Source organism: Rhodoferax sp. LB1P47 (assembly GCF_056521445.1).
The window spans coordinates 113,987-164,872 of sequence record NZ_JBWMAU010000010.1; the positions used below are offsets into that span (position 1 = coordinate 113,987).

43 protein-coding genes (1 of these 43 running past the window's edge) are annotated in these 50,886 nt (G+C 63.7%); 14 read left to right on the top strand and 29 right to left on the bottom strand.

Translation table 11 applies throughout. From position 1 onward, the window contains the following. The 3 genes from AC0969_RS12865 to hemN all read right to left on the bottom strand — a co-directional run. Positions 1-495, bottom strand: the 5' portion of a protein-coding gene (locus AC0969_RS12865) for a creatininase family protein (RefSeq protein WP_479624536.1). It extends 324 nt beyond the left edge of the window; 495 of the gene's 819 nt are visible here — the first part of the coding sequence; its start codon is at positions 493-495; the stop codon falls past the left edge of the window. Positions 496-505: 10 nt separating this feature from the next. Beyond that, positions 506-1,183 (bottom strand): sulfite exporter TauE/SafE family protein, encoded by a 678-nt coding sequence (locus AC0969_RS12870; protein ID WP_479624537.1) that lies wholly within the window; start codon positions 1,181-1,183, stop codon positions 506-508. Positions 1,184-1,444: 261 nt separating this feature from the next. Continuing rightward, positions 1,445-2,836 carry an oxygen-independent coproporphyrinogen III oxidase gene (hemN, locus tag AC0969_RS12875; RefSeq protein WP_479624538.1) on the bottom strand — a complete coding sequence of 464 codons (1,392 nt, stop codon included), beginning with the start codon at positions 2,834-2,836 and terminating at the stop codon, positions 1,445-1,447. A 107-nt stretch (positions 2,837-2,943) separates the two neighbouring features. On the opposite strand from hemN, the gene fnr reads away from it, so the two are divergent. Further along, positions 2,944-3,663 (top strand): fumarate/nitrate reduction transcriptional regulator Fnr, encoded by a 720-nt coding sequence (gene fnr, locus AC0969_RS12880; protein ID WP_479624539.1) that lies wholly within the window; start codon positions 2,944-2,946, stop codon positions 3,661-3,663. 164 nt (positions 3,664-3,827) lie between these two features. On the opposite strand, the gene AC0969_RS12885 is transcribed toward fnr, so the two are convergent. From AC0969_RS12885 to AC0969_RS12920, 8 genes are all read right to left on the bottom strand, one after another. Continuing rightward, positions 3,828-4,118 carry a FixH family protein gene (locus AC0969_RS12885; protein WP_479624540.1) on the bottom strand — a complete coding sequence of 97 codons (291 nt, stop codon included), beginning with the start codon at positions 4,116-4,118 and terminating at the stop codon, positions 3,828-3,830. 88 nt (positions 4,119-4,206) lie between these two features. Continuing rightward, positions 4,207-5,622, bottom strand: a complete 1,416-nt coding sequence (gene ccoG, locus AC0969_RS12890; protein ID WP_479624541.1) for a cytochrome c oxidase accessory protein CcoG — start codon at positions 5,620-5,622, stop codon at positions 4,207-4,209. 166 nt (positions 5,623-5,788) lie between these two features. After that, a complete protein-coding gene (ccoP, locus tag AC0969_RS12895) occupies positions 5,789-6,697 on the bottom strand; it encodes a cytochrome-c oxidase, cbb3-type subunit III (protein WP_479624542.1) in 909 nt (302 codons plus the stop codon). 17 nt (positions 6,698-6,714) lie between these two features. Continuing rightward, the gene (locus AC0969_RS12900) at positions 6,715-6,852 is read right to left on the bottom strand and encodes a cbb3-type cytochrome oxidase subunit 3 (protein ID WP_479624543.1); all 138 of its coding nucleotides are present in this window, start codon (positions 6,850-6,852) and stop codon (positions 6,715-6,717) included. A 15-nt stretch (positions 6,853-6,867) separates the two neighbouring features. Further along, positions 6,868-7,551: a cytochrome-c oxidase, cbb3-type subunit II gene (gene ccoO / locus AC0969_RS12905; RefSeq protein ID WP_479624544.1), complete on the bottom strand. Its 684-nt coding sequence runs from the start codon at positions 7,549-7,551 to the stop codon at positions 6,868-6,870. Positions 7,552-7,561: 10 nt separating this feature from the next. After that, the gene (gene ccoN / locus AC0969_RS12910) at positions 7,562-9,010 is read right to left on the bottom strand and encodes a cytochrome-c oxidase, cbb3-type subunit I (protein ID WP_479624545.1); all 1,449 of its coding nucleotides are present in this window, start codon (positions 9,008-9,010) and stop codon (positions 7,562-7,564) included. A 211-nt stretch (positions 9,011-9,221) separates the two neighbouring features. Then, positions 9,222-9,359, bottom strand: coding sequence for a cbb3-type cytochrome oxidase assembly protein CcoS (gene ccoS, locus AC0969_RS12915; RefSeq protein ID WP_315190988.1), 138 nt, complete (start codon positions 9,357-9,359; stop codon positions 9,222-9,224). 83 nt (positions 9,360-9,442) lie between these two features. After that, positions 9,443-11,704, bottom strand: coding sequence for a heavy metal translocating P-type ATPase (locus tag AC0969_RS12920; RefSeq protein WP_479624546.1), 2,262 nt, complete (start codon positions 11,702-11,704; stop codon positions 9,443-9,445). A gap of 103 nt (positions 11,705-11,807) precedes the next feature. Between AC0969_RS12920 and AC0969_RS12925 the strand changes: the two genes are divergently transcribed. Continuing rightward, on the top strand, positions 11,808-12,251 hold the full coding sequence (locus AC0969_RS12925) for a universal stress protein (RefSeq protein WP_479624547.1): 444 nt from the start codon (positions 11,808-11,810) through the stop codon (positions 12,249-12,251). A 175-nt stretch (positions 12,252-12,426) separates the two neighbouring features. After that, positions 12,427-12,819 (top strand): hypothetical protein, encoded by a 393-nt coding sequence (locus tag AC0969_RS12930; RefSeq protein ID WP_479624548.1) that lies wholly within the window; start codon positions 12,427-12,429, stop codon positions 12,817-12,819. A 362-nt stretch (positions 12,820-13,181) separates the two neighbouring features. Here the strand turns inward: AC0969_RS12930 and AC0969_RS12935 are convergent, their stop codons facing one another. Together AC0969_RS12935 and argG are read right to left on the bottom strand one after the other, a co-directional pair. Next, positions 13,182-16,532, bottom strand: a complete 3,351-nt coding sequence (locus AC0969_RS12935) for an EAL domain-containing protein (RefSeq protein ID WP_479624549.1) — start codon at positions 16,530-16,532, stop codon at positions 13,182-13,184. A 288-nt stretch (positions 16,533-16,820) separates the two neighbouring features. Beyond that, positions 16,821-18,167, bottom strand: coding sequence for an argininosuccinate synthase (gene argG, locus AC0969_RS12940; RefSeq protein ID WP_479624550.1), 1,347 nt, complete (start codon positions 18,165-18,167; stop codon positions 16,821-16,823). An 83-nt stretch (positions 18,168-18,250) separates the two neighbouring features. On the opposite strand from argG, the gene AC0969_RS12945 reads away from it, so the two are divergent. Further along, complete coding sequence (locus AC0969_RS12945; RefSeq protein ID WP_479624551.1) at positions 18,251-18,640, top strand: YkvA family protein; 390 nt, start codon at positions 18,251-18,253, stop codon at positions 18,638-18,640. Between the two features lie 301 nt (positions 18,641-18,941). Here the strand turns inward: AC0969_RS12945 and AC0969_RS12950 are convergent, their stop codons facing one another. Beyond that, on the bottom strand, positions 18,942-19,862 hold the full coding sequence (locus AC0969_RS12950) for a LysR family transcriptional regulator (RefSeq protein ID WP_479624552.1): 921 nt from the start codon (positions 19,860-19,862) through the stop codon (positions 18,942-18,944). A gap of 84 nt (positions 19,863-19,946) precedes the next feature. On the opposite strand from AC0969_RS12950, the gene AC0969_RS12955 reads away from it, so the two are divergent. The 7 genes from AC0969_RS12955 (at position 19,947) to AC0969_RS12985 (ending at position 28,630) form a co-directional block, all read left to right on the top strand. Continuing rightward, on the top strand, positions 19,947-20,951 hold the full coding sequence (locus tag AC0969_RS12955) for a sodium-dependent bicarbonate transport family permease (RefSeq protein WP_479624553.1): 1,005 nt from the start codon (positions 19,947-19,949) through the stop codon (positions 20,949-20,951). A 276-nt stretch (positions 20,952-21,227) separates the two neighbouring features. Beyond that, positions 21,228-21,611: a YkvA family protein gene (locus tag AC0969_RS12960; protein ID WP_479624554.1), complete on the top strand. Its 384-nt coding sequence runs from the start codon at positions 21,228-21,230 to the stop codon at positions 21,609-21,611. 31 nt (positions 21,612-21,642) lie between these two features. Beyond that, positions 21,643-21,960, top strand: coding sequence for a DUF167 domain-containing protein (locus tag AC0969_RS12965; RefSeq protein WP_479624555.1), 318 nt, complete (start codon positions 21,643-21,645; stop codon positions 21,958-21,960). A gap of 37 nt (positions 21,961-21,997) precedes the next feature. Next, the gene (locus AC0969_RS12970; RefSeq protein ID WP_479624556.1) at positions 21,998-24,127 is read left to right on the top strand and encodes a protein-disulfide reductase DsbD family protein; all 2,130 of its coding nucleotides are present in this window, start codon (positions 21,998-22,000) and stop codon (positions 24,125-24,127) included. A gap of 137 nt (positions 24,128-24,264) precedes the next feature. Beyond that, on the top strand, positions 24,265-26,781 hold the full coding sequence (locus tag AC0969_RS12975) for a PAS domain S-box protein (RefSeq protein ID WP_479624557.1): 2,517 nt from the start codon (positions 24,265-24,267) through the stop codon (positions 26,779-26,781). Further along, a complete protein-coding gene (locus AC0969_RS12980; protein ID WP_479624558.1) occupies positions 26,778-27,839 on the top strand; it encodes an HD domain-containing phosphohydrolase in 1,062 nt (353 codons plus the stop codon). The genes AC0969_RS12975 and AC0969_RS12980 overlap by 4 nt, the downstream gene beginning before the upstream one ends. Before the next feature lie 38 nt (positions 27,840-27,877). Next, positions 27,878-28,630 carry a dienelactone hydrolase family protein gene (locus tag AC0969_RS12985; RefSeq protein WP_479624559.1) on the top strand — a complete coding sequence of 251 codons (753 nt, stop codon included), beginning with the start codon at positions 27,878-27,880 and terminating at the stop codon, positions 28,628-28,630. Between the two features lie 90 nt (positions 28,631-28,720). Here AC0969_RS12985 and AC0969_RS12990 read toward each other — a convergent pair whose 3' ends face one another. Continuing rightward, positions 28,721-30,199 carry a discoidin domain-containing protein gene (locus AC0969_RS12990; RefSeq protein ID WP_479624560.1) on the bottom strand — a complete coding sequence of 493 codons (1,479 nt, stop codon included), beginning with the start codon at positions 30,197-30,199 and terminating at the stop codon, positions 28,721-28,723. Between the two features lie 520 nt (positions 30,200-30,719). Here AC0969_RS12990 and AC0969_RS12995 point away from each other — a divergent pair. Together AC0969_RS12995 and AC0969_RS13000 are read left to right on the top strand one after the other, a co-directional pair. Beyond that, complete coding sequence (locus tag AC0969_RS12995) at positions 30,720-31,259, top strand: superoxide dismutase family protein (protein ID WP_479624561.1); 540 nt, start codon at positions 30,720-30,722, stop codon at positions 31,257-31,259. Positions 31,260-31,323: 64 nt separating this feature from the next. Then, positions 31,324-32,013, top strand: a complete 690-nt coding sequence (locus AC0969_RS13000; protein WP_479624562.1) for a phosphoglycolate phosphatase — start codon at positions 31,324-31,326, stop codon at positions 32,011-32,013. On the opposite strand, the gene AC0969_RS13005 is transcribed toward AC0969_RS13000, so the two are convergent. The 11 genes from AC0969_RS13005 to AC0969_RS13055 all read right to left on the bottom strand — a co-directional run bounded on the left by AC0969_RS13005 (position 32,010) and on the right by AC0969_RS13055 (position 46,029). Further along, the gene (locus AC0969_RS13005; RefSeq protein WP_479624563.1) at positions 32,010-35,015 is read right to left on the bottom strand and encodes an EAL domain-containing protein; all 3,006 of its coding nucleotides are present in this window, start codon (positions 35,013-35,015) and stop codon (positions 32,010-32,012) included. The two genes, AC0969_RS13000 and AC0969_RS13005, sit on opposite strands and share 4 nt — an antisense overlap. 113 nt (positions 35,016-35,128) lie before the next feature. After that, positions 35,129-36,136 (bottom strand): Bug family tripartite tricarboxylate transporter substrate binding protein, encoded by a 1,008-nt coding sequence (locus AC0969_RS13010; protein WP_479624564.1) that lies wholly within the window; start codon positions 36,134-36,136, stop codon positions 35,129-35,131. A 42-nt stretch (positions 36,137-36,178) separates the two neighbouring features. Then, entirely contained in the window at positions 36,179-36,952 is a 774-nt protein-coding gene (locus AC0969_RS13015) for an enoyl-CoA hydratase (RefSeq protein ID WP_479624565.1), read from the bottom strand. A 157-nt stretch (positions 36,953-37,109) separates the two neighbouring features. Beyond that, entirely contained in the window at positions 37,110-38,315 is a 1,206-nt protein-coding gene (locus AC0969_RS13020) for an acetyl-CoA C-acyltransferase (protein WP_479624566.1), read from the bottom strand. Beyond that, entirely contained in the window at positions 38,312-38,728 is a 417-nt protein-coding gene (locus AC0969_RS13025; RefSeq protein ID WP_479624567.1) for an endonuclease domain-containing protein, read from the bottom strand. Before AC0969_RS13025 ends, AC0969_RS13020 begins: the two co-directional genes overlap by 4 nt. A gap of 53 nt (positions 38,729-38,781) precedes the next feature. Further along, complete coding sequence (locus AC0969_RS13030; RefSeq protein ID WP_479624568.1) at positions 38,782-41,217, bottom strand: 3-hydroxyacyl-CoA dehydrogenase/enoyl-CoA hydratase family protein; 2,436 nt, start codon at positions 41,215-41,217, stop codon at positions 38,782-38,784. A gap of 15 nt (positions 41,218-41,232) precedes the next feature. After that, positions 41,233-41,664, bottom strand: a complete 432-nt coding sequence (locus AC0969_RS13035; RefSeq protein ID WP_479624569.1) for a DUF2147 domain-containing protein — start codon at positions 41,662-41,664, stop codon at positions 41,233-41,235. A 23-nt stretch (positions 41,665-41,687) separates the two neighbouring features. Beyond that, the gene (locus tag AC0969_RS13040; protein ID WP_479624570.1) at positions 41,688-43,484 is read right to left on the bottom strand and encodes an acyl-CoA dehydrogenase C-terminal domain-containing protein; all 1,797 of its coding nucleotides are present in this window, start codon (positions 43,482-43,484) and stop codon (positions 41,688-41,690) included. 34 nt (positions 43,485-43,518) lie between these two features. After that, positions 43,519-44,178 (bottom strand): TetR/AcrR family transcriptional regulator, encoded by a 660-nt coding sequence (locus AC0969_RS13045; protein ID WP_479624571.1) that lies wholly within the window; start codon positions 44,176-44,178, stop codon positions 43,519-43,521. Between the two features lie 250 nt (positions 44,179-44,428). Beyond that, a complete protein-coding gene (locus AC0969_RS13050; protein WP_479624572.1) occupies positions 44,429-45,277 on the bottom strand; it encodes a fumarylacetoacetate hydrolase family protein in 849 nt (282 codons plus the stop codon). 17 nt (positions 45,278-45,294) lie between these two features. Continuing rightward, the gene (locus tag AC0969_RS13055) at positions 45,295-46,029 is read right to left on the bottom strand and encodes an SDR family oxidoreductase (protein ID WP_479624573.1); all 735 of its coding nucleotides are present in this window, start codon (positions 46,027-46,029) and stop codon (positions 45,295-45,297) included. Positions 46,030-46,128: 99 nt separating this feature from the next. Here AC0969_RS13055 and AC0969_RS13060 point away from each other — a divergent pair, with 99 nt between their 5' ends. Beyond that, the gene (locus tag AC0969_RS13060) at positions 46,129-46,824 is read left to right on the top strand and encodes a FadR/GntR family transcriptional regulator (protein ID WP_479624574.1); all 696 of its coding nucleotides are present in this window, start codon (positions 46,129-46,131) and stop codon (positions 46,822-46,824) included. Positions 46,825-46,948: 124 nt separating this feature from the next. Here the strand turns inward: AC0969_RS13060 and AC0969_RS13065 are convergent, their stop codons facing one another. From AC0969_RS13065 to AC0969_RS13075, 3 genes are all read right to left on the bottom strand, one after another. Continuing rightward, positions 46,949-48,103: a phospholipase A gene (locus tag AC0969_RS13065; RefSeq protein ID WP_479624575.1), complete on the bottom strand. Its 1,155-nt coding sequence runs from the start codon at positions 48,101-48,103 to the stop codon at positions 46,949-46,951. After that, positions 48,100-48,465, bottom strand: a complete 366-nt coding sequence (locus tag AC0969_RS13070) for a hypothetical protein (RefSeq protein WP_479624576.1) — start codon at positions 48,463-48,465, stop codon at positions 48,100-48,102. Before AC0969_RS13070 ends, AC0969_RS13065 begins: the two co-directional genes overlap by 4 nt. 80 nt (positions 48,466-48,545) lie before the next feature. Beyond that, a complete protein-coding gene (locus AC0969_RS13075) occupies positions 48,546-50,639 on the bottom strand; it encodes an ATP-dependent helicase (RefSeq protein ID WP_479624577.1) in 2,094 nt (697 codons plus the stop codon). Between the last annotated feature and the right edge of the window lie 247 nt (positions 50,640-50,886).

Consider the following 50,886-nt stretch of genomic DNA (forward strand, 5'->3'; position numbering starts at 1 on the left):
GAAGCGGTGTTCTTCGGGGCTGAACAAGTCGTTCGCAGCGCCCAGCGGCAGGTTGAACCAGCTGGCGCTGTAGACCAGCAGGCCATGCTCGGTGCGCAGGGTGCGGGCCACGATGTCCATCAGGCTGACCTGGCCGCCGTGGGCGTTAAAAATCAACAGCTTTTTGACCCCGCTGCGGGCCACACAGGCACCCAGCTCGGTCCAGACGCGGATCAGGGTTTCGCTGGACAGGGTGAGCGTACCGGGGAAGCGCACATGTTCGGGGCTGAAGCCGACCTGCTGGGTGGGCAGCACCAGTACCGACGCATCGGCAGGCAGGTGCGGCAGCGCGGCATGGATAACGCCATCGACCAGGGTGGTGTCCACGCTCAGCGGCAGGTGCGGGCCGTGTTGCTCGGTGGCGGCCACGGGCAGTACGGCGACGGTGCGGGCCGGGTCGAGCTGCGCGAAGTCGCGGGTGGTGAGGTCGGCCCAGAAGTGAGATTGAACGTGCATGGGGCGAATTTCACCACAGGCTTTGGCAGAACTCCATCACGCGTGGGTCCATGTCGTGCAGCAGCGCCCACACGGCCACCCCCACCAGCGATGCGCCGGCCAAGCGCATGCCCCAATCTTTACGCTGGGGGCTGCGCCAGGCTTGCAGGCGCAGCCAGAGCCACGGCCCGGCCACCAGGGTGATGCTGCTGCCCAGGGCAAACAAGGCCATGCACAACGCACCGTCCAGCGGGCCGCCGCTGAGGGATGCGACCAGCAGGGCCGAGTACAGCAAACCGCAGGGCATGAGCGCCCAGGCGGCCCCGGCCACAAACACCCACGAGCGACCGGCCAGGCGGGGCCGCAGCTTGGCCCACAGCGTGCTGCCCAGGCCATCGACCCACAGGGGTTGCCGCGCCAGCACCAGCAGCGTGCCGCCCCAGACCAGCACGGCCACGTGGAACAGCGTCCACACCGGGCGCAGCGCAGCGGCGGGGGCAGTGAGCCAGGCCAGGGTGTTGACGGTGGCGGCGGCCAAGGCGCCCGCCAGCGTGTAGCCCAGCAGGCGACCGGCTTGCAGTTGCAGCATGCCTTGGCGGGCCCCGGCCACCCGTACCACGCCGGTGCAGGCTGCGCCACACATGGCGGCGCAGTGCGGGCCACCGGCCAGGCCCATGAGCAGGGCGGTCCAGGCTAGGGTGGTGGACATGGGGTCAGGCCCTCACACCGGCCCTGTCTTTCTCCCGCAAGCGGGAGAGGGAGTAAGGCAGGACATCCGGCCCCCACCCCGACCCTCCCCTTGCGGGGGAGGGAGGAATATCGGGGTGAAATAAACGCCCCGGTCTTACCCAAGGCAAGCGCAGCGATGCCCCTTCGCAGAACACCGCAGAACTGGCTTTGCCAGGCTGCTGGTGTTGCCCCCTGCAAGGGGGGTGGCGAAAGATGCGAAGCACTGTAGCCTGGGGGTGAGTCAAATAACACGCGAAAACCGGGCGCGGTTGTGGTCGGCTTGCAGGTAGCGGTCGAACACCATAGCCACGGCGCGCACGAAGAACCAGCCGGTGGCGGTGACCTGGATGCTGGTGCCATCTACGCTGACCATGCCGGCCTGCACCAGCGGCTGCAAGGCCTGTAGCTCGGCGGCGAAGGTGGCTTTGAAGTCCACCAAATAGGCCAGTTCGATGGATTCAAACTGCACTGCGCCCTGGCACATCAGGGCCATGATGGTGGCGCGGCGCACCAGGTCGTCGCGGTTCAGGGCCAGGCCGCGCACCACGGGGAGCTGGCCCTGGTCGATCTTGTCGCAGTACTCCTCCAGGGTTTTGGCGTTCTGGCTGTAGGTGGGGCCGATGCGGCCAATGGCCGACACGCCCAGGCCCACCAGGTCGCAGTCGGGCTGGGTGCTGTAGCCCTGGAAGTTGCGGTGCAGCCGCCCCTGGCGCTTGGCCACGGCCAGGGTGTCGCCCGGCAGGGCGAAGTGGTCCATGCCCACGTACACGTAGCCCGCACCGATGAGCACATCCAGCGCCTGCGACAGCATGGCCAGTTTGTCGGCGGCGCTGGGCAGGTCGGCGGACAAGATGCGGCGCTGCGGCTTGAAGCGCTGGGGCAGGTGGGCGTAGGCGTAGAGGGCGATGCGGTCGGGGCGCAGCTGCACTATCTGCGCCAGGGTGCGGGCAAACGAGGTGGGGGTTTGGCGCGGCAGGCCGTAGATCAGGTCGGTGTTGATGGACCCAAAGCCCAGCCTGCGTGCATCCGCCACCAACCCAAATACATCCTCGGCGGGCTGCACGCGGTGCACGGCTTTTTGCACATCGGCATCGAAATCTTGCACGCCAAAGCTCAGGCGGTTGAAGCCCAGCGCCGCCAGGGTGGCCAGCCGGGTGGGGTCTACGGTGCGGGGATCGACCTCGATGGCGTATTCGCCGCCAGGGGCCAGGCTGAAATGCTGGCGCAGCAGGGCCATGAGCTGGGCCAGCTCGGCATCGCTCAAAAACGTAGGGCTGCCGCCGCCCAGGTGCAGCTGGCTAACCGCCCGGCCTGCGCCCAGCTGGGCGGTGTGCAGGACTATTTCGCGCTCCAGGTAATGCAGGTACTGCGCGCCGCGCTCGTGGCGTTTGGTAATGATTTTGTTGCAGGCGCAGTAGTAGCACAGCGATTCGCAAAACGGAATGTGGACGTAGAGCGACAGCGGCAGCGCGGTGGCGGTGTCTCGGCGCAGGCGCAGGGCGCGGGCGTAGTCGTCGCCGGTGAAGGCCTCCACAAACCGGTCGGCGGTGGGGTACGAGGTGTAGCGCGGCCCCGGCACGTCGTAGCGCTGTAAGAGTTCGGCAGAAATAGGCTCAGGCGTGGTGCGGATCATGGGCTGGAATGTGCCGCGAAGTCTGTTTCGCATCCTTGACGTGGATCAAGACCGTTGCAGATCGTTATGCAGACAATGGCTGCTTATAAAAAGTCCATACTGTGCGCATGAACCCATCTGCCATCAAAGTCGCCTGCTCGAACTGCAATCTGCGCGAGCTGTGCATGCCGCTGGGCCTGAACCAGGACGAGCTGGACCGCATCGACGGCCTGGTGGCCGTGCGCCGCAAGGTCAAACGCGGGGCCACGCTGTTCCGCAACGGCGAGGCGTTTACCGCGCTGTACGCCATCCGCACCGGGTTTTTCAAAACCTCCATCACCACCGAAGACGGGCGTGACCAGGTCACCGGCTTCCAGATGGCGGGCGAGATCATCGGGTTGGACGGCATCGTCCACGAGCAGCACACCTGCGACGCGGTGGCGCTGGAGGATGCCGAGGTCTGCGAGATGCCGTTTAACCGCATCGAAGAGCTGTCGCGCGAGGTCAACGCCTTGCAGCGCCATGTGCACAAAATCATGAGCCGCGAGATCGTGCGCGAGCACGGCGTGATGCTGCTGCTGGGCAGCATGCGGGCCGAAGAGCGGCTGGCGGCCTTTTTGCTGAACCTGGTGCAACGCCTGCATGCGCGTGGCTTCTCGCCGCTGGAGCTGGTACTGCGCATGACGCGCGAAGAAATCGGCAGCTACCTGGGCCTGAAGCTGGAGACGGTGAGCCGCACCTTCAGCAAATTTGCCGAGGACGGGATGGTGGAAGTCAAACAGCGCCACATCCGCATCCTGGATACCGATGCTTTAAAGCGCATCGTCAACCCCCAAGTCTGCATGTAAATAGGCTCACCCCCAGGCTACACACTGCCCCGGAATCGGCCCTTTGGGCCGAGAACGCATGTTTTCGCCAACCCCCCTTGCAGGGGGCAACACCAGCAGCCCAGCAAAGCCGGTTTTGCGGTGTTTTTGGTGGGCGTGCGTTCTGCCTTTAGGCATTGTTTTCACTATTTCGTTGGTACTGCGCCTGCGGGCGTGGCGGCGTGGTTGCGGCCCTGCATGGCGGGGGCCAGCGAACCCTGCTGGGCCAGGGTTTTGTTGATGTTCAAACCCTGGCGGTAATAGTCTTGCGCCAGCACCGGGTCTTGCTGGCTGAAGGCGATCCAGGCGGTGACCAACCCGGCCACCACCACGATCAGCGGGCCAGAGATGACCAGCCACACGTGGCCGAATTTCCACCAGGGTTGCGCGACAGACAGGCCCCCACCCCAACCCTCCCCCGGGGGGGGAGGGGGCATATTCGGGCCCCGTGTTACTCCCTCCCCCCCCGGGGGAGGGTTGGGGTGGGGGCGAGTGGGCGTGAACGGTGTGGACATAGGGCGGCCTTTATCGGGGGACGATGAACGTCGATTTTTCAGAAACGCGGTGTTGGCCGTCGGCGGTCTGGATGTCGAACACCACCGGGTGCGAACCCGGCGTGGCCGAACCGTAGGGGATGTGCAGCCGCACCGCCACCCAGCGCGACTGCACCGCACCCACCTCCACCACCGGGTCAGATGCCACGGCCAGCCCGGCCAGCCCGTGGGCGGCCAGGGTGTAGCGCTGGGGCGACTCGGTGGCGTTCATCACTTGCAGGCGGTAGACGTTCTCCAGCTGGCCCCCAGCCACAATGCGTGACAAGGCGGCGCGGTCGCGCACCACGTCTACTTTCAGCGGCGTGCGCATCGCCAGGCTGAAGCCCAGGCACAAGATCAGCGTCCACAGCAGCACGGTGTAGACCAGCACCCGAGGCCGCAGCACGCGGCGCAGCATCTGGCGGGCCGTCCAGCCCCCCTGGATGCCGTTCTGGGTGGCAAAGCGCACCAGCCCCCGGGCGTAGCCCATTTTGTCCATCACCCCATCGCACACGTCCACGCAGGCGGCGCAGTTGATGCACTCGTATTGCAGGCCCTGGCGGATGTCGATGCCGGTGGGGCAGACCTGCACGCACAGGGTGCAGTCCACACACGAGCCCAGGCCCAGCGTGGCAGGGTCGGCCTTGCGCGAGCGGGCCCCGCGCGGTTCGCCCCGGGCGGTGTCGTAGCTGACGATGAGCGTGTCCTTGTCGAACATGGCGCTCTGGAAGCGGGCGTAGGGGCACATGTATTTGCACACCTGCTCGCGCATGAAGCCTGCGTTGCCGTAGGTGGCGGCGCTGTAGAACAAGCCCCAAAAGACCTCCCACGAGCCAAAGCTCAGGTCCAGCGACTCTTGCAGCAGCGCATACGTGGGCGTGAAGTACGACACAAAGGTAAAGCCGGTCCACAGCGACAGCAGCATCCACACCGCGTGCTTGGCCCACTTTTTCCCCAGCTTGGCGGTAGACAAAGGGCCACCGTCCAGCCGCATGCGGGCGCTGCGGTCGCCCTCGATGCGGCGCTCGATCCACATAAAAATTTCGCTGTACACGGTTTGCGGGCAGGCAAAGCCACACCACAGCCGCCCGGCCACGGCGGTGAACAAAAACAGCGACAGGGCCGACACCACCAGCAAGCCGGTGAGGTAGATGAAATCCTGCGGGTACAGCACCAGCCCAAACAGGTAAAAGCGCCGCGCCGCCAGGTCCAGCAGCACCGCCTGGCGCTCGCCGTATTGCAGCCACGGCAGGCCGTAGAACACCAACTGCGTGAGGAACACCATGCCCCAGCGCCAGCGGGCAAACAGGCCCTGCACCGAGCGTGGATAGATCTTGGGCTGGGCCGCATACAGCGACACCAGCTCGCCCTCGGCAGGGATGATGGGGATGGTTTTACGGGGCTGCATGGACGGAAGGCATGGTGGGTATAGCGGGAGTAAGGCAGGACATCCGGCCCCCACCCCAGCCCTCCCCCAGAGGGGGAGGGAGAAGATGCATTACCCCCTCCCTCTTCGGGGGAGGGCTGGGGTGGGGGCGGGCAGCCACCAACAATGTATGCATACGTGAACCCAACTACGGGGTCGCTTTATTCGACAAGCCCCACACATAACTCGTCAACACGTGGATCTGCGCCTCGGTCAGCTTGCCCTGCTGGGCGGGCATCTGGTTGGTTTTGCCGTTGTTGACCATCGCGATAATGGCGGCCTCGCCCCAGCCGTGCAGCCAGGTGTCGTCGGCCAGATTGGGTGCGCCCAGGGCCGGGTTGCCCTTGCCGCCCACGCCGTGGCAGGCGGCGCACACGCCAAACTTGGACTTGCCCAGGGCGGCACGCAGCGAGTCGTGCGGACTGCCGGACAGGCTGAGCACGTAGTTGGCCACGTTCTTCACATCGTCCGGCGTGCCCACGGCAGCGGCCATCGGCGGCATCTGGCCGATGCGGCCCTGGTGCAGGGTTTCGGCAATTTTCTCCGGGCTGCCGCCGTACAGCCAGTCGCCGTCGGCCAGATTGGGAAAGCCCTTGCTGCCGCGTGCGTCCGAGCCGTGGCACTGGGCGCAGTTGTTCATGAACAGGCGTTCGCCCACCCCCATGGCCTGCGCGTTGCCCGCCAGCTTCTCCGGCGGCAAGGCGGTGAAGTTGGCGTATAGCGGCTCCAGCGCCTGGTTGGCCTGGACCACCTCGCCCTCATATTCGCCCACCTGGGTCCAGCCCAGCGTGCCTTTGTAGCTGCCCAGGCCGGGGTAGACCACCAGGTAGCCGATGGAGAACAGCACCGTCAAAATGAACAAGCCCACCCACCAAATGGGCAGCGGGTTGTTCATCTCGCGCAGGTCGCCATCCCACACGTGGCCGGTGGTGTTGTCGGCCTGGAACGGCACTTTTTTGCGTGCCGTAACCCACAGCAGCAACAGGCAGGCGGCAATGCTGACGATAGAGACGGCGGTAATAAAAACCGACCAAAAGTCGCTGGTGAAATCACTCATAAAAATTCCTCGTGGGCTCAGTCTTGCTGGAAGGGCAGCTGCGCCGCTTCCTCAAACTGCGCTTTATTGCGGCGCGAAAACGCCCAGACCCAGATACCGATAAAGGTGACGAAGCTGCAAACAGTGGCGATAACGCGCAAGGTGGTGACATCCATAAAAGGCTTTCTGCATCAAGGGGCGCTGGCGGGTGCAGCGGGGGCTGGCGCGGCCTGCAAGGCAAGCTGGTCGGACAAAGCCCGGCCCAGCACTTGCAGGTAGGCGATCAGCGCGTCTTGCTCGGTCTTGCCTTGCACGGCGGCGGCACCAGCGGCAATTTCGGCATCGGTGTAGGGCACGCCCACGCTGCGCAAGGCCTTCATGCGGGGCGCTACCACGGCCGGATCGACGATGGCTTTTTCCAGCCAGGCGTAGGCGGGCATGTTGGACTCGGGCACCACGTCACGCGGGTTGTTCAGGTGGATGCGGTGCCACTCGTCGCTGTACTTGCCGCCCACGCGGTGCAGGTCCGGCCCGGTGCGCTTGCTGCCCCACTGGAACGGGTGGTCGTAAACAAATTCACCGGCTACCGAGTAGTGGCCGTAGCGCAGCGTTTCGGCGCGGAACGGGCGGATCATCTGCGAATGGCAGTTGTAGCAGCCCTCGCGCAGATAAATGTCGCGGCCTAGCAGTTGCAGCGGGGTGTAGGGCTTGAGGCCGGTCACGGCTTCAGTGGTGGACTTCTGGAAGAACAGCGGCACGATCTCCACCAGCCCGCCCACGGCGACCACCAGCAAGATCAGCACGATCATCAAAAAGTTATTCGTCTCGATCTTTTCGTGCGAGAAAAACGCAATCGGTTTGTTGTTGTCAGCCATGTTCTGCTCCTCAAGCGTGGGCGGGTTGGAACGACGGCACAGGCACCAGCACCGAGCGCCCGGAGACCGCCGTCATCCACACGTTCCAGGCCATCACCAGCATGCCGCCCAGGTACAGCAGGCCACCCACCATGCGCACCACATAAAACGGGAAAGTGGCCTTGACGCTCTCCACAAAGGTGTAGGTCAGGGTGCCGTCGGTGTTCACCGCGCCCCACATCAGGCCCTGCATGACCCCGGCAATCCACATCGCGGCGATGTAGAAAACCACGCCAATCGTGGCCATCCAGAAGTGCAACTCAATCGCCTTGATGCTGTACATGGTCTTGCCACCAAACATGCGCGGAATCAGGTAGTACAGCGAACCCATGGTCACAAAACCCACCCAGCCCAAAGCGCCAGAATGCACGTGGCCGACCGTCCAATCGGTGTAGTGGCTGAGCGCGTTGACGGTCTTGATGGCCATCATCGGGCCCTCAAACGTGCTCATGCCGTAGAAGGACAGCGAGACGATCAAAAAGCGCAGGATCGGGTCGTCGCGCAGCTTGTGCCAGGCGCCTGAGAGCGTCATCACGCCGTTGATCATGCCGCCCCAGCTGGGGGCCAGCAGAATCAGCGAGAACACCATGCCCAGCGACTGCGTCCAGTCCGGCAGCGCGGTGTAGTGCAGGTGGTGTGGGCCGGCCCACATGTAGGTGAAGATCAGCGCCCAGAAGTGGACGATGGACAGGCGGTACGAGTACACCGGCCGCTCGGCCTGCTTGGGGATGAAGTAGTACATCATTCCCAAAAATCCGGCGGTCAAAAAGAAGCCCACGGCGTTGTGGCCATACCACCACTGCACCATCGCATCTTGCACCCCGGCGTAGGCCGAGTAGGACTTCATCCAGCCTGCGGGCACCTCGGCGCTGTTCACCACATGCAGCAGCGCCACGGCGATGATGAACGCCCCATAAAACCAGTTGGCCACATAGATGTGCTTGACCCGGCGGCGGCCCACCGTGCCAAAGAACACGATGGCGTAGGCCACCCACACCAGGGTGATCAGGATGTCGATCGGCCATTCCAGTTCGGCGTATTCCTTGCCGGTGGTGTAGCCCAGCGGCAGGCTGATGGCCGCCGCCACAATCACCGCCTGCCAACCCCAGAAAACGAAGGAGGCCAGCGGCGGGCAAAACAGCCGGACCTGGCAGGTGCGCTGCACCACAAAGAAGCTGGTGGCCATCAGCGCGCAGCCGCCAAACGCAAAAATCACCGCGTTGGTGTGCAGCGGCCGCAAGCGCCCGTAGCTGAGCCAGGGGATGCCAAAGTTCAGCTCCGGCCAGGCCAGTTGCGAGGCAATGATGACCCCCACCAACATGCCCACCACGCCCCAGACCACGGACATGATGGAGAACTGCCGTACCGCCGTGTCGCTATAGACCTCCGGCGGGGCCACTTGTGTATTCGTAAAAGCCATGGGCACCTCATTTGTGTTCATGGCAGTGTCGAAGCGATGGCCCAAAAAGACTTTGATGCAAGTCAAGCCAACGTCACTTAGGCCGCTCGCGATAAGCGGCCCCTGCATTTCTCAAGAACACCGCAGAACTGGCTTTGCCAGGCTGCTGGTGTTGCCCCCCGAGGGGGTTGGCGAAAAGCGCTTGCGCTGTAGCCTGGGGGTGGGCCAATACCTAATCGTTGTGCAGAATGCGCTCGCCTTCTTGCTCCACCGATTCAAACTGGCCTTGAAAAATCGCCCACCACAGGCCGCCCAAAATCAGCAGCACCAGCACGACGGACAGGGGGATGAGGAGGTAGAGGATGTCCATTAACAGACCTCCAGCCAATTACTATAATTTTTATAGCTACTTGCGTAGGTAGCACATGCGCTAGAGGCATATTTCATATAAATTTATTCCCGCGACAATCTGGCGGCGTTGAGCACCACCAGCAGCGAACTCAGCGCCATGCCCAGCCCGGCCAGCCAGGCGGGCAGCCACCCGGCCAAGGCCAGCGGTACGCACACCGCGTTGTAGCCGGCAGCCCAGACCAGGTTTTGCCGCACCACCCGCAGCGTGCGCCGGGCCAGCAGCAGGGTCTGCGGCACCCGGCCCAGCTGGTCGCCGGTGACCACCAAATCCGCCTGCCGCTGCGCCAGCGGCACGGCCTGGCCGAAGGCGAAGGAGACGTGGGCGGCGGCCAGCACCGGGCCGTCGTTCAGGCCGTCGCCGACCATCGCCACATGCCTGCCCTGGCGCTGCAAGGCTTGCAGGTGCAGCAGTTTCTCCACCGGCGTGCAGCCGCCCCGCGCCTCGGCAATGCCGAGCTGGCCCGCCACCCGCAGCGCGGCAGCAGGCTGGTCGCCCGAGAGCAATTCCACCCGCAACCCGGCGGCTTGCAGCGCCTGGATGGCCTGCAACGCGTCGGGCCGCACGTCCTCAGACACATCAAAACTGGCCAGCCAGCCCAGCGCGTCGCCCAGGTAGACGCGCCGCACGGGGCCGTCGGTCTCGGGCCCGGTGGGCACGCTGCACCACGCGGCGCAGCCGAAGGTGACCCGCCCCAAGGCGTCCATCCCGCGCATACCCTGCCCGGCCACTTCCTCCACCTGGTGCAGCGTCTCGGCGGCCACGCCCTGCGCCTGCGCCGCTGCCACCACGGCCCGCGATGCCGGGTGCAGCGACTGCCCGGCCAGCCCGGCGGCCAGCCCCAGCGCCACGGCGGGCGGCAGGCTGCCCCGGGTGCGGATGGCGACCACCGCCATACCGCCCTGGGTGAGCGTGCCGGTTTTGTCGAAAACCACGGTGTCCACCTGCGCCAGGTTCTCCAGCGCCTGCAAGCGGCGCACCAGCACGCCCGACTGGGCCAAGCGGCCCGCAGCGGCCAACAGCGCCGCCGGGGTGGCCAGCGACAGCGCGCAGGGGCAGGTGACGATCAGCACGGCCACCACCACCATCAGCGCCGGGCCGGGGCCGCTCGGCCACCACAGCAGCCCGGCCAGCGCAGCGGCCACCAGCACACCGACCAAAAAGGGCCGTGCCACCCGGTCGGCCAGCTGCGCCAGCCGGGGCTTTTGGCTGGCGGCCTGGGCCATCAGCGCCACGGTCTGGGCGAAGCGGGTGTCGTCGCCCAGGCGGTCCACGTGCAGTTCCACCGGGGCGGTGAGGTTGATGCTACCGGCCAACACCGGTTCGCCCACTGCGCGGTGCAGCGGGGTGGATTCGCCGGTGAGCAGCGCCTCGTCCACCTGGGTGCGGCCTTGCAGCACGGTGCCGTCGGCGGGAAAGGCCTCGCCGGGCAGCACGCGCAGGTGGTCGCCCACCTGCACACGCCGCACAGCCACGCGGACAAAAGCCTTGCCATCCCAGCGCTCCACGCTGTCGGGCAGGCGGTTGATCAGTACCTCCAAAGCGCCCGCCGTGCGGTCGCGCAGGCGCAACTCCAGCCAGCGGCCGGTGAGCAAAAAGAACACAAACATGGTCAGCGAATCGAAGTACACCTCAGACCCCAGCACGCCCTGCGGGTCGAAGGTGGCGGCGCTGCTGACAACAAAGGTGACGGCCATGCCCAGCGCGGCGGGCAGGTCCATGCTGACGCGGCGCTGGCGCACATCGCGCCAGGCGTTGGCAAAAAACGGCCCGCAGGAGAACACCAGCACCGGCAGCGTCAGCACCCACGAGGCCCAGCGCAGCAGCTGCGCCATGTCGTCGGTCATTTCGCCCGGCCCGGCCACGTAGGCGGGCATGGCGTACATCATCACCTGCATCATGCAAAACCCGGCCACCAGCCAGCGCCACAGGGCCCGGCGCTGCTCTAGTTTGCGGCGGGCGCGCTCGGGGGCATCCAGCGCGGGAATGGCGTGGTAACCGGCCCGCTCCACCGCCGCCAGCCACTGCGATGGCTGGGTGTGTGCCGCCGACCAGACCACCCGCGCCCGCCGGGATGCGGCCCCCACCTCGGCCAACCGCACGCCGGGCACGGCGCACATTGCCTGCTCCACCACCAGCGCGCAGGCGGCGCAGTGCATGCCGTCGATCAGCAACTGCGACTCCTGGCAGGCGGGCCATTGGGTGGACGGCTGGGTAAACGCGGCCCAGGCCTGCGGATCGTCCAGCCACACCGGAGCCGATGGCGCGGGGGGCAACGCAGAGGGAATTGCAAGGGTGGCCAGCATGCTGCAAGCCTAGCGGTGTAGGACGATGCCGCTTTTGACGTGGATCAAACCCAGAGGCGATAAATAGGACTAATCTCATGGCCTACCACTACCGGAGATCACCATGTACCAAAGCATTCTTGTCGCCACCGACGGCTCGGAACTGTCCCAAAAAGCCGTCACCAGTGGCATCGCCCTGGCCGCACTCACCAAGGCCACGCTGGTGATTGTGAAGATTGTGCCGTTCTACGCCCGTTCGTACGTGGAGGGCTCCATGCCGGTGAGCATGGAAGACGAGGCCGAGATCGAGCAGCGCTGGATCGACGAGGGGCAAACCATCGTCAACGCCGACAAAGCCAAAGCCGAAGCCGAAGGGGTCAGCGCGCAGGCCGTGGTGGTCCGCTCGGAACTGGTGGCCGAGGGCATCATCGCCGCCGCCGCCAAATACCACGCCGACCTGATCGTCATGGCCTCGCACGGCCGCAAGGGCATCAAGCGCCTGCTGCTGGGCAGCGAAACCCAGCAGGTGCTGACGCATTCGCACACGCCGGTGCTAGTTTTACGTTGAATCACCCTCCAGCCCATATTTAACATGCGCTAAAAGCTATTTAATTGATAGCAAATTAAGCCATCCCGCCACGCGATCGGCGTAGGGTTCCGCGTATAAAGGGAACCTCGCCAGCGCTGTGGGCATCCCACACCGCATGCGTGGTGGGTTTTTTTGCTTTTGAAAAGGGATGGTTATGGCGCTTGGCTGGTTCACATTGCTCAAGACGGTTCCGTGGGCCGAGGTGATTGCCTCTGCCCCGGTGGTGGCCGAGGGGGCGAAAAAGCTCTGGAAAACCGTGGCCAAAAAGCCGCCTGCGACCCACTACACCCCACCCGCGCCGGTGGTGCTGAACACCGAAAACGACATCCTGGCCCAGCTGCAGGCCCGCATCCTCACGCTGGAAGCCCAGACCGCCGAGCTGCACGCGCAGATGCAAACCTCTACCGAACTCATCCAGTCACTGGCCCAGCAAAACACCGAGCTGGTGCAGCGCGCCGAAGCCCACCGCAAGCGGCTGCAATGGGTCAGCGCCGGACTGGTGGCGCTGGCCGTGGCGCTGGGCTACGTGCTGAAAACCGGGGGTTAGACCGCGCCGGGGTTGGCGATCAGCGTGGTGCTGGAGCCGCTGGTGCCCAGCCCCCCGGAGAAAGCGGTGCCGACGCGTTCGCCAGCGGGCGAGTTTTTGCAGAATATTGGCAACCATGGTGTCGCTGATCAGTGCGAAACCTTCGATGTTGAGCAACACGGGAAATCGGTTCTGGCGGGAACCCATCGGGGCTAGCTAGCAGTGGGCGCGGTCTACTGCATTTTTTATAGCACTCCAAGCGCTCAAATACTGCACCAAAAGGTCAATTCATCCGCAGATTCAACAACATGCGCTGCGACATCCGTGTGCCCCTCGCCATTGACGCTTGGGCCAATGGCAAGGCAGCGGACCCCACCAACGGCCTAGACGGTAGTGCTAGCGTGGAGCAAGTGAACACCGAACATGTTCTCAATAGGTTCGGGCTTGTGCAAGTGAAATCCCTGGGCAAAGTCGATACCTATCTCACGGACCCGCTGAAGAACCTCTGGCCGATCAACAAACTCGGCGACGGTCTTGACTCCGACCACGCGTGCCACGTCAACAAAGCAGCGCACTGCGGCATCGTCCAGCGGGTCATCGATCACGTCTCGGATGAAGCTGCCATCGATCTTGAGCAAATCAACCTTGAGGTTTTTCAGATAGCCGAATGAAGAAGCTCCCGCACCGAAGTCGTCCAGGGCAATCCGAACACCTTGCGCCCGGGCTTGTTCGATGAAGATGGCCGCATCCGTCATGTTGGTAACCGCTGCGGTCTCGGTGATCTCGAGACAGATACGCTGGCACACCGCGCTGCCGGCTTCGGCCAGTGCGTCGATGGCATGGCGATGGAAGGCCCGGTCGCCCACTGACTGCCCCGAGAGGTTGATGCACAAAGTGTCCAATACCGCCAATTCTGGCAAGGCCTGAATGTGCTGCACCGCCCGCTTGAGCACCCATCGGTCGATGCGCGTAGCCATGTGAAAGCGCTCCGCCGCTGGCAAGAAGGCACCCGGTGGAATCAGGCTGCCATCGGTATCCAGCAGGCGAATCAGCACTTCGGCATGCAACCCAGTGCTGTGGCTATCGAGTGGCGTGATCCGCTGCGCGTACAGGGCAAATCGCTCTTCATCCAGTGCCTGCTCTAGCCGAGAGGCCCATTGCATCTCGCCGTGGCGTGCGCGCATCGCCAGGTCGGTATCGAACCATGCGTGTACGCGGTTGCGTCCGGCCTCTTTTGCTGCGTAGCACGAAGTGTCGGCCGCCTGCATGGCGGCCGCCGTGTTGGCCCATCGATTGTCCACGGGCACCAGCCCAATGCTGGTGCCGATCCTGAACCGCCGCTCGTCGTGCAGAAATCTAAATTGCTCCATGCGGTCGCAGATTTGCTGCGCCAGCCGCCCTGCCTGTTCTGCCGTGCAGTGGTCGAGAATCACGGCGAACTCGTCGCCGCCCAGCCGCGCGAGGGTGTCACGGGCGCGAACCGCCTCTCTGAGCAGTTTGGCCACTTGCTGCAAAAGTTGATCGCCCACCGAATGACCGCAGGCATCGTTGACGAGTTTGAATTGGTCGAGGTCGATGTACAGCAAGGCGTGTTGGCTGTTGTCCTCGTGCGCCTTGTCCAGCGTGCGACGCAGCCGCGCCTCGAACTCGGCCCGATTCACCAGCCCGGTCAGAGCGTCATGCGTGGCCCGGTAGCTCATCTCGCCGGAGAGGCGCCGCTGCTCGGTCACGTCGTGAAAAACCAGCACTACGCCAAGGATGTCGCCGCCGGGGCCACGAATGGGCGCGGCGGAGTCCTCGATACCAAACTCCTCGCCGTGGCGCGCAATGAGTACCGTGTGGTTAGGGAGACCCGCAATAGTGCCTTGCTGCAGGCAGATGGCCACCGGACTCTCTGCCGGCTGGCGGGTTTCTGCGTTGACGATATGAAAAACCTGCGCGACCGACAACCCCACTGCTTCGGCGGACAGCCAGCCGGTCATGCGCTCAGCGACTGGGTTCAACCACGTGACTCGGCCGTCCGCATCCGTAGTGATCACCGCGTCACCAATAGACTGCAAGGTCACACGTAGCAATTCGTGCTGTTCGGCCAGGCGGGCGTTGAGTTCGCGTAGCGGCGTGATGTCCCAGTTCACCCCGATGAGTTTTTCCGGGATCCCCCGGCTGTCACGGGTAACGCGGGCAGCGCCGTGCAAATGGTGAATGCTGCCATCGGGCCACACAACGCGAAATTCGACTTCCAGCCGGGTACCGCGTGCAATAGCGTCTTGCATAGCCTGCTCCACTGCTGCAATGTCGCCGGGATGGGCGTGGCGGGCCCATACTTCGGAGGGGTCGTCCTGGCAATCGGCTGGCAGTCCGAATAGCTCGTAATTACGTGGCCCCCATAGACGCACGCCGGTTTGCAGGTCACGCTCCCAGATGCCAATGCCCCCATGCTCGGCGGCTAGGGTGATCCGTTGTTGGGCGACCTCAAGCAACTGGCGTTGTTGCACGCTTTGCGTGATGTCCTGAAAGGCACCGAGCAGCCGCACTGGCTGGTCGCCCTCGAACTCGGCATGGCCCACTGCACGCACCCAGATGCGCCGCCCGCCGCGCTGGATGAAGGGCAACTCCAAGTCCCACCCCCCGCCGTCTGCCATCGCTTTTGCCACGGCAGCCTCAATCACTGGCCGGGCTTCAGGCGCGTAGAAATCGATCGCTTCGGCAAGCTGCGGCTGGTAGCCGGGTTCCAGGCCGTGGATGCGGCAGGTCTGTTCCGACCATACGATGCGGCTGCTGGCAATATCAAGCTCCCAGCCACCGACGTGCGCCAATGCACCCGTGCGATTGAGCAATTCCTCGCTCTTACGCTGCGTCTCTTCCTGCAACTTGCGCTCCGTAATGTCCTCCACCGAGCCCACGTAGTCTGTCACCTCGCCATCCGCATCAAGCACCGGGCGAGAAATAGAGCGAACATGGCGGACCGTACCTGCATCGTGACGCAACCTGAACTCCATATCGAACTCGACCTTGAGCATGGCGGATCGCTGCCATTGCGCAAAGACGGCCGCCTTATCGTCCGGGTGCAGCATGCGGCTCCAGCCGTTGCCGAGGGCCTCCTGTTCGCCCAAGCCGTAGATGGCTTGCCACCGTGCATTGGTATAGGTACACGCGCCAGAGGCATCGGCAGCGAACACACCCAATGGAGATGCCTCGCTCAAGGTGCGAAACCGTATCTCGCTGGCCACGAACGCACGGGCCATCTTGCGCGATTCCATCGCCTGTACTGCCGCGATGGCGAGAAGACGCAGTGCTTCACGCTGCTGGTCGGTGAGGTTTCGGGGAACCCGGTCAATCACACACAAGGTGCCGACGTGTGCACCGTCGCTCATGCGCAGCGTGGCACCGGCGTAGAAGCGAATGTCGGGTGCCGTAGCAACCAGCGGGTTGTCAGCGAAGCGAGGGTCGGCCAAGGCATCGGGTACCTCGAACACGCCTTCGCCCAGAATGGCATGCGCGCAGAACGCCACATCGCGCGGGGTCTCGGTAACACCCGGCAAGCCCACGTTGGCCTTGAACCACTGGCGATTGCTGTCGATCAGACTGACGAGCGAGATGGGTACACCGCAAACCAATGCGGCAGTCGCCACCAAAGCATCGAACTCGCGCTCAGGCTCCGAGTCGAGAATATTCAGCCGTTTGAGCGCTAGCAAGCGCTCGGGCTCGTCTGAAGGGATGGATGCTGTAAGCATGGAGAGCCCCTTTTTCGAAATGGTCTTGATTTTCGGCACTATATAGACCTTGTGGCTATATGTTTTTCCCCCTTGTCAAGGAAAATACGGGCTACTTCGTGGCTCGGGTGCCTAGGCAGCCGTCAAGCCACTCCAACTTGTGCACGACAGCGGATTCCGCTAATCGACGGCGTATGACTCAAACTGCCCCAGTTGGAAAAACTGTTAGTCCATCGCGATGGCCCCTAAAACGGCATGAAAAAACCCGGCTAGTCTTGCAACCGCCGGGTTTTGCAAAAGCAGGCTTGCTTAGAGCGTGCCGCCGGGATTCGCGATCAACGCCACACCCGCCGCGTCCGAGCCATTCCCCAGCAAACCTGCCTGGGTGTACACCGCCAGCTTTTGGCGCGTGTCGGCGATGTCCATGTTGCGCATGGTCAGTTGCCCGATGCGGTCTGCCGGGGTGAAGCCACCGGCACCGCTTTCCATGGTCAAACGCTCGGGGTGGTAGGTTAGGTTGGGGCTCTCGGTGTTCATCAGCGAGTAGTCGTTGCCACGGCGCAGTTCCAAAGTCACTTCGCCGGTGATGGCACGGGCGATCCAGCGCTGGGCGGATTCGCGCAGCATCAGGCATTGCGAGTCGAACCAGCGGCCCTGGTACAGCAGGCGGCCCAGCTTGCGGCCATTGGCGCGGTATTGCTCGATGGTGTCTTCGTTGTGGATGCCGGTCACCAGGCGCTCGTAGGCGATGTGCAGCAGCGCCATACCGGGGGCTTCGTAGATGCCACGGCTCTTGGCTTCGATGATGCGGTTTTCGATCTGGTCGCACATGCCTAAGCCGTGGCGGCCACCGATTTCATTGGCGGCGTACATCAGGGCCACGGCATCGGGGTAGGTCTGGCCGTTCAGTGCCACGGGCTGGCCTTCTTCAAAGCGCACGGTGACCGACTCGGCCTTGACCACGCAGTCGTCGCGCCAGAAGGGCACGCCCATGATGGGCTTGACGATGTGCATGCCGGCGTTCAAAAACTCCAGGTCTTTGGCTTCGTGGGTGGCGCCCAGGATGTTGGAGTCGGTGGAGTAAGCCTTTTCCACGCTCATTTTGTAGTCGAAACCGTGGGCCACCAGGTACTCGCTCATTTCCTTGCGGCCACCCAGTTCGTCGATGAACAGCTGGTCCAGCCAGGGCTTGTAGATGCGCAGGTCGGGGTTGCACAGCAGGCCGTAGCGGTAGAAGCGCTCGATGTCGTTGCCCTTGTAGGTACTGCCGTCGCCCCAGATGTTGACGCCGTCGTCGCGCATGGCCACCACCAGCGCAGTGCCGGTCACGGCCCGGCCCAGTGGGGTGGTGTTGAAGTAGGTGGCGCCACCGGTGCTGATGTGGAAAGCCCCCGACTGGATGGCGGCAATGCCCTCGGCCACCAGCTGCGGGCGGCAATCGACCAGGCGCGCCATTTCGGCACCGTAGGCCAGCGCCTTGCGGGGGATTTCGTCGTAATCGGACTCGTCGGGCTGACCCAGGTTGGCGGTGTAGGCGCAGGGAATCGCCCCTTTGGCACGCATCCAGTGCACGGCGGCGCTGGTGTCCAGCCCCCCGGAGAAAGCGATGCCGACGCGTTCGCCAGCGGGGAGTTTTTGCAGAATATTGGCAACCATGGTGTTCTCTGGGTCAGTGCGAAACCTTCGATGTTAAATGACGCGGGTTTACAGTCCGCCTGTCTTCTCACCATTCCAGCCGCATGCACCTCCTCCAACACACCAAAGCCTGGGCCCAGCGCATCAAACGCGATGGCGTGACGCTGTGGTTTGCGGGCAAGCACCCGCGCACGCCGTGGTACGCCAAGGCCCTGGGAGGCCTGGTAGTGGCGTATGCACTGAGCCCGATTGACCTGATTCCCGACTTCATACCTGTGCTGGGCTATGTGGACGATGTGCTGCTGCTGCCGGGCCTGATCTGGCTGGCCATCCGGCTGCTGCCGCCCGATGTGCTGGCGGAATGCCGAGGTCAAGCCGACGCGTGGTTGCTGGCCCGAAAGGCCAAGCCCCGTAGTTGGCTCGGAGCGGTGATCGTCTTGGCCGTGTGGGTGGCCCTGGGGGCGGCGGCATGGTGGTGGATGCCGTGGGGCTGACAGCGCATTTAGCGTTGCCCTAAGCCGGGGCGGGCGGGCCAGGTGCTCCTGCAAGAACCCGATGAAACGCTGCATCTTGGCCGGTGGCAAGGGGGTTTCGGTGCGCACATAGACGGGAACCGGGTAGCCCTGCCACTGGGGCAGTACACGGCGCAGACTACTACATTATTCATAGCTGCTTACGCAGATGGGCATTGCGCCAGAGACCTATTTTATTCACAAACTTCGCTGTGCCAGCAGTAGGCTCTTTGTGGCGGGCAAAGTAGCGAGGCAGCAGGTGGGGCCCCAAGTCAAGCAGCCGTCATTGCGCCATGACAGACCTATTCCATTTGCGGCGAATCACCTCTTCGAGCAAATGCTGCTTGAACGCCAGTGCCAATGGCGAGAATTTCTTACCCGCCGGGTGCACGATGTGCCAAGCGGAGGGCAAAGGAAAGCCCTCCAGATCGATCACGCTGACCCCGTGCTCTTTTTTCAGTCCATGCAGGGCATGGCGCGATACCACCCCCACACCCAGTCCACCCGCGACCGACTCCTTCACGGCTTCATTGCTGCCCAGCTCCAACCGGACATCGGGTCTGAACTTCAATGTGCGGAAATACTGGTCACTGGTCATGCGGGTGCCGGATCCTTTTTCTCGAAGAATGAAGCGGCGCTGCGCGAGTTCGTGCAAGGGTACGCGTTTGCGTGTGGCCAGTGGGTCTGCAGTGGGCGCAATCACCACAATAGGGTTGGGCATGAACACCTCGTCGCTCAAGTCCATGTCAGTCGGTGGCATGGACATGATGTAGAGGTCGTCCAGGTTCTCGCGCAAGCGGTGCACCACGCCATCGCGATTGAGAATCTGCAATGCCACATCGATACCCGGATGCTGGTTGCAAAAACTGCCAATCAGGCGCGGCATGAAGTACTTTGCGGTACTCACCACCGCCACCCGCAGCTTGCCTCGCGACAAACCCTTGACCGCATCCACGCCCTGCTCAAAGGCATCCCACGTCTGGGCAACCGAGCGTGCGGTAGTGGCCAGCTCCTTGCCCACATCCGTGAGGTAAATCTTCTTCCCCACGAGCTCGTAGAGCGGCAGACCCACCGACTGGGCAACGTCTTTGAGCTGCATGGAGGCCGTGGGCTGGGTGACATGCATGGCCTTGGCAGCCGCGCTCACGCTACCGGTATCGGCCAAAGCCAGGAACAGTCTCAGTTGCCGAAAAGTAATATTCATAGACTTTTATCTATTCTCAAACGCATATAAATCGATTTTACAAAGTAGATGCTTATTTTTAAGATGCGCACAAGGAGAACCCTTATGCAAAACTTACTCGATCCCGCAATCCTTTTCTTTGTCTTTGGTGTATTGGCCGGGGCGGTCAAGTCCAACCTCGAAATTCCACCCGCCATCTCGCGGTTTCTGTCCTTGTATCTGTTGATGGCCTTGGGTCTCAAGGGAGGGTTTGCGCTGTCCCATTCTGGGCTGACGGCCAGCGTCGGTACCAGTCTTGCAGCCGCCATTGCGCTCGCAATCATTATTCCGTTGTTGGGCTACTGGTTCCTGCGGCGATTTGTTTCCGGCTTTGATGCCGTAGCGGTTGCCGCCACATACGGGTCCGTCAGCGCAGTGACCTTTGTGACGACCGTCCAGTATTTAGAGAACCAGAATGTGCCCTATGGTGGGCACATGGCAGCAGGTATGGCGTTGATGGAGTCGCCCGCCATCATCATGGCTATCGTCTTTGCCAACCGTCTGCGCCAAAAGGCCATGCCGGTGGCGACCGAACCAGGAAGCGAATCCAGCCCCCTTGGCGGCCAACCGGCCAAGCCGGGTGTGTCTGTAGGCAAAATCCTGCACGAATCCTTCACGGATGGCGCGCAGTTGCTGTTGCTGGGAGCGATGGCCATCGGCATGGTCACGGGTGACGACGGAAAGACGGCAATGCAACCGTTCACGGGTGACCTGTTCAAAGGCATGTTGTCATTTTTCCTGCTCGACATGGGCCTCATGGCGGCGCGCAATCTGCCCCAGATTCGGGGCAAATCACCGGTGCTGATCGCCTATGCCGTGCTCGGGCCGATAGTGCATGCGGGCCTCGCACTGGGCCTGGCGCTTCTGTTGAACCTGCCCGCTGGAGACGCTGCCTTGCTCATGGTCCTTGCGGCAAGCGCATCGTATATAGCCGTGCCGGCGGTGTTGCGGTACGCGCTTCCAGAGGCCAATCCGTCGCTGTACTTCGGCCTGAGCCTTGGCGTGACTTTCCCATTGAACTTGATTTTCGGGATTCCGATCTACACGGCCCTGGCGCGGGCGCTGCTGTAGTAAATCCATCTCCCTGCTCAGGGGCTTCGCTCCTAGCCGGGGGGCACCTAAAACCACATCACGGTGGCAGCGACAGCCGCTTCACGGGGCATGCATACCAAGTTGACGAACTACTGCGCAAAGAGCCCGCTTGGGACCACCCCACAGGGACATTGATTGGGCTTTGGCGACCTTGGTTTAAAGTTAGAAACCGCGCAGACATGCGAACCCAGCACCCCGTGAAACTGCATTTCCTGCGCGCCACAGCCAAGACGCTCGCCATCTATCCCACACCTTATGCGCATCCATGACACATTGAAGACCTGGGCCCGGCGCATCAAACGCGATGGCGTGACGCTGTGGTTTGCGAGCCAACACCCCCGCACCCCGTGGTACGCCAAGGCGCTGGGCGGCTTGGTGGTGGCGTATGCGCTGAGCCCGATTGACCTGATTCCCGACTTCATCCCCGTGCTGGGCTATGTGGACGATGTGCTGCTGCTGCCGGGTCTGATCTGGTTGACCATCCGGCTGCTGCCCCCCGAGGTGCTGCTGGAGTGCCGGGACCAGGCCGACGCGTGGATGCTGGCCAGAAAAGCCAAGCCCCGCAGCTGGCTCGGGGCAGTGCTTGTCGTGGCGGTGTGGGTCGCGCTGGGGGTTGCGGCCTGGTGGTGGCTGCCGTAGCGGGCCACACCTGCCTCCTAAAATCCCCCCCATGCCTCCACGCCACCCACGCAACGCCACCGGCGACTCCTTTTTTGCCTGGGATGGCGACGTGCTGATCGTCAACATCCTGGGCAAGCCCTCGGCCTGCTGCGACGCGATTGCCAAGCCTATGGGCACGCAGCTCAAGGTCAGCGTGACCGCCACGCCCAAAAACGGCAAGGCGACGGACCACATGGTGCGTTTCCTCGCACCCTTGTTTGGCGTAGCGGTGGCGGACATCGAGGTGGTGTTTGGCCAGGAAAGCATCCACAAACAACTGCGCATCACCGCGCCGAAGAAGCTGCCTGCGGTGTTCACCGCCCCCTGAGCCGGAACTTTGCCGCCCGCCCACACTCCCATCCACCATGCTGCACCGCCTCCTCACCGCTCTACTTTTAATAGCTACTAGCGCACTCCCTATCTGCGCTAGTGCCCAAAACAGCTTAAATTCTGTCGTCACCACGCCGCAGGTCCGCGCCGAGCTGCTGGCCCACGCACCGCAGGGCATACAGCCCGGCCAGCCGGTGTGGGTGGGTTTGCAAATTGCGCACCAACCCGAGTGGCACACCTACTGGAAGAACCCCGGCGATTCGGGCCTGCCGACCAGCCTGAGCTGGACGCTGCCGCCCGGCGTGACGGCGGGCGACATCGCCTGGGGTACACCGCGCAAAATGCCGCTCGGCAACCTGGCCAACTATGGCTATAAAGACACGCTACTGCTGCCGGTGCCGCTGACCATTGCACCCGACTTCAAGCCGCCGCTCTTGGCCAACGACCTGGAAATCAAGCTGCACGCCGTCTGGCTGGTATGCCACAAGGTCTGCATTCCCGAAGAGGGCGACTTTGTGCTGAAGCTGCCGGTCAAAAGCTCCACCGGCATGCACGCCGCCGCATTTGAGGTGGCCCTGGCCGCCCAGCCCACCAACCTGAAAGCGCGCAGCAAGGTGCAGGTGCAGGGTGCGGAACTCACCGTCACCGTGGCCGACCTGCCCGCCGCGCTGCGTGGCCAAACGCTGGAGCTGTTCCCCGAAACCCCGGAAATCACCGCCCCCGCCGCCACTATCACCCAGCGCTGGGACGGCCCGGTCTGGTCCGCCACCGCACCGCTGACCGCCATGCGCAGCCAAAGCCCCACCGAGATGCCGCTGGTGCTGGCCACGGCCGATGGCCGGGGTTTTCGCACCGTGGCCGACGTGCAAGGCGAGTGGCCGCGCACCGTGGCCGCGCCCACCCTGTCGCCTGCGCTCACCGCTGCGCTGGAGGCCAATAGTGCCAAAACCGCTGCCGCGCCCAGCCTGTCGTGGGCGGCCGCCCTGCTCGGGGCGCTGCTGGGCGGGTTGATCTTGAACCTGATGCCCTGCGTGTTCCCGGTGCTGGCTATCAAACTCATGGGCTTTGCCCAGCACGCGGGCGACAAGCGGGCCCACCGTATGGACGGGCTGGCCTATACCGCCGGGGCCGTGCTGTCCTTTCTGGCGCTGGGGGGCTTGATGCTGGGTCTGCGGGCAGCGGGCGAGCAACTCGGTTGGGGCTTTCAGTTGCAGTCGCCTGCGGTGGTGGCGGGGCTGGCGGTGTTGTTTACCGTGCTGGGGCTGAATCTGGCGGGCTTGTTTGAATTTGGCCAGTTCGTGCCCAGCCGGGTGGCCAGCATGCAAGCCCGCAACCCGGCGTTGAACGCATTTTTGTCGGGCGTGCTGGCGGTGGCCGTGGCCTCGCCCTGCACCGCGCCGTTCATGGGGGCCTCGCTGGGGCTGGCGGTGGGCCTGCCGGTAGCACAGGCACTGCCGATCTTCGCGGCGATGGGCCTTGGCATGGCCCTGCCCTACCTGCTGGCCAGCCTGAGCCCGGCTCTGGCCCGGCGGCTGCCCCGGCCCGGCGCGTGGATGGGCACTTTCCGCCAGCTGATGGCGTTCCCGATGTTTGCCACCGTAGCCTGGCTGGTGTGGGTGCTGGGCCAGCAAAGCGGGATTGACGGCGCTGGCAGCCTGCTATTGCTGCTGGTGGCGGTGGCGGCGGTGCTGTGGGCGCTGGGGCTAGCCGGGCGCACGCGCTGGGTGATTGCTACACTTTCGATAGCTACTCTCGCAGGTGTAATAGGCGCTACAGGCAAAAATCTTATAAACACCCCGCCCACAGCAGGCAGCGTGGCGGCATCGGAGCGCTGGCAGCCCTGGGCACCGGGCCGCGTGGAACAGGCCCTGGCGATGGACCAGCCGGTGATGGTGGACTTCACCGCCGCCTGGTGCGTCACCTGCCAGTACAACAAGCAAACCACCCTGGCCCACCCTGCCGTGCTGGCCGATCTGGTGGCCAAAAACGTGCAGCTGCTGCGCGCCGACTGGACCCGCCGCGACCCCGCCATCACCGCCGCGCTGGGCCAGCTGGGCCGCAGCGGCGTGCCGGTGTATGTGCTGTACAAGGCAGGCAGCGCGCCGCAGGTTTTGTCAGAGGTGTTGACTGTGGCCGACTTACGGGCGGCTATTGCACGTTTGTAGGCACGGTGGACCGCATAGCAATCGGCATAATCGTGTCGAAAACTATGTCAAAACGGTTTACGCCATGTTCCTACTTCGGTTGCTGACAATCCCCCCTCGCAAAAGAGGCCCTGGTGTAGCCCACCCCGCACCACGCCATGCGTAACCACCTTCACTCCAGATCCCTCCTCAACCCGCACCGGGAACTGGATGTAGACACCCGGCTGCTGTACACCGCCTATGCCCGCCAGCCCCTGAACCTGCTGCTGACGCTGGTCACGGTGATCGTGATCCGCTGGTTGATTTGGCCGAGTTTTCCGGCCCCGGTGATGACGGCCTGGCTGCTGGCGCTGCTAGCCAGCGCGGGTGCCAGTTATGCCATCTGCAAAGCCTTTCAATATGCGCAGCCTACCGCGCGCACCCTGGCCCGCTGGCAGCACCTGCTGACGGCCCAGGCGCTGTGCAATGGTGCGTCATGGGCGGTCGGTCCCACTCTGCTGATGCTCCAGTCGCAAGGCGCTGAATTGGCGTTGTTAACCTGCATCCCCCTGGTGGCCTGCGCGGTTGCCGCCACCTCGGTGGCCGAACACCGCCCGGCCATGCAGAGCTTTCTGGTGATGGCGCTGCTGCCCCAGGTGTTGGTCTTGACACTGGGCACCCCGTACGACCCGCTCGGCCCGCTGATCGGGCTGGTGCTGTTGTTCGGGCTGGGGGCGATGGTGATGGTGGGCCGCAATACCCACCAAAGCATGCGCAATCTGCTGGCTTCCCAAGCCCAAATGCGGGCCATCATGAACGCATCGCAAGATGCCATCATTGGGCTGGACGACATGGGCCGCATCACCGACTGGAACCTGCGCGCCGAATTGATTTTTGGCCGCCCGCAAGGCGAGATGCTGGGCCTGTTTTTCGACGATACATTGATCCCCGAGCGCTTCCGGTCCGCCTACCGGGAAACCAAGGCGCAGTTTTTTGCCACGGGCAACGGCGAGCGCATGAACCAGCGCATTACCACCACCGCCTTGCGCAGCAACGGCGCAGAGTTTCCGGTGGAGGTGTCGATTTCACCCCTGAAAACCGGCCGCCATTACCACTTCATCGCCTTCGTCACCGACATTACCGAGCGCAAGCTGGCCGAGGACCGGATGGCGCTGTTCCGGCGGGTTTTCGATGCCAGCAGCCAGTGCGTGGTGATCACCGATGGCCAAGGCAAAGCGCTGTACCAAAACCAGGCCCATGCACTGGCGCTGGGCTATTCCGACGACGAAATCATGGGGCAGCCCTTCCGGAGCGCCCTGCCCCCAGACTGCGCAGAAGACTATGCCCGCAGCATCATGCAGGCCATGCTGGTCGGTCGCGACTGGGCTGGACAGCTACCGTTCCAGCGCAAAGACGGCAGCCAATTCACCTCGACCAGCAACATCGACCAGATCCGCGATGCCAACGGACGCATCCAGTACATCTTCAACATCTTCAGCGACTTCAGCCAGGAGCTGGCCCGCCGCAATGAACTGGCGCAGGCCAAAGAAGCCGCCGAGCGGGCCAACCAGGCCAAATCCGACTTTTTGTCCAGCATGAGCCACGAGCTGCGCACGCCGATGAACGCCATCCTCGGCTTTGCCCAGATGCTGGAATACGACAGCGACCTGAACCCCGACCAGCAAGACAACGTGGCCGAAATCCTCAAGGGCGGCCGCCACTTGCTGACGCTGATCAACGAAGTACTAGACCTGGCGCAAATCGAATCCGGCCACGTCAACCTGTCGCTGGAGCCGGTAGACCTGGGCCATCTGGTCGAAGACTGCCGCCAGATGGTGCAGCCCCTAGCGGATGCCCGGCAGATCCGCCTGCACCTGCACATCGCCCCCGATGCCACCGTGCGGGCCGACCGGGTGCGCTGCAAACAGGCCTTGCTGAACCTGCTCTCCAATGCCGTCAAATACAACCGGGCCGGCGGCGACATCCGCGTCGCGGTGCAGGCCACCACCCCGGCGACGCTGCGCATCAGCGTCACTGACACCGGTGCCGGCATTGCCCCGGCACGGCTAGCAGAACTGTTCCAGCCGTTCAACCGCCTGGGCGCCGAGTTTGGCAGCATCGAAGGCACCGGCATCGGCCTGACCATCACCCGCCGCCTGGTCGATCTGATGGGCGGCGAGGTGGGCGTAGACAGCCAACTGGGCGTGGGCACCACCTTCTGGATCGACCTGCCCCAAGACACCAGCGCCAGCACCATCGACCCCGCCAGCCACAGCCCCTCGCTCGCTCCCGATACCGTGGCCCAGCGCTACTGCGTGCTGTGCATTGACGACAACCCGGTCAATCTGAAGCTGGTAGCGCAGGCCATGGCGCTGCGCCCGCACATCGACCTGCTCACCGCCCACACCCCCGAACTCGGCCTTGCGCTGGCGCAGGCGCACCGGCCCGACCTGGTCTTGCTCGACATCAACATGCCCGGCATGGACGGCTACCAGGTGCTGCGCGTGCTGCAAGCCGATGCCCGCTTGCAGGCCATTCCCGCCATCGCCATCAGCGCCAACGCCATGCCCCGCGACCTGGCGCGCGGCATGGCCGCCGGGTTTGCCGACTACCTGACCAAACCCTTGGACATAGGCCCGTTTTTGCTGGCCGTAGACCGCTGCCTGGCAAGCCGCATACCGGAAGACGCCCCATGACCCCTGAACCGATGGACCAGGCCCGCATCCTGGTGGTAGACGACGAGCCCGTCAACCTCAAGCTGCTGGACAAACTACTTACCGGCCAGGGCTACCGCCCCCCGGTGCTGGTGCAAGACCCGCGCGAGGTACTGGAGCGCTACCAGCAAACCCGCCCGGACCTGATCCTGCTCGACATCAACATGCCGCACCTGGACGGCTACCAGGTGATGGCCCAGCTCCAGGCGCTGAACGACCCGCTGCTGCCGCCCATCGTCATCCTGACCGCCCAACTGGGCCGGGAGTACCTGGTCAAGGCCCTGGCCGCCGGTGCCCGCGACTTTGTCGGCAAGCCGTTTGACCGGGTCGAGCTGCTGATGCGGGTGCGCAACCTGCTCGACGCCCACCGCGCCCACCGCCTGCTGCACGACCAAAAAGCCGTGCTGGAAGACATGGTCCGCGCCCGCACCGAAGACCTGCACCGCACCCGCCTGCAAGTGGTGCACCGGCTGGGCCGGGCGGCCGAATACCGCGACAACGAAACCGGCCTGCACACCATCCGCATGAGCCATTACGCCGCCCGGCTGGCCCTCAGCATGGGCTGGAGCCCCGCCGACTGCGAGCTGCTGCTGCACGCCAGCCCGATGCACGATGTCGGCAAGATCGGCATCCCCGATGCGATTTTGCTGAAACCCGGCAAGTTCGAGCCCGGTGAGTGGGAAACCATGCAAACCCATGCCGCCATTGGCGCGCACATCCTGGACGACGGCGACTCGGACCTGCTGCAACTGGCCAGCACCATCGCCCGCAGCCACCACGAAAAGTGGGACGGCAGCGGCTACCCGCAGGGCTTGGCTGGCGACGCGATACCGCTGGCGGGCCGCATCGTGGCGGTGGCCGATGTGTTTGACGCACTCACCTCGGTACGGCCCTACAAAAAAGCCTGGTCCGTAGAAGAAGCCGTGCGCTGGATCCACGACAACGCAGGCACGCATTTCGACCCCGTGGTCGCCGCCCATTTTGAACAGTGCCTGCCCGACCTACTCGCCATCCGCGAGCGCTTTAAAGAACCCAGCTAACTTTCGGCAATCGCCAGCACTCCCTAGAAATAGAAACCATGCAAATCCAGAACCGCGAAGTCGATATTTCCACCCCCACCGGGACCATGCGGTGCTACCTGTACCAGCCCCTCGCTACGCCCGCCACGGCGGCTAAAAAAGTTCCGGCCATCCTGCTCTACTCCGAGATTTTTCAGCAAACCGGCCCGATCCGCCGCAGCGCCCAAACCCTGGCCGGGCACGGCTTTATCGTGCTGGTGCCCGAGGTGTTCCACGAGTTGAATCCCATCGGCACCGTACTCGGCTACGACGACGCGGGCCGCGACAAAGGCAATGCCGACAAAGTCGCCAAGCCGCTGGAAGCGCACGACAGCGACACCCAGGCCATGGTCGATTACCTGCACGGCCTGGACGGCTGCTCGGGCCAGATCGGCGCTATGGGCTTCTGCCTGGGCGGCGGTTTGGCGTACCGCGCGGCGCTCCACCCGGCCATTGCCGCCACATCGTGCTTTTATGCCACCGACATCCACTCGGGGCTGGTCCCCTCGCAGCCGGGCAACGACAGCCTGGCCCGCACCGGCGAAATCCAGGGTGAACTGCAAATGGTCTGGGGCAAGCAAGACCCCCACATCCCCGCCGAAGGCCGCGCCGTGGTGTACAAAAAACTCAGCGACACCGCCGTCAACTTCACCTGGCACGAGTTCAACGGCGTGCACGCCTTCATGCGCGACGAGGGCGAGCGTTATGACGCGGAATTGCAGATGCTGGGCTACCAGCTGGCGATTGGGATGTTTCGGCGGGCGCTGTATTGATTCAGCATAAAAACAGGCTCTAGCGCATATAGCACCTGCGCAAGCAGCTATATAAAGTGTAGCGCACTATGGACCTGGGCGGGGCTTGCATTACAGCGACCTCAAAAAGGCCAGCAACGCCTGGCGATCGGCAGTGGGGAGCGCGACGAAACGGTTGCGCGATGCCAGGGCTTCGCCGCCGTGCCACACCACCGCTTCGGTCAGCTTCAGCGACCGTGCGGCGACGTTCTTGCCGAGGGGAGCCAGCACGCCGTTGGCATCGGGGAGGATTTCGGTGTAGCCGGGGTAGTTGTCGAGCACCACGCTGCAACCGTCGTTGGCCCCGATGATTCCGCTGTACCCGCTGCTGGGCTTGAGCAGCGTGCCATTGGCGGGCTTGGGCACCACCGGGCAGGCGGCCACATCGCCAAAACCCGCCGTGTACGTGGCGTCGTCCAGCAGATCGCCGGGACTCATCCAGCCGTAGCCGGTCACCCCGGTGGAGTCGAAGCGGCGAAAGAACGAGTGGCCACCGCCCTTCTGCGCCTGCTGGAAATACTGGTTGACGACCAGCCGGGGCTTGGTCACGCCCGCCACATGGCTGTTGTCGATGAACTCGGTGCCCCAGGTGCGGTTTTTGAAGTAGTTGGGCACGAAGCTCAGGTAGTTGCCGGGCCCTTTGTCCACCGGGTTGCCTGCGGCATCGACCGTGGCATTGGTGCCGTAGCCGATCTCGTTCCATTCCTCGCCGCGCTCGCGGGCATGGCGGCCCCGCCCAACCAGGCCGAAGCGGGTCACCAGCGTGCCGTCGGGCAAGGCAAATTGCACCGACTCCAGCGGCTCTTGCGCCACGGGCAGCATCGGCACGTAGGCCATGCCATTGGCAACGATAGGCAGCGCGGCAACCGTGCGCGCCTGTATCGAGTTGTCGGTGCCCGGGGTCTTGAATGCCACTTCAAACAGCGAATACGCATACTGCGTGCCGCGCGTAACACCTTGCAGGCGGAGGTATCGGGCATCAACACCCAGGTTGTAGAGCTCCTCGGTGCCGCCCGTACCCGCCGTCACCCTGCGCACATCCACCCAGGCCACGCCGTCATCGGAGGTCTGCACCGTGTACGCCTTGGCGTAGGCGGCCTCCCAGACCAGCTGCAGGTAGCCGATCTGTGTTTTTTGGCCAAAGTCGAACTGGATCCAGGCGCTGTCGGCGTTGTTACCGGCCCAGCGCGTGCTCAGATCGCCGTCCACGGCATGCGCCGCAGGGTGGTTGCCATCCGATCCAGACGCAGTAACCAGCACCGCTTTGGCGGCCTTGCCCGGGTTGCTCATATCCACCGGCCGGGCCGGAATGGTGGCGGACCCGGACTCTGCGCCAGACGGCACCAGACCCAGATCCACCGCCGCAGGAGGGGCCGCGTCAAAGCCGACTTCCAGGAGCGGATTGTGGTTGGCAACCGGCGCAGCACTGCCGCCACCGCTGCCACCACCACAGGCAGCCAGACACAGAACCGCACTGAGCATCAGCCCCCCAGCGGTATAAGAAATAGGCCGAGCGCGGTATTGCGCCACCGCCAAGGTTTGCGGATCCATAAAATTTCCTATGCGGGCTGGGCCCCATACAGCCCGGCATTACAACAATTTCCAAAAACGACCAGCGCACCCACAAGGAAATAGCCGCTCGTAAAGATACATTTTGTTTCAATAAAAATGTATCTGAATGCCACTAATACAACAAGCCACACCAGCCGACGCAGCGGTGAGCGCAGCATCCAGTACAGGATGAGATGGAGTGAATTGCTCCTTTTTTAGAAGCAAAAAATAGATGCCACCAAATGGGAATCCTCCCATTTCAGAGTAAAAATGCGGTCGCTATTTTTGGCCAAAACCAGCTGGATTCGGTGTTGCAATCGTGCTGAAGTCGAACTTTCCCGCACAAAAACACCCAGAAATCTCTAAAAATTTCCCAGATGCTAGCCATGCAAAAACTAAAAAGCTCATTGCGTGAGCCATAGGTGCATTCGCAGTGGGTGAGTCCGGGCATGGAGCCAACCGAGTCCACGCGTGCTTCAAGGGTAGGATGGTTCGTCGCAACTCCACACCAAGGAACTGTATGTCCATGCCCCGCATCCTCACCCGCAGCCCCCGTGTCACTTTGGTGATTCTGGCTACGCTACTGACCGCTTGCGCCACCCCGCCCAGCGGCCCGTCGGCCACCGCGCAGCTGACTGCCACCAGCGGCAACACGGTCAGCGGCAGCCTCCAGTTTACCCAGCTCCCCGGCCGCGTGCGGATAAGCGGCGAAGTGCGCGGCCTGCGGCCCAACACCGTGCATGGCTTCCATATCCACGAAAAGGGCGACTGCTCCAGCGGCGACGGCATGTCCACCGGCGGCCACTTCAACCCCGACGGCCATGCCCACGGAGCCGCCACCGGGGCCATGCACCACGCGGGTGACCTGCCCAGCTTGCAGGCCGACGCATCGGGCACGGCACAGTTCCGCTACGAAACCGCCGAGCTGACCGTGGGCAGCGGCCCGCACGACGTGGTCGGCCACGGCCTGATCGTGCACAAGGACGCAGACGACTTCACCACCCAACCCACCGGCAACTCGGGTGCCCGGCTGGCCTGTGCCGTGATCACCCGGAATTAGCCCACCCCCTGCGCCCGTGTTCTGCCGCTTCGCCGAAAATCCTCCTCATTTCGGACAAGCGAGCATGCTGAACCTGACCTCTATCCAAGCCGCCATCGTCGATCTGGACGGCACCATGGTCGATACCCTGGGCGACTTTGCGGCCGCCCTGAACGGCATGCTGGCCGAGCTGGGCCTGCCCGGTATTGCCCCCAGCGCCATCGAGCCGATGATTGGCAAGGGCTCTGAAAACCTCATAAGCGCAGTACTAAAACATGCTCTAGCGCATATGCCACCTGCGCAAGCAGCTATAAATGATGTAGCATTTTTCGACCGCGCGTTGGCGGCTTACCAGCAGCACTACCAGGCCATCAACGGCCAGTTCTCGCAGGTCTACCCCGGGGTACTGGAGGGCTTGCAGGCGATGCAGCAGCGCGGCTGGAAACTGGCCTGCGTGACCAACAAACCCGTCGCCCTGGCCGTGCCGCTGCTACAGGCCAAGGGCCTGGACGGCTTCTTCAGCCAGGTGTTTGGTGGCGATTCGTTTGAGCGCAAAAAGCCCGATCCGCTGCCGCTGCTGAAAACCTGCGAAGCCCTGGGCACCCTGCCCGCCCATACGCTGATGCTGGGCGACTCCAGCAACGATGCCCAGGCGGCACGGGCAGCAGGCTGCCCGGTGCTGCTAATGACCTATGGCTACAACCACGGCGAACCGGTGTCGGCGGTGGATGCCGACGGGCTGCTGGATTCGCTGGCGGACTTTGCGCGGGCTTAGGCGGCTGTAGGCTGGCGCGCCAGCAGTTCGTCTATCGGCGCGGGTTTGTGCAGCAGAAAACCCTGCACAAAATCCACCCCGATCTCGCGCAAACGCGCCAGCACGGCCGGATGCTCCACACACTCGGCCACGGTTTTTACGCCGACCACCCGCGCCACATCCACAAAGCAGCGCACGGCCGCATCGTCCAGCGGGTCGTCCACCACGTCACGGATAAATTGGCCGTCGATTTTTAAATAGTCCACGGGCAAGGTCTTCAGGTAGCCGAACGATGAGGCTCCGGCACCAAAGTCGTCTAGCGCGACGCGCACGCCCACGGCCCGGATCTGCGCAATAAACAGCGCCGCATCGGCCAGGTTGGTCACCGCCGAGGTTTCGGTCACCTCGAAGCACAGCCGGGCACAAATCGCCGGGCCTGCGGCGGTCAGCATCTCCAGCGCCCAACGGTGGAAGGCCCGGTCCCCGACCGACTGGCCCGACAGGTTGATGCTGAGGTTGTTGACCATCTCGACCGACGGCAAGGCCTGCATCCAGCTGATGGCCCGTTTGAACACCCAGCGGTCGATACGTGATGCCAGGTGAAAGCGCTCTGCCGCAGGCAAAAAAGCACCGGGCGAGACCAGGCTGCCATCGGCATCCCGCATTCTGAGCAGCACCTCGGCATGCACCCCAGGCGGCGCACTGCGCAAAGACGCGATCCGCTGGGCGTACAAGACAAAGCGGTCCTCGTCCAGGGCGTGCTCGATGCGCGTGGTCCATTGCATTTCGCCGTGCCGCGCGCGCATCGCAATATCGCTGTCAAACCAGGTGTGCACCCGGTTGCGCCCGGCATCCTTGGCGGCGTAGCAAGCGGTGTCAGCGGCCTGCTGGAGCGCCTCGATCGAGGTCCAGCGGCCGTCCACCGGCACCAGGCCGATGCTGGCACCGATCCGAAACCGCCGACCATCGTGGACAAACCGGAAGTCGTCCATCCGGTCGCAGATCTGCTGCGCAACACGCTGTGCCTTATCCGCCGTGCAGTGTTCCAGAATGATGCCGAATTCATCGCCCCCCAGCCGCGCCAGGGTGTCGCGGTCGCGCACCGAGGTAGCCAACAGCTTGGCGACTTGTTGCAGCAGTTGGTCGCCCACCGCGTGGCCGCAAGCGTCATTGACCAGCTTGAACTGGTCCAGGTCGATACACAGCAGCGCGTGCTCGGCACGCTCCTCGTGCACCCGGCGCAATGCCAGGCCAAGTCGGCTCTCAAACTCGGACCGGTTCACCAAGCCGGTGAGCGCATCGTGGGAGGCGCGGTAGCTCATTTCGCCCGACAGGCGGCGCTGCTCGGTCACATCGTGGAACACCAGCACCGCCCCCAGCACCTCGCCCTGGGCATTGCGAATCGGCGCAGCAGAGTCTTCAATGCCAAACTCGCCGCCACCCCGAGAAATCAGCAAGGTCTGGTTGGGCAGGCTGGCAACACCGCCTTTCTGGAGGCACACGGCCACCGGATTTTCGGCAATGGCGCGGGTTTCCTGGTGCACGATATGCAGCACCTGCTCCAGCGGCAGCCCCAGCGCCTCGGCATTGGGCCAGCCGGTCAGGGTTTCGGCCACCGGATTGAGCCAAACCACCTGGCCCTGGGCATCGGTGGTGATGACGGCATCGCCAATCGACTGCAAGGTGACCCGCAACAGCTCATGCTGCTCGGCCAGTTGCGCCGCCAAGCGGTGGGATTCGGTGATGTCGCGGTTGGTGCCGAACATACGCACGGCCTGCCCGTCCGCAGCGCGCTTGACGATCCCGGTGGACCGCAGATGGTGGACGCTGCCATCGGGCCAGACCACCCGAAACTCGGTGTTCAGCGGTGGGCCACCCGCTGCTGCAATCTGCACCGCCTGCGCGGCCCCCGCCATATCCTCGGGGTGCACATACTGCGCCCACAGGGCATAGCTGTCCATATCCTCGTGCACCTCGAGGCCGTACAAACGGTGCATCCAGGCATCGCATTGCAGCGCCCCACTGGCCACATCCCATTCCCAGATGCCAATACCGCCACTGTCGGTCGCCAGCGCCTTGCGTTCGTTCGATTCTTGCAAGGCCCGGCGCTCATCCATCAGCGCCTGCTCGAAGCGGTAGCGCAGCGTCACGTCCTCCATCGCAGCCATGCTGCGCAGCGGCTGGCCATCCGGGCCGCGCTCCAGAATGCCCGACAGCAGCACGTCGATCACCGCGCCACTTTTGGTCAGCATCTGGTGGGCGATGTCGTCACAGCGCCCCTGCGCAAAAAAAGCGGGCATCACGGTGTTGCGGGCATACGCACGCGATGCGGGGGTCAAAAAATCAGAGGACAACTGGCCGAGCACCTCGTCCCGGGTGTAGCCCATCTTGGACAGCCAGGTATCGCTCACGGTCAGCAAGCGCCCTTGCGCGTCGATGGAGTGCAGCATGGTGGGCGTGGTTTGGTACAGGTGGCGCAGCCGGTCTTCGCTTTGCTGCAATGCCTGTGTGGTGTGGTGCGCGATCTGCATCGCCTGGCGACCTTCGAGGACTTTGGCCACAGCCTGCGCCAGCAAGCCCAGAATCTGGTGCTGGGTAGCATCCAGCTGGCGCGGCTGGCGGTCAATGACGCACAGCGTGCCCACGCGCATACCGTTGCCCATGTGGATGGGCATACCCGCATAAAACCGGATATCGGGCGGCCCCTGTACCAGCGGATTGTCAAAAAACCGGACATCCAGCGTGGCGTCGGGCACTTCAAACAAGGTGTCGCCCAGAATCGCATGGGCGCAAAACGCCATGTCACGCGGTGTCTGCGTAGTGCCAGGTAAGCCTACCTGGGCCTTGAACCATTGGCGCTGCACATCCACCAGGCTGATCAGGGAAATGGGTACGCCGCAGACCATCGAAGCCACCTGCACCAGGGCATTGAACTCTGCCTCTGGCGCGCTATCGAGCACGTTCAAAGCTAGCAGCGTCTCAAGGCGTTGTGCCTCGTCGTCAGCGTGGGGGGCTGGCTGCATGGTCTCGTTCCTTTACAAACAGGCGCACCGCCTTCTCGCAAGATTATGAAACGCATTGCCCTGCCCGAAAACAGGAAACACCCGGGGTGTTAAGGTCGATAAGGGCGTGTAAATCAGGCCTTCAGCTTGAGCAAATACATCATCGCCGCAGCGGTGGTCCGGTCCAGCTCCATGAAGCTGCGCAAATCCTCCCCCACCAGCCACGCCGCCTCCCAGCGCTTGGCTTTCAGGGTTTGCAGCCAGCTGGCATGCGTGGTGGCGCGGTGTACGCCGTCGACCAGCTCCGCAACACGCGCCGGGGCCACTCCGTTACCCACCAGCAGGCCGCGCCAGTTGGACATGACAGCATCCACCCCCTGCTCGCGGATAGAGGGAATGCCAAACGAAGTTTTGCGCGCCGACACGCCAATCGCCCGCAACTTGCCGCCCACCAGCAGATCGGCAAATTCGCTGTAGCCCGAAATGCCCGCCACGGCTTTGCCCGACAGCACGGCATCGGCCACCTGCACACCACCGGCAAACGGCTGGTAGACCAGATCGCTCACCTGGGCCCTGGCCGCACGGGCAAACAGACCGGCAAAAATATGGTCGATACCGCCCGCAGAGCCACCCGCCAAAGGCACGCTTTTGAGGTCCTTGCGCACCAGCGTCACCAGATCGGCCACAGAAAGAATCGGGGAATCGGCCCTGACCACCATCACCAGGTAGTCGCTGGTCAGGCGGGCCAGGGGCTGCACCTGGCTCAGGTCTACTGCGGGCCGCTGCAAAGCCACCGCGCCGACCATCACCGTGCCGCCCACCAACAGGGCGTTGGGGTCCTGGCTGTAGTGCTGCACATACGCGGCCAGGCCCAAGGTGCCGCCTTTGCCGCCGATATTTTCAAAATCCACCTGCTCACACACCCCGGCGGCCAGCATGGAGGCCCCCAAGGCCCGGCCGGTCTGGTCCCAACCACCACCCTCATTGGCCGGGATGACGATGCGCAAACGGGTCGCCAGCGGCTTGGCAGTCATTTTTTTCACCGAGGCTACGCTCTGGGCGTGCAGCACGGGCGAAAGCCCCGTGAGCACACCGCCCAAGCAAGTTAGAAGACCGCGACGACCCAGCTGCTTAGTGTGCATAGTGACTTTCGGTTGAAAACCAAAATTGTATGCAGCACTGTTTCACATGGCGGTGAAATCCGGGCGGCGGTTTTCCATGAACGCGGTGAGCGCTTCTTTGGCAGCGGGCTCGCCCAGCATGCGGCTGAAGTGCACGATTTCTTCGGCGATACGCGCAGCCACCGGGGCGGCTTGCTCTTGCTTCATCAGGCGCTTGCTGGTCACCAGCGCGCCCATCGGCTTGGCCGCCAGGCGCTGCGCCTGGCGGTGCGCCAAGGCATGCACCTCGGCGGGTGGCACGATGCGGTTGATCAGGCCCACTTCCAGCGCCGTCTCTGCGCTGAACGGGTCGCCCAGCAGCAGCGCCTCGGCCGCCCGCTGGTGGCCCATCAGGCGCGGCAACAGGTAGCTGGAACCGGCTTCGGGACACAGGCCCAGGTTGACAAAGGGCAGCGAGAACGCCGCGTTGTCGCCCGCATACACCAGATCGCAATGCAGCAGCAGCGTGGTGCCCACGCCCACCGCCGCGCCGCACACCGCCGCAATCAACGGCTTGGGGAAGCTGCTGATGACGCGCAGGAAGCGGACCACCGGTGATTCGGCCAGAGCGTCAGGGTTTGGCGCAGCCTTCAAAAAGTCGCCAATGTCATTGCCCGCCGAAAAGATGGTCTCGTGCCCCTGGACCACCGCCACCCGCACCAAAGGGTCGGCAGCTGCCGCCTCCAGCGCGTCGGAGATGGCGGCGTACATGGCCGAGGTGAGGGAGTTCTTCTTGGCCACGCGGTTCAGCGTGATGGTCAGGATGCCGTCTTCGGTGTGGGTCAGGATGTCGGTCATATTAGGTTCCCCCCCAGGCTGCGCGCACTGCGTGTCGCTCCTCCAACCCCCTACAGGGGGCGACACCAGTGGCCCGGCAAAGCCGGGGCCAGCTATCTCTGGAATGGATGCGTTCAGCCCGCAAGCCGGGGTTAAGTAGTTACAAAAAACGGGGAGCTTAAACCCGTTCAAAAATGCCGGCTGCGCCCTGGCCCATGCCGACGCACATGGTCACCATGCCGTACTTCAAATTGTTGCGGCGCAGCGCGTGGATGACGGTGGCGGCGCGGATGGCACCGGTGGCACCCAGCGGGTGGCCGAGGGCAATCGCGCCGCCCATCGGGTTGACCTTGGCCGGGTCCAGCCCCAGGGTTTGCATCACGGCCAGCGACTGGGCGGCGAAGGCTTCGTTCAGCTCGAACCAGTCGATGTCTTGGTGCTTCAAACCGGCGTAGCGCAGCGCAGCGGGAATCGCCTCGATCGGGCCAATGCCCATGATGTGCGGCGGCACGCCCTTGCTGGCAAAGCTGACGAAACGGGCCAGCGGGGTCAGGCCAAAGCGTTTGATGGCCGACTCGCTGGCCAGGATCAACGCGCCTGCGCCGTCCGAGGTTTGCGAGCTATTGCCTGCGGTGACCGAGCCACGTGCCGAGAACACCGTTTTCAGCTTGCCCAGGCCTTCGACCGTGGTTTCGGGGCGTACGCCTTCGTCCAGGTTGATGGTGCGCTGGTTAATGCTGACCTTGCCCGTGTCCAGATCGACACTGCGGTCGTCCACGGTGATGGGGGTGATCTCGTCGCTGAAATAACCCGCTTGCATGGCCGCCAGCGCCTTCATGTGCGAGGCGTAGGCAAACTCGTCTTGCGCGCTGCGGCTGATCTTCCACTGCTGCGCCACCTTCTCGGCCGTAAGGCCCATACCGTAGGCAATGCCGTAGTTGTCCACGTCGTCGGTGTTGGTGAAGATGTTGGGCGACAGGCTGGGGCCGTTGCCCATCATCGGCACCATGCTCATGCTTTCCACGCCAGCGGCAAACATCACGTCGGCCTCGCCCACGCGGATGCGGTCGGCGGCCATCTGCACCGCGCTGATACCGGATGCGCAGAAGCGGTTGACGGTGATGCCGCCCACCGAGTTCGGCAGCCCGGCCAGCACCGCGCCGATGCGCGCTACGTTCAGGCCCTGCTGGGCTTCGGGGATGGCGCAGCCGCAGATCACGTCTTCGATGGTGGCCGGGTCCAGGCCCGGCACCTGGGCCAGCGCGGCACGCAGCGTGGTGGCCAGCAGCTCGTCGGGCCGGGTGTTGCGCAGATAGCCTTTGTGCGAACGGCCGATGGGGGTGCGGGTGGCGGCGACGATGTAGGCGTCTTGGATTTGCTTCATGGAGGGCTCCTTGTGGTTTTACTCCTTCCCCCTTCGGGGGAAGGTTGGGATGGGGGCAGGGCTTTGGCGGCAGTCAACGCATCCAAAATCACCACCAACACCCCATCAAGATTAGAAAAAGGCGCGTCGGTCGCAAAGCGCAGCACGGTAAAGCCCAGGCTGCGAAAAAACACCTCACGGCGCGCGTCATATGCGGCTTGGTCGGCATGCTGAGAGCCGTCGAGTTCGACCACCAATTTGGAGGCCAAACACGCAAAGTCGGCAATGTAATTGCCCAGCGGATGCTGGCGGCGAAACTTCACACCCAACTGCTCCATGCGCAAACGCGACCACAACCGCCGCTCGGAATCGGTCATTCCCGCCCGAAGCAAGCGGGCATGTGTGTTGGCGGCAGGTGTGGCGTGGTTGTGCATGGTGCAGGCCCCCATCCCGGCCTTCCCCCGGTGGGGGAAGGAGGAAGTCGGGGTCAGTTCCGTACTGGTTTGCCGGTACTCAACATCCCCATGATGCGTTCCTGCGTCTTCGCGTTCTCCAGCAGGCTGCAGAAGGCTTTGCGCTCCAACGTCATCAGGTATTCCTCGGTCACCAGCGTGCCGTTGTCTACATCGCCGCCCGTCACCACACCGGCGATCAGGCTGGCGATGTGGAAGTCGTGCTGGCTGATGAAACCGCCGTCGCGCATATTCACCAGTTGGCCCTGGATGGTGGCTTTGCCGTTGCGGCCTGCCACGGGGAACAGGCGTTTGTGCGGGGCGCGGTAGCCGCTGGTGGCCATCGCTTTGGCCTCGTTCAGGGCGACGAACAGCAGCTCGTCCTTGTTTGGCACGATGACATCACTGTCCAGCAGGTAGCCCAGCTTGCGGGATTCCAGCGCGCTGGTGCCCACCTTGGCCATCGCGGCGGCGGTGAAGCCTTCAGTCAGGAAGGGCAGCAGGTCTTTGTGGACCGACAGGGCCGCGTTCTCGGCCGCCCGGCGGGCGATGTAGGTCAGGCCGCCCGCGCCGGGCACCAGGCCTACGCCGACTTCGACCAGGCCGATGTAGCTCTCCATCGCCACCACGCGGCGGGCCGAGTACACGGCCAGCTCGCAGCCGCCGCCCAGCGCCAGGCCGCGCACGGCGGAGACCACCGGCACGTTGGCGTAGCGGATTTTCAGCATCACGGCTTGCAGCGCTTTTTCCATCTTGTTGATGGCCCCTGCGCCGCCCATCATGAAGCCGGGCAGCATGGCTTGCAGGTCGGCACCGGCGCTGAAGGGCTCGTCGCCCGACCAGATCACCACAGCAGCGTAATCCTTCTCGGCCATATCGACCGCACGGGCCAGGCCGTCCGACACTTCGGGGCTGATGGCGTGCATCTTGGTTTTGATGCTGGCGATGATGACTCCGCTACCGGAGGGGCACTCATCTCCGTCCAGCGTCCACAGGCGGATGGCCTTGTCTTCAAACAGCGTTGTGCCTGCCGTCTCGAAGCCACCACCGATACCCAAGCCCTGGGTGTGGCCGGAGATTTTTTCAGGAAATAGCTGCCTGGCGTAGACAGGTAGTGCGTGGCGCGCTACAAATTTGGAAGTAGACGGATTCCACGAACCTTCGGCGGTGTGGACACCCCCGGCATCCGCCACCGGGCCGTTAAACACCCAGTCGGGCAGCGGCGCGTCGCACAGGGCTTTGCCCGCTGCAATGTCTTCCTTGATCCAATTCGCCACGGTCAGCCAACCAGCCTCTTGCCACAGCTCAAACGGGCCTTGCTGCATGCCGAAGCCCCAGCGCATGGCCAAGTCCACATCGCGGGCAGTCTCGGCAATCGTCTCCAAATGCACGGCAGCGTAGTGGAAGCTGTTGCGCAAAATCGCCCACAGGAACTGGCCTTGCGGGCCTTCGCTGTTGCGCAGCAGGGCCAAACGCTCACCGGCGGGCTTTTTCAGCATGCGGCCATAGACCTCGTCGGCCTTTTGGCCACCGGGCACATACGTGGCGCTGGCCGCGTCGAAACGCAGCACATCGCGGCCCACTTTCTTGAAGAAACCGGCCTTGGTTTTCTGGCCCAGGTTCTTCATCTCCAACAGTTGGGCCAGCACCGGCGGCGTGCCGTAGCTGCCAAAAAACGGGTCGGTGGCCAAACTCAAATTGTCTTGCAGCGTCTTGACCACATGGGCCATGGTGTCCAGACCCACCACGTCGGCGGTGCGGAAGGTGCCCGAGCTGGCGCGGCCCAGGCGTTTGCCGGTTAGGTCGTCCACCACGTCAAAGGTGAGGCCAAACTTTTCCGTCTCGCCGATGATGCCGAGCATGCCTGCGATACCCACGCGGTTGGCGATGAAGTTGGGCGTGTCCTTGGCCCGCACCACGCCCTTGCCCAGGCTGGTGGTGACGAAGGCTTCCAGCTGGTCCAGCGCTTCGGGCTGGGTGGTGGGGGTGTTGATCAGCTCCACCAAATACATGTAGCGCGGCGGATTAAAGAAGTGGATGCCGCAGAAGCGCGGCTTGAGCTCTTCGGGTAGCGCTTCGCTGAGCTTGGTGATCGACAGGCCGGAGGTGTTGGAGGCCACCAGCGCGTGCGGGGCCACAAAGGGCGCGATCTTTTTGTAGAGGTCGAGCTTCCAGTCCATGCGCTCGGCAATGGCCTCGATGATCAGATCGCAGTCCTTCAATTGCTCCAGGTGGTCGTCGTAGTTGGCCTCCTGGATCAGGGCCGCGTCGTCCGCCACACCCAGGGGGGCGGGCTTGAGCTTTTTGAGGTTGGCGATGGCCTTGGCGGTGATGCCGTTGGCCGGGCCTTCTTTGGCTTTCAGGTCAAACAGCACGACCTGCACCTTGACGTTGACCAGGTGCGCAGCAATCTGCGCGCCCATCACGCCTGCGCCGAGGACGGCGACTTTTTTAATCGGGAATCGTGACATCACATTCTTTCGGGTTTATTGCACACGGAGCCAGGTTTGCGTGCGGAAGAAGGGGCCGATGTAGCCGCGTACTTTGAGCTTCTTGCCGCCCTCTTCGGGCTCCATCGTCAGGGTGTAGTTCTTGCCGTTTTCGGGGTCGAGGATCTTGCCGCCGTCCCACAGGTCTTTGCCGTCTGCCTTCTTTGCGCCCCGGATGATTTCCATGCCGACCTTGGGCTTGTCCTTGCGGTCGTCGCTGCACGCGGTGCACAGCGGCTCGGGGCTGGGGATCAAGGCTTTTTCCACCACCCCGGTGAGCACGCCGGCACTGTTGGCCGCGATGCGGATTTCCGCCTTGGGCTGGCCGGTCTTGTCGTCAATATTGCGCCACAGACCCTCGGGGGTCATTTGGGCAAATACGCCGCTAGCGCACAGCAAGCCTGCGGTGAGTGCTATTGTTTTTTTCATGGTTGTCTCCGGGGTGAAGGGCTTCAGGCCAGGGCTGCGTCGGTATCCATCAAGACTTTGCTGCCCGAGCGGGCGGTGCGCATCAGCGTGGCGGTTTCAGGGAACAGCTTGCCGAAGTAGAAGCGGGCGGTTTGCAGCTTGGCCAGGTAGAACTGGTCGGTGTTGCCAGCGGCGATTTCGCGCAATGCGACTTGCGCCATGCGGGCCCAGAAGTAGCCAAACACCAGGTGCCCGGCCACACGCAGGTAGTCCACGGCGGCAGCGCCCACTTCGTCGGCGTTCTGGAAGCCCTTGAAGCCCAGCTCGGTGGTCAGCTTGGTGACCTGGTCGCCCAGAATGGCGATGGGGGTGATGAACTCGGCCATCTTCTCGTTCACGCCTTCTTCTTCCACCAGCGCGGCTACCAGGCGGCCAAACTTCTTCAGCGTGGCGCCGTTGTTGCCCAGTACCTTGCGGCCCAGCAGGTCCAGGCTCTGGATGGTGTTGGTGCCTTCGTAGATCATGTTGATGCGGTTGTCGCGCACGTACTGCTCCATGCCCCATTCCTTGATGAAGCCGTGGCCGCCAAACACCTGCATGCAGGCGTTGGTGGCGATGTGGCCGTTGTCGGTCAGGAAGGCTTTGATGATGGGGGTCAGCAGGGCCAGCATTTCGCCAGAGTCGGCACGCACTTTTTCGTCCGGGTGGCTGTGCTCTTTGTCCAGCAGCATGGCGCAGTAAATGCCCAGGGCGCGGCCCCCTTCGGCGTAGGCCTTGGCGGTGAGCAGCATCTTGCGCACGTCGGGGTGCACGATGATCGGGTCGGCGGCTTTGTCCTTGGCCTTGGTGCCCGACAGCGAACGCATCTGGATGCGGTCCTTGGCATAGGCCAGGGCATTTTGGTAGGCCACCTCGGTCAGGCCCAGCGACTGGTTGCCCACGCCCAGGCGGGCGGCGTTCATCATCACGAACATGGCGTTCAAGCCCTTGCCGGGCTGGCCGACCAGGGTGCCGATGGCGCCGTCCAGCACCATTTGGCAGGTGCTATTGCCGTGGATGCCCATCTTGTGTTCCAGGCCACCGCAGTAAATGCCGTTGCGTGCGCCCAGCGTGCCGTCTGCGGCGGCGTGGAACTTAGGCACCGCAAACAGGCTGATGCCTTTGCTACCCACCGGTGCGTCCGGCAGGCGGGCCAGCACCAGGTGGACGATGTTGGGGGCCAGGTCGTGCTCACCGGCGCTGATGAAAATCTTGTTGCCGGTGATGGCGTAGCTGCCATCCGCCAGCGGTTCGGCCTTGGTGCGCAACAGGCCCAGATCGGTACCGCAGTGCGGCTCGGTCAGGCACATGCTGCCGGTCCATTCGCCGCTGGTCAGCTTGGGCAGGTACAGGGCTTTTTGTGCGTCGGTGCCGTGGGCGTGCAGGGCTTCGTAGGCGCCGTGCGACAGGCCGGGGTACATGGTCCAGGCCTGGTTGGCCGAGTTCAGCATCTCATAAAAGCACTGGTTGACCACAAACGGCAGGCCCTGGCCGCCGTAGGCCGGGTCGCAGCTCAACGCCGCCCAGCCGCCTTGCACGTACTGCTCATACGCCGCCTTGAAGCCCTTGGGGGCGGTGACTTCGTGGGTGGTTTGGTCCAGCTTGCAGCCCTCGGCATCGCCGCTGATGTTCAGCGGAAAAGCCACCTCGGAGGCGAACTTGCCGCCCTCTTCCAGAATCGCGCTGATGGTGTCGGCATCGGTGTCGGCGTGCTGCGGCATGAGCTTCAGGTCATCGGTGACCTTGAGCACTTCGTGCATCACAAATTGCATGTCGCGCAGCGGGGGGGTGTAGTTAGGCATGGTGACTCCTTGGAATTTTTGAGGGGGACTGTTATCAGGACTTGGCGGGCTGTCCGTAGCGTGCCAAGAGGTTGTTGAAACCGGTGTTGGCACGGTCTAGCGCGCCAGGATTTTTCAAAAAACGGTGTTCATAGTGCAACGACAAAATCAAACCGTGTATCTCGAAGGCGACTTGGTGTTCGTCGGCATCGGCGCGCAAATCGCCGACCTCTTTGGCCTGCACCACAGCGCGGCAAAAAGCCGCCAGCCAAGCCTGCACCGAGCTGGCCAGCGCATCGCGCACCGGGCCGGGCCGGTCGTCAAATTCGACTGCGCCGCTGATGAAGATGCAGCCCGATTGCAGCTCGATGGCCACCCGCTGCATCCAGTTGGCAAACAGCGCCTGCAAGCGGGGCAGACCGCGCCGGGCCTGCATGGCGGGGTAGAACACCTCGGCCTCAAACAGGCGGTAATACTCGCGGATGACGGAGATTTGCAGCTCCTCGCGCGAGCCGAAATGGGCAAACACGCCCGACTTGCTCATCTGCGTGACTTCGGCCAGCGCGCCGATGCTCAAGCCCTCCAGCCCAACCTGGCTGGCCAGGCTCAGGGCGGCTTCAATAATGGAAGCTTTGGTTTGGCGGCCCTTGAGCAAAGCACGGCCATCGACGGTCGCGTCGCGGGCGGTTTTGGCGGGATGTTCGGTCAGGGCCATAGGTTTAAATTGGGAAATAAGAACGATCGTGCTATTTTTCCGAATTTAAACATATTAATTGCGAAAGTCTACCGATGGGACCGCATTTTTTGCGCCTGTGCGACAGGGTAAACCCACGCTTGCGCCACGAAAAAAGACCGCAGCAAAGCGGCGGTCTGGTGGGTAGCGTATACCTCAAACGCTATGCATTTAATAGCTACCAGCGCATGGTACATATGCGCTAGCAGCCTAAAAATCATTCAATCCGCTGCTACAGCTTGAACGCAACAACCACCTGGTGCTGCTCGCCCAAACCGTCAATCCCCAGCGCCATCGTGTCGCCCTTTTTCAAGAACCGGGGTGGCTTCATGCCCAGACCCACACCGGGCGGGGTGCCGGTGGTGATCACATCGCCGGGCATCAGGGTCATGAACTGGCTGACGTAGCTGACGATCTTGGCCACGGTGAAGACCATCGTCTTGGTGTTGCCGGTCTGTACGCGCTGGCCGTTCACGTCTAGCCACATGCCGAGTTTTTGCGGATTCGGCACTTCGTCGCGGGTGACCAGCCAGGGGCCGAGGGGGCCAAAGGTATCGCAGCCTTTGCCCTTGTCCCATGTGCCGCCGCGCTCCAGCTGGTATTCGCGTTCGCTGATGTCGTTGATGGTGCAGTAGCCGGCCACAAAGTTGAGCGCGTCTTTTTGCGACACATAGCGTGCCTGGGTGCCGATGACCACGCCCAGTTCGACCTCCCAGTCGGTCTTTTTTGAGCCCTTGGGCAGCATGATCGGGTCGTTCGGGCCCTGGATGCAGCTGGTGGCTTTCATGAACACCACCGGTTCGGCCGGAATCGGCAGGCCCGACTCGGCGGCGTGGTCGGCGTAGTTCAGGCCGATGGCGATGAACTTGCCCACCTGGGCCACCGGGCTGCCCAGGCGGGGCTTGCCCTTGACCAGCGGCAGCTTGGCCGGGTTGAGCTTGGCGATCTTGGCCAGCGCGGCATCGCCGAGTTGTTCAGGGCCGATGTCTTTCAGCTCTTTGCTGAGGTCGCGCAGCTTGCCTTCGGCATCGATGAGGCCGGGTTTTTCTTTGCCGGGTTTGCCGTAACGAACGAGTTTCATGCTGTCCTTTGGAAAAATTAAATGGTCATGCCACCGTCAACCGAATAGGTTTGACCGGTAGAAAAAACAGATTCATCGCTGGCCAAAAATACCACGATGGGCACGATCTCATGGGCCTGCGCCAGCCTGCCCATTGGCTGGCGGTCCACAAACGACTGGCGGGCAGCCACGGGGTCGGGGAAGGCGTTGATGCGCTGGGTCAGCGAGGGGGTGTCCACCGTGCCGGGGGCAATGGCGTTGCAGCGTATGCCTTTGGCCACGTAATCGGCGGCCACGCTTTTGGTCAGGCCGATAACGGCGGCCTTGGTCGTGCCGTAGACGCAGCGACTCACCAGCCCCTTGATGCTGCTGCACACACTGGCCATGTTGATAATGCTGCCCCCGCCCTGCGCCAGCATACGCGGCACGGCGGCCTGGATGGCCCACATCTGCGCCTGTACGTTGAGCAAAAAGGCAAATTCCAGCTCGCTGTTGTGCACCTCCAGCACCGTGCCGCTGTGCACCACGCCCGCGCAGTTAAACAGCACGTCGATACGGGGCATGCGGTCTACCATGGCCTGGATCGCCGCCTGGTCCAGCACATCCAGTGGCAGCGCAGTAATGTTGGCCACGCCCTCGTACGATGCCAGCAGCGCCGGGTTCACGTCGGTGGCCCACACCTGGGCTCCGGCGGCGGCCATCGCCAGCGCAGCGGCCTGGCCAATGCCTTGTCCGGCGGCGGTGACCAGCACAGTTTTTCCTGAAAGTCGCATGGGGTGCTCCGGGATGTTGGGGTTTGGCCGGATGGATAATCCCAGCCATTTGTGGAATTATGAAGTGGCCTTACCACTTGGCCAATTAACGCTAACCCTATGCCCCTGCTGACGATAGAACCCCAACGCCTGTACCGCCAGATTGCCGAGCAACTGCGCGCGGGCATGCTGTCGGGCGAATACGCCGTGGGCAGCCGCCTGCCCGCCGAACGCGAGCTGGCGCTGCAACTGGGCGTGAGCCGCCCCTCGGTGCGCGAGGCGCTGATTGCGCTAGAGGTGGAGGGCTGGGTCGAAGTCCGCACCGGCTCGGGCATCTACGTGCTGGCACGCGACCCGGGCCACCGGGGCACGCCGGTCGCCGCCGCCGAGTGGGGGCCGCTGGAGCTGATCCGCGCGCGCCGGGTCATCGAGGGCGAAACCGCCGCCCTGGCCGCCACCCTGGCCCAACCCGAACATCTGGCCGCCATGGCCCAAGCCCTGCACACCATGCGCATTGAGGCCGCCCTGGGCCAGCCCCCGTTGCAGGGCGACCGCGCCTTCCACTCGGCCATCGTGCAAGCCAGCGGCAACATCGTGCTGGTGGAAACCGTGCACCGCTTCTGGGATGCACGGCGTGGCCCGCTGTTTACCCGGCTGGGGGGCTACTTTGAAACGCCGCGCTCCTGGCGCACCGCTTTAAAAGAGCACCAGACCATTCTGGCCGCCATCCACGCCCAAGACCCCGCCGCCGCCCGCGCTGCCATGCACATGCACATGGACAAATCCCACCAGCGGCTCAATGCGAGTTGGAAATAGGTACACCCCCAGGCTACAGCGCAAGCGCTTTTCGCCAACCCCCTTGCAGGGGGCAACAGCAGCAGTCTGGCGGAGCCAGTCCTGCGTTGTTCTTGAGGGGGCTTCGCTGCGCTGGCCTAGGGGCCTAGAAGTCCACCAAACTGAGCCCTACGCTGAGCACGGTGCGACGCACGTTGTAGTCGAGCAGGCTGTCGCCGTAGCCGCTGAACAGCTGGGTGTGCAGGCGCAGAGCGTTTTTGTGGCCGCCGGTGCTGCCCAGGGCTTTCAGCCATTCCAGCCGGACCGAGCCGCGCCCGTCTTGGCGCAGTGCGTGGCGCAGCGTCAGGCCCAGGGTGTTGTCTTTATCCAGATTCCAGCCAGCGGCCAGCTCGCCCCGGCCGATGTAGTCGCTCATGTCGGGGTTGTCGTCGTTGCCGTCGCTTTCGTGGATGCGCTTCCAAGCGCGGGCCTGCACCCGCCACTGGTCGGCTTTTTCAAACCCGGCCATCAGGTAGACCCGGTTCCAGCTGCGCGACAGGGGCAGGCTTTGGCCGTTCGACTGGTGGACCAGGCCAACGCCGGTGTAACGCAGCTTCCAGTCCCACGGCAGTGCCAGGGTGCTGGGGTAAACGTAGACGGCCTCGGGCTCGTGGTCGGTGCTGCGAAAGGGGCGCGACAGGTCGGGGCTGAACAGCTGCCAGTACGACTGCTGGGTGTAGCCAAACCACAGCGAATCGCTCAGGCCACCGCTGCGGCTGGTCAGCATGCCCTGGGCGATCTTGGTCCGCACCGACACCTGGATGCGGGCTTCGGTGCGGTTGAAGTCGGTGGCTGAGGTGGCGGTATGGCCAGCGGCGGGGCTGCTGGGCTGGGCGTTGGTGCGGTCACGGGTGGTCAGCGACAGACTGATCGGGTGGTAGCCGCGTATGCCAAAAGTGCCGCAATCGCTGCCCGTTTCCAGCTCCCAGAAGCGCGAGGTTTCCGAGTAGCGTGTGTCTTTGCAGCCCTGGTCGGCGGCAATGGCCAGCGCTACCGCGACCGGCTGGGGCGGTACCACCGGCAGCGCGGCGGTGGCGGTGGCCAGCGGTGCGGGGGCCGGGGCGGCGGGCGCGGTGGTTTGTTGGGACAGCTCATCAAAGCAGGCCAGGCGGGCGACCTTGTCGTCCACCAAGCGGCTACAGGCCAGCCAGGGCGCGGACGCGGTGGCCTTGGCAATGGCCGTGGCCGCGTCGGTGGCGGTGACCAGCTGCGCCTGCGCGCTGCCGCACAGGGCGGCCAGCAGGAGAGCGATGGGTTTCATTGCCAGCCCCCGGTGCGGCGCAGGGTGAAGGGCTGGGTTTTGTCGGTGAGTGCGTTGGTCCATAGTCCTTTGATTTCCTTGCCACATGAGCTGTCTACCACCCGCCCGCTCCAGGTGGCGCTGATGCGCACGCCGTCGTCGGATTCTTCCAGCTGGAAGTCGCCTGCCTGCACGTCGCCGGCCAACAGCGCCGGTTTGGCCTGGCTGCCTGCGCGGGTAATGCTGCCCACCAGACTATCGTCTTGCGTGGGTTCTTTTTGCAATTGCACGCGGGCCACACCGGGCTGGCCGTCGATCTCGGCCCGCCAGTCGCCGTAGAGCTGCTGCACGGTGGTGGCCGCAGGCGCGGGGCAGTTGGCCACGGTTTTCTTTAAGCTATTTTGGCCGCTAGCGCAGGTACTTATTGCGCATGCAGCTATCAAAAATGTAGTAAATCGCAAGATCATGGTTTCTGCGCCGCAGCGGCTGCATTGGCTTGGGCTTTAAGGGCAAATTCGGCGCGCAGGGCCTTGAGCTTTTCGCGCGGGTCTTCTTTCATGGTGGCCTGGTCCAGCCCCATTTCTTTGATGAAGCGGCTGGGCTGGGCGGCCACGGTTTCGCGGCCTTTTTTCTTCTTTTTGGTCCAGCTCACGGCCAGGCTGCGCTGGGCGCGGGTGATGCCCACGTACATCAGGCGGCGCTCTTCTTGCAGCCGCTGGGTAATGTCGTCGCTGACCACCTGCTGGCGGCCCTCGTCGTCGTCCAGCTTGAAGGGCAGCATGCCCTCGGTTACGCCTGCCAGCATCACGTGCGGCCACTCCAGCCCCTTGGAGGCGTGCAGGGTCGAGAGGGTGACCACATCCGCATCCTTCTCGCGCTGGTTGATGGTGGACAGCAGGGCGATGGTCTGGGCCACTTCCAGCAGGCTTTTGGTCTCGCGCATGGTCGTCACGCCCGAATCCTCGTCGGCCTGGCCTCCGGCACGCGCCGCCATCCAGTCGCAAAACTCCAGCACATTGGTCCAGCGGGCAGCGGCCACTTTTTCGCTGTCTTCGCCGTCATACAGGTGCTTCTCGTAGCCAATATCTTTCAACCATTGCAGCATGAAGGCCAGCGCGTCTTCGGCACCGATGGTGCGGCGGGCCTGGTATTCCAGGTCGGTAATAAAACGGCCAAACTCGTGCAGGCCGTCCAGCGCCTTGGCGGGCAGCAGCGCGCCCAGCGACGAGGTAAACAGCGACTCAAACAGACTTAAACGGTACTGCGTGGCAAATTCGCCCAGCTTGCCCAGCGTCTGGTGGCCAATGCCGCGTTTGGGCGTGGTGATGCAGCGCAAAAACGCCGGGTCGTCGTCGCTGTTGATCCACAGGCGGAACCAGGCGCACAGGTCCTTGATCTCGGCCCGGTCAAAAAAACCGGTGCCGCCGGACACCTTGTACGGAATCGCCGCTTTGCGCAGCGCCTTCTCGAACGGCTTGGCCTGGTGGTTGGCGCGGTACAGGATGGCGAAATGGCGAAACTCCTGGTACTGCGGCCCTTGCACCACCGCTGCGGTGCCCGCCCGCAGGCTCTGGATGCGGGCCACGGCGCGCTCGGCCTCGTGCTCTTCGTTGTCGGCATCCACCACCCGCACCGGCTCGCCTTCGCCCAGTTCGCTGAACAGGGTCTTGGGGTACAGCTTGGGGTTCGGGCCAATCACGTTGTTGGCCGCCCGCAGGATGGCGCTGGTGGAGCGGTAGTTTTGCTCCAGCGTAATCACCTTGAGCTGCGGAAAGTCGATCGGCAGCTTCTTCAAATTGTCCAGCGTGGCGCCGCGCCAGCCGTAGATGGACTGGTCGTCGTCGCCCACGGCGGTGAAGTGCGCGCGCTCGCCCACCAGGTACTTCAGCACCTCGTACTGGGTGGCGTTGGTGTCCTGGTATTCATCGACCAGCACGTGGTTCAACACGCGCTGCCACTTGCTGCGCACCTCTTCAAAGTCGCGCAGCAGGCGCAGCGGCAGGCTGATCAGGTCGTCAAAGTCCACGCTCTGGTAGGCGGTGAGGCGCTCTTCGTACAGCGCCATCACGCGGGCGGTGATGGCTTCGCTGTCGTCGGCCGCCTGGGCCGCCGCCTGCTCGGCGTTCAAGCCCATGTTCTTCCACTTGCTGATGGTCCACTGCCAGGTGCGGGCCGTGGCCACATCGACGCTGCCGCCCGCGTCTTTCAAAATGCTGGTTACGTCGTCGGCATCCAGAATGCTGAACTGCGGCTTCAGCCCCAGCAGCTTGCCGTCTTCGCGCACCATGCGCACGCCCAGCGCGTGGAAGGTGCAAATCACCACGTCCTTGGCCTCGCGCCCGATCAGCGCCTTGGCCCGGTCGCGCATTTCCATCGCTGCCTTGTTGGTAAAGGTGATGGCCGCAATGCTCTTGGGCGCCACGCCGGCGTCGATCAGGCGGCCGATCTTGTGCGTGATCACCCGCGTTTTGCCCGAGCCCGCGCCCGCCAGCACCAGGCAGGGCCCGTGCAGGTAGTTCACAGCTTCTTGCTGGGCGGGGTTCATTCCGGCGGACATGGTGTGGGGGCTAGGTTTAGACAAAATTTCGGATCATACAGAGCGGGGTGGAGGCGGGTGGGGTCAGATCCGAATTGCGCGATGCGGGTGAATTGCGGCTAACCCTGCCCACCCGCATTTCGGCTCTGACCCTCATGCCACTAGGATAAGCCCCGTCGCATGCGAATCGCAGCCCTGGCTGCTGTGCGAGGCGTGTTCAGTAGTGGCAAAGGCTTCGGTCTTCGCTTCTTTGCCCTGGGCTCAATGC

Excerpts from the sequence above, each read along its gene's own strand:
- AC0969_RS13030 (WP_479624568.1), bottom strand. The coding sequence starts at position 41,217 with ATGTCACGATTCCCGATTAAAAAAGTCGCCGTCCTCGGCGCAGGCGTG.
- AC0969_RS13060 (WP_479624574.1), top strand. The coding sequence starts at position 46,129 with ATGCCCCTGCTGACGATAGAACCCCAACGCCTGTACCGCCAGATTGCC.
- AC0969_RS13040 (WP_479624570.1), bottom strand. The coding sequence starts at position 43,484 with ATGCCTAACTACACCCCCCCGCTGCGCGACATGCAATTTGTGATGCAC.
- AC0969_RS13055 (WP_479624573.1), bottom strand. The coding sequence starts at position 46,029 with ATGCGACTTTCAGGAAAAACTGTGCTGGTCACCGCCGCCGGACAAGGC.
- AC0969_RS12870 (WP_479624537.1), bottom strand. The coding sequence starts at position 1,183 with ATGTCCACCACCCTAGCCTGGACCGCCCTGCTCATGGGCCTGGCCGGT.
- AC0969_RS13075 (WP_479624577.1), bottom strand. The coding sequence starts at position 50,639 with ATGTCCGCCGGAATGAACCCCGCCCAGCAAGAAGCTGTGAACTACCTG.
- AC0969_RS13005 (WP_479624563.1), bottom strand. The coding sequence starts at position 35,015 with ATGCAGCCAGCCCCCCACGCTGACGACGAGGCACAACGCCTTGAGACG.
- AC0969_RS12975 (WP_479624557.1), top strand. The coding sequence starts at position 24,265 with ATGCGTAACCACCTTCACTCCAGATCCCTCCTCAACCCGCACCGGGAA.
- argG (WP_479624550.1), bottom strand. The coding sequence starts at position 18,167 with ATGGTTGCCAATATTCTGCAAAAACTCCCCGCTGGCGAACGCGTCGGC.
- AC0969_RS12920 (WP_479624546.1), bottom strand. The coding sequence starts at position 11,704 with ATGCTGGCCACCCTTGCAATTCCCTCTGCGTTGCCCCCCGCGCCATCG.
- AC0969_RS12990 (WP_479624560.1), bottom strand. The coding sequence starts at position 30,199 with ATGGATCCGCAAACCTTGGCGGTGGCGCAATACCGCGCTCGGCCTATT.
- AC0969_RS13010 (WP_479624564.1), bottom strand. The coding sequence starts at position 36,136 with ATGCACACTAAGCAGCTGGGTCGTCGCGGTCTTCTAACTTGCTTGGGC.
- AC0969_RS12900 (WP_479624543.1), bottom strand. The coding sequence starts at position 6,852 with ATGGATGTCACCACCTTGCGCGTTATCGCCACTGTTTGCAGCTTCGTC.
- AC0969_RS12995 (WP_479624561.1), top strand. The coding sequence starts at position 30,720 with ATGTCCATGCCCCGCATCCTCACCCGCAGCCCCCGTGTCACTTTGGTG.
- AC0969_RS13020 (WP_479624566.1), bottom strand. The coding sequence starts at position 38,315 with ATGAAGCAAATCCAAGACGCCTACATCGTCGCCGCCACCCGCACCCCC.
- AC0969_RS12925 (WP_479624547.1), top strand. The coding sequence starts at position 11,808 with ATGTACCAAAGCATTCTTGTCGCCACCGACGGCTCGGAACTGTCCCAA.
- AC0969_RS12935 (WP_479624549.1), bottom strand. The coding sequence starts at position 16,532 with ATGCTTACAGCATCCATCCCTTCAGACGAGCCCGAGCGCTTGCTAGCG.
- hemN (WP_479624538.1), bottom strand. The coding sequence starts at position 2,836 with ATGATCCGCACCACGCCTGAGCCTATTTCTGCCGAACTCTTACAGCGC.
- fnr (WP_479624539.1), top strand. The coding sequence starts at position 2,944 with ATGAACCCATCTGCCATCAAAGTCGCCTGCTCGAACTGCAATCTGCGC.
- AC0969_RS13050 (WP_479624572.1), bottom strand. The coding sequence starts at position 45,277 with ATGAAACTCGTTCGTTACGGCAAACCCGGCAAAGAAAAACCCGGCCTC.
- AC0969_RS12985 (WP_479624559.1), top strand. The coding sequence starts at position 27,878 with ATGCAAATCCAGAACCGCGAAGTCGATATTTCCACCCCCACCGGGACC.
- AC0969_RS12965 (WP_479624555.1), top strand. The coding sequence starts at position 21,643 with ATGCCTCCACGCCACCCACGCAACGCCACCGGCGACTCCTTTTTTGCC.
- AC0969_RS12885 (WP_479624540.1), bottom strand. The coding sequence starts at position 4,118 with ATGCCCCCTCCCCCCCCGGGGGAGGGTTGGGGTGGGGGCCTGTCTGTC.
- AC0969_RS13045 (WP_479624571.1), bottom strand. The coding sequence starts at position 44,178 with ATGGCCCTGACCGAACATCCCGCCAAAACCGCCCGCGACGCGACCGTC.
- ccoO (WP_479624544.1), bottom strand. The coding sequence starts at position 7,551 with ATGGCTGACAACAACAAACCGATTGCGTTTTTCTCGCACGAAAAGATC.
- AC0969_RS12930 (WP_479624548.1), top strand. The coding sequence starts at position 12,427 with ATGGCGCTTGGCTGGTTCACATTGCTCAAGACGGTTCCGTGGGCCGAG.
- AC0969_RS12955 (WP_479624553.1), top strand. The coding sequence starts at position 19,947 with ATGCAAAACTTACTCGATCCCGCAATCCTTTTCTTTGTCTTTGGTGTA.
- AC0969_RS13035 (WP_479624569.1), bottom strand. The coding sequence starts at position 41,664 with ATGAAAAAAACAATAGCACTCACCGCAGGCTTGCTGTGCGCTAGCGGC.
- AC0969_RS12945 (WP_479624551.1), top strand. The coding sequence starts at position 18,251 with ATGCACCTCCTCCAACACACCAAAGCCTGGGCCCAGCGCATCAAACGC.
- AC0969_RS12980 (WP_479624558.1), top strand. The coding sequence starts at position 26,778 with ATGACCCCTGAACCGATGGACCAGGCCCGCATCCTGGTGGTAGACGAC.
- ccoP (WP_479624542.1), bottom strand. The coding sequence starts at position 6,697 with ATGAGTGATTTCACCAGCGACTTTTGGTCGGTTTTTATTACCGCCGTC.
- AC0969_RS13025 (WP_479624567.1), bottom strand. The coding sequence starts at position 38,728 with ATGCACAACCACGCCACACCTGCCGCCAACACACATGCCCGCTTGCTT.
- AC0969_RS13000 (WP_479624562.1), top strand. The coding sequence starts at position 31,324 with ATGCTGAACCTGACCTCTATCCAAGCCGCCATCGTCGATCTGGACGGC.
- ccoN (WP_479624545.1), bottom strand. The coding sequence starts at position 9,010 with ATGGCTTTTACGAATACACAAGTGGCCCCGCCGGAGGTCTATAGCGAC.
- AC0969_RS13065 (WP_479624575.1), bottom strand. The coding sequence starts at position 48,103 with ATGAAACCCATCGCTCTCCTGCTGGCCGCCCTGTGCGGCAGCGCGCAG.
- AC0969_RS12950 (WP_479624552.1), bottom strand. The coding sequence starts at position 19,862 with ATGAATATTACTTTTCGGCAACTGAGACTGTTCCTGGCTTTGGCCGAT.
- AC0969_RS13015 (WP_479624565.1), bottom strand. The coding sequence starts at position 36,952 with ATGACCGACATCCTGACCCACACCGAAGACGGCATCCTGACCATCACG.
- ccoG (WP_479624541.1), bottom strand. The coding sequence starts at position 5,622 with ATGCAGCCCCGTAAAACCATCCCCATCATCCCTGCCGAGGGCGAGCTG.
- AC0969_RS12960 (WP_479624554.1), top strand. The coding sequence starts at position 21,228 with ATGCGCATCCATGACACATTGAAGACCTGGGCCCGGCGCATCAAACGC.
- AC0969_RS12970 (WP_479624556.1), top strand. The coding sequence starts at position 21,998 with ATGCTGCACCGCCTCCTCACCGCTCTACTTTTAATAGCTACTAGCGCA.
- ccoS (WP_315190988.1), bottom strand. The coding sequence starts at position 9,359 with ATGGACATCCTCTACCTCCTCATCCCCCTGTCCGTCGTGCTGGTGCTG.